The organism is Amphibiibacter pelophylacis, from assembly GCF_037688875.1.
Taxonomy (GTDB): domain Bacteria; phylum Pseudomonadota; class Gammaproteobacteria; order Burkholderiales; family Burkholderiaceae_C; genus Amphibiibacter; species Amphibiibacter pelophylacis.
The window spans coordinates 110,737-168,407 of sequence record NZ_JAWDIE010000002.1; the positions used below are offsets into that span (position 1 = coordinate 110,737).

Below are 57,671 nucleotides of genomic sequence, written 5' to 3' on the forward strand. Positions count from 1 at the left end.
CGGGCGTGGCGCTGCCCGAACCCGACTCCGCGCTGGCCGCGGCCGACTGGCAGGGCGACGACGCGGATGCTGCGCGCTTCGCGGCTGCGATGTCAGACGATTTCAACACCTCGATCGCCCTGGCGGTGCTGTTTGATCTGACGGCGCAGCTCAACCGCGCGCTTCAGGGCCCGGCGACCGATCTTCAGGCCGCCACCCGCGCTGTGCGCCTGCTGCGTGCGCTGGGCGCAACCCTGGGCATCCTGCAGCAGTCGCCGCAGAGCGTGCTGCAGGGCGAGGCCAGCGCGGGCGAGCCGGACACCGCCGCCATCGAGGACGCCATCGCCCGGCGCCAGGCGGCCAAACAGGCGCGCGATTTTGCCGCCGCCGACGCCATCCGGGCCGAGCTTCAGGCGCAGGGCATCCTGCTCAAAGACAGCCCCACGGGCACGACCTGGACCCGCGCATGAGCGACATCAACGACTTCGCGGTGCCCGGCGGCATCAAGCCCGATTACTGGGACGCGGCGCGCGATCACCTGATCGCGTCCGACCGCATCCTGCGCGATCTCATCCCCCGGCTCGGTCCCGGCCACCTGGAAGGGCGCGGCGACGCGCTGACCACGCTGGCGCGTTCCATCGTCGGGCAGCAGATTTCGGTCAAGGCCGCGCAGGCCGTCTGGGACCGCGCCGTGCTGGTGCTGGAAAAGCACCGCCAGGACGGCGACGGCCACCTGTGGTGCGAGCCGCTGCTGCGCGCCGAAGCCGCCGTGCTGCGCGAGGCCGGGCTGTCGCTGCGCAAGATCGAATACACCAAACACCTGGCGCAGCGCCACGCCGACGGGCTGATCGACGTGGCGCGCTGGGAGGGCATGGACGACGAAGCCGTCATCCAGGATCTGATCACCCTGCGCGGCGTGGGCCGCTGGACGGCCGAGATGTTCCTGATTTTTCACCTGCTGCGCCCCAACGTCCTGCCGCTGGACGACGTCGGTCTGATCAAGGGCGTGAGCAGAAACTGGTTCGCCGGCGAACCCGTCAGCCGCTCCGACGTGCGCGAGCTGGCCGGGGCCTGGACGCCTTACTCCAGCGTGGCCACATGGTACATTTGGCGCAGTCTGGACCCCTTGCCGGTGGCCTACTGACCCCGTAACCAGCGGATTTCCATGAGCAGAAAACACTTTCTAGATTTTGAACAGGGCATTGCCGACCTCCAGGCCAAGATCGACGACCTGCGCCACGTGCAGGGCGATTCGGCGGTGGATATCTCCGACGAGATCGGCCGGCTGGAGAAAAAAGTCCGCCAGCTCACCCGGGACATTTACGCCAAGCTCAGCCCCTGGCAGACGACGCTGGTGGCCCGCCACCCGCAGCGCCCCTACACGCTGGATTACGTGAACACCCTGTTCACCGATTTCCAGGAGCTGCAGGGCGACCGCCACTACGCCGAAGACGCCTCCATTGTCGGCGGCCTGGCGCGCTTTGGCGGGCAGTCGTGCATGGTCATCGGCCACCAGAAAGGGCGCGACACCAAGGAGCGCACCCTGCGCAACTTCGGCATGAGCCGCCCCGAGGGCTACCGCAAGGCGCTGCGCCTGATGAAGCTGGCCGAAAAGTTTGCCCTGCCCGTCTTCACCTTTGTCGACACGCCGGGCGCCTACCCCGGCATCGGCGCCGAGGAGCGCGGCCAGTCGGAGGCCATTGGCCGCAACATTTTCGAGATGGCGCAGCTGCGCGTGCCCATCATCACCACCATCATCGGTGAAGGCGGTTCGGGCGGCGCGCTGGCCATCAGCGTGGCCGACCACGTCATCATGCTGCAGCACGCGGTGTACTCGGTGATTTCGCCGGAGGGCTGCGCCTCCATCCTGTGGAAGACCGCCGAGCGCAGCGCCGACGCCGCTCAGGCGCTGGGCATCGTGGCGCCGCGCCTGCTGGAGCTGGGCCTGATCGACGAGATCTGCCCCGAACCCACCGGCGGCGCGCACCGCAAGCCGCAGGACACCTGCCAGAACATCCAGCCGCTGCTGCAGGCCGCGCTGGACCGCCTGAAGGCGCTGCCGACCCCCGAGCTGCTGGACCAGCGCTACGCCCGCCTGCAAAGCTATGGGCGCTACCTCGACGCCGCCTGAGCGGCCCGAGCCCCAGAAGCGTCCTCAAGCCCCGGCGCACCGAGCGCCTGGAGCGCTGGCCCTGAATCCGCGCTGGCTGGCGCAGGTGCTGGGCGCTGAATTCGCCCGGCCCCGCGCCATCGCGGTGGCCTGCAGCGGCGGGCGCGATTCCATCGCCCTGCTGCACGCCACGGTGGCGGCGGCGAAAAAACTGGCGCAGGCGGCGCCCTCCTCCCCTTCAGCCCCTTCAGCCCCTTCTTCCTCTGTCACGGTTCACGCCCTGCACGTGCACCACGGGCTGATGGCGCAGGCCGATGCCTGGGCCGACGGCCTGATGGCGCTGTGCGCCCAGTGGGCCGCCCGGGGCGACCCGGTCACCGGTCAGGTCAGCCGACTGCACGGTCAGCCCGCTCCCGGCGAAAGCATCGAAGCGTGGGCGCGGCGCGGCCGTTATGCCGCTTTGGGCCGCATGGCCCGCGCCGCCGGATGCCAGGCCGTGCTGCTGGCCCACCACCGCCAGGATCAGATCGAGACCGTGCTGCTGCAACTGCTGCGCAGCGCGGGTCCGGCCGGCCTGGCGGCCATGCCGTCTGATGCGCAGCGCGACGGTCTGCGCTGGCTGCGCCCCTGGCTGGATGAAGCCCCGAAGCGCATCGCCGCCTACGCGGCCACCCACGCCCTGCCTGTGGTTCACGACCCCAGCAACACCGACCCGCGCCACACGCGCAGCCGCCTGCGCCACGCCGTACTGCCCGCGCTGGAGGCGGCGTTTCCGCACGCTGCCTCGGCGCTTAGTCACGCCGCTCGCCGTGCGGCGCAGGCCGCTGACGCGCTGAACGAGCTGGCCGAACTGGACGCCGCGCAAGCGCTGGCGGGCAGCCCGCCTCGGCTGGACATCAGCGCCTGGCTCAGGCTCTCGCCCGCGCGGCGCGGCATCCTGCTGCGCCACTGGCTGGGCCAGCTAACCGCCGCTCCGCCCGAAACCCTGATCGCGCGACTGCAGGCCGAACTGCCCCGCGCCACCACCGGCCAGCGCTGGCCACTGCCGGGAGGCGCGTGGCTGGTGGCGCGGCGGGGGTGGCTGGGGACCGCTCATCCCGGCCCTCCCGCCCCAACCGCGCAGCCCGCGCCGCCCGATCAGCGGGCCTGATCCGCCGAGTTGATCTCGACGCGAACCTCCTGCCCTGAGCCCGACTTCAGCACCAGCGTCAGGGGCCAGCTGACTTTGGCCTGCGGGCTGACCTGGAAGGACTGGGTCTGGCTGTCAAAACTGACGCCTTCGGGCAGCGCCGCGCCGCCAGGCATCACGGCCTGAAGATCACCCGGCGCCGCACCGCCCCAGACCTGCGCAGGCACTGCAAAGCCAAAACCTTCGCCGCCAGACAGGGCCTGCGGCTGGATCTGCACGCGCACCTGCGCGGTCGCGCCAGCGCTGGCGGGCGTCCAGGCCACTTCGGCGGCGGGTGTGGACGTGGCCGCAGGCGCAGGTGTTGGGGCGGCCTGCGGCGCTGCCGACTCGCTGCCCGACAGGTCCAGCGCCGCATCGGTCGAGCTGATCAGCGTCGGCGCTGGCGAGGCCGTGGCCATCGGTCCAGCCACCGCGCCAGGCCCTTCCGCTGCACCGGACGAGACCGCCGTGCCGGACGAACCCGACGCAACAGCCGTCACAAGGCCCGGATCAGCCTGGGGCGCCTGGCTGACAAACACGCCGCCCGTGCGCGCCAGCCGGGTGATCTGCGCGAGCGCATCCACCCGGACATCACCCGCCGACTGCGTCAGGCTGTCGGCCACCAGGGTCTGGCCAAAGCGCGCCTGGCCGCCGTCCACCGTGTAGTCGCCCAGACGCGACGCGCCTGCCACCTGCAGGCGGCTGTCGCCCGACTGATCCAGCGTCGCCAGCTGCAAGCCGTCCGCGCCCACGTCCAGAGCCCCTCCGCGCAGGGCCAGGCCACCGGCACTGATGCCATCGACCTGCACCGCGCCCGCGCTGGCGGGCGGCGCGAAATCGACCGTCACGCCCACCGGAATATCAACCCGGCTGACGTTCGCCAGATCCGGCACGGCCCCACCGGCCCAGTTGGCGGCGTCGAACCAGCTGCCGCTCGCGCCGCCCACCCAGGTGGCCTGAGCCAGGCGGCTGATGCTGCTGCTCGCCGCAGCCTGCCCGGTGATGGCGTAGTTGCCCACATCGGCGCCGGTGAAATCACTGGTCAAAACCACGTTTTTGCCGCTGCCGACGTTTTTGTCGGCGAACTGGCCGGTGGCCGAGGCACGGACATCGTCGCCGGTGACAAGGCCATCGAAGACCGCACTGCGGGCGTCAACCGTCGCCGCCGTGCCGCCGTCGTAGACCTTGTCAGCGGCCGTGATGCCCCTCACCGACAGCGCTTTGGGCGTGATGCTGGCCGTGCTGCTGGCCTGGTCGGTGATGGCGTAGTTGCTCGCGTCGGCGCCCGAATAGCGGCTGGTCAGACTGACGGTTTTGCCGCTGCCGACGTTTTTGTCGCTGAACTGGCCGGAGCTTGTGGCCGCCACAGAGTCGCCCGCGACCAGGCCCTCAAAGAGCGCTTTGCTGGAATCCACTGCCGAGGAAGTCGCGCCGTCATAGACCTTGTCAGCCACCGTGATGCCGCTGACCGACAGCGCCTTGGGCGTGATGCTGGCCGTGGCACTGGCCTGGTCGGCGATGGCGTAGTTGCCCGCATCCGCGCCCGAGTAGCTGCTGGCCAGGGCGACGGTTTTGCCGCTGCCGACGTTTTTGTCGCTGAACTGGCCGGTGGCGCTGACCGCCACCGTGTCGCCTGCGACAAGGCCGTCGAACACCGCTTTGCTGGCATCCACTCCCGAGGAAGTCGCGCCGTCATAAACCTTGTCGGCGGCCGTGATGCCACTGACCGCCAGCGCCTTGGGCGTGATGCTCGCCGAGGCACTCGCCTGGTCGGTGATGGCGTAGTTGCCCACATCAGCGCCCGAGTAGTTGCTGCTCAGGCTGACGGTTTTGCCACTGCCGACGTTTTTGTCGCTGAACTGGCCGGTGCTGCTGGCGGCCAGGTCGTCGCCCGCGATCATCCCTTCAAACATGGCGCCGCTGGCGTCCACGGTGGCGGAAACTGTTCCGTCGTAGACCTTGTCCGCCGCTGTAATGCCACTCACCGCCACCGTTTTGGGCGTGATGCGCGCACGGGCCGTGTCCTGCCCGCTGACGCTGTAGTTGCCCACATCTGCACCCGCAACGGCCAGCGACACGGTCTGAGCCTCCGCGCTGGCATTTTTGCTGGCGAAGGTGCCGGTCACGGAAAGATCATCCCCCGCGACCTGGCCGTCCAGGCTGGAGTCGGCCAGCGCGATCTGCGCGGCAGTACCGCCGTCGTACACCTTGTCGCGGGCGGTGACGCCACTGATCACCAGCGCCTTGGGCGTGATGCTGGCCGTGGCGCTGGCCTGGTCGGCGATGGCGTAGTTGCCCGCATCCGCGCCCGAGTAGCTGCTGGCCAGGGCGACGGTTTTGCCGCTGCCGACGTTTTTGTCGCTGAACTGGCCGGTGGCGCTGACAGCCACCGTGTCGCCTGCGACAAGGCCGTCGATCACCGCTTTGCTGACATCCACTACCGAGGAAGTCGCGCCGTCGTAGACCTTGTCGGCGGCCGTGATGCCACTGACCGCCAGCGCCTTGGGCGTGATGCTCGCAGAGGCACTCGCCTGGTCGGTGACGGTGTAGTTGCCCACATCGAAGCCCGTGTAGTTGCTGCTCAGGCTGACGGTTTTGGCGCTGCCGACGTTTTTGTCGCTGAAGATGCCGGTGCTGCTGGCGGCCAGGTCGTCGCCCGCGATCATCCCTTCAAACATGGCGCGGCTGGCGTCCACGGTGGCGGAAACTGTCCCGTCGTAGACCCTGTCCGCCGCTGTGATGCCGCTCACGGCGACGGCTTTGGGCGTGATGCTGGCCGTGGCACTGGCCTGATCGGTCAGGGTGTAATTGCCCACATCGGCGCCCGAATAGGTGCTGGTCAAGCTGACGGTTTTGCCACTGCCGACGTTTTTGTCGCTGAACTGGCCGGTGCTGCTGGCGGCCACCTTATCGCCCGCGATCAGGCCGTCAAACACCGCTTTGCTGGCATCAACGGTCGCCGCCCTGCTGCCGTCGTAGACCTTGTCACCGGCGGTGATGCCGCTCACGGCGATGGCTTTGGGCGTAATGCTGGCGGTGGTGCTGGCCTGATCGGTCAGGGTGTAATTGCCCACATCGGCGCCCGAATAGGTGCTGGCCAGGGTCACCGTTTTGCCACTGCCGACGTTTTTGTCGCTGAACTGGCCGGTGCTGCTGGCGGCGACAGCATCGCCCGCAATCAGGCCGTCAAACACCGCTTTGCTGGCATCGACGGTCGCCGCCCTGCTGCCGTCGTAGACCTTGTCACCGGCGGTGATGCCGCTCACGGCGACGGCTTTGGGCGTGATGCTGGCGGTGGTGCTGGCCTGATCGGTGTAGGTGTAATTGCCCTGGTCAGCGCCCGTGTACGTGCTGGCCAGCGTCACGGTTTTTCCGCTGCCAGCATTCCTGTCGCCGAAGGTGCCAGTGCTGCTGGCGGCCAAATCGTCGCCCGCGATCATTCCTTCAAACACGGCGCGCGTGGCGTCCACGGTGGCGGAGACTGTCCCGTCGTAGACCTTGTCGGCGGCGGTGATGCCGCTGACAGTGACGGCTTTGGGCGTGATGCGCGCGCTGGCCGTCTCCTGGCCGGTGACGGTGTAGTTGCCCGCGTCCGCGCCCGAGGCGGACAGGGACACGGTCTGCGCATCCGCACTGACGTTTTTGCTGGCGAAGGTGCCGGTCACGGAAAGATCATCTCCCGCGACTCGGCCGTCCAGGCTGGCGTCGGCCAGCGTGATCGGCGCAGCGGTGCTGCCATCGTAAATTTTGTCGCGGGCCGTGATGCCGCTGAGCACCAGCGCTTTGGGCGCGACGGTCAGCGTGCCTGTGCCATACGCCAGGCGGTAGCCCAGCGCGGCCAGATCGGCGCCGCCGCCCTGTGCTTCAAGAGCGTGCGTGCCCGCGACAAGATGGCCGCTGCCGGACAGCGGACCCGGGGCGCTGACCTGTGCCGCCTGGCTGCTGCTGTCGCCGTTGACCGTGCCACTCCAGGCGGAAGCCGCCGGGCTGAAGTTGTCGCCATAGGTGATGCTGGCGTCGGACACGGCCCAGGTGGCGGTGGGCTGTTCGCGGTAAATCAGCGTGGTGCCCGAGGCCAGCGGCGCGGTGTAGCCGGTTTTGACTTTTTCCGCGAAGTAGTTGTTGTCGCTGGCGTAGCGGAACTGTCCGGGGGTGGCCAGCGCCGCAGCGCTGGTGCTGCCCGCGATGCTGCCGGTGTACAGCCGCGCGCTGCCGCCGGCGCCCACGCTCAGGCTGCCGCCGTTGACGACGATATTGCCGCCGCTGGCCGTCCCCGCGCCGAAGAAGTTGTGCGCCGTCAGGGTCAGGGCGCGGTCGCTGGCATCGGTGGTGCTGATGACGCCGCTGAGGGTCAGATCGCCGGTGTGGGTGGCGATATCGACCGGGCCGCTGGCGCTGATATCGCCGACAGCCAGCACGTTCGAATCCAGATATTTCAGGCTGGCGACCGACGGCGCGCTCAAGGTCCCCACCTTGTTGCCCACGTTGGCCATATTGAACTGGCCCCCGCCGTCCAGCACCAGAGCGCGGGCGTGAATCCCGGAACCGAACTGGCTCACCGTGCCGGGGGTGGTCAAACGCACGGTGTAGGGGACGTCGTTGTTGTCCGCATTGATGGCGTCGCGCAGCGTGATGCCGCCGCTGCCGCTGCGCAGGTGAAGATCGGTCAGCGGTGTCAGGGTTGCGTCGGACACCAGCGTGGCGGTGCTGTCGCTGCGCCCCACGGTCACCTGGGCGAATCCGGGCTGGACCACGCTGGTGATTTTCAGGAAACCTTCGTTGCTCGCTTCCAACGGGGCGCCCTCCTGAGGATTGAGGCTACCTATTTTCCAAGCGCGGCTGGCGCTGGCCTGCTGCAGTACCAGCTCGCCCGTGCCCTGCAGGCGCGCGCCGGTGGCCAGGTAAGGCCGGTCGGCTTCCAGCGTCAGCGTGCCGCTGTAGCCCGCGCCGCCCAGGGTGGTGGCGGTGCGCTCGATGTTCAGGTCCTTGGAATACTGCGAGTCCCGGCTTTTGGCGCTGAGGGTGATGGCGCCGCCCCCGCTGCTGGTCACGCGCAGCGGGCCGCCCGACGCAGCCTTGATGCCGCTGCTGGTGCCCAGTCCGGCCACAGTGGCTTCGCCCGCGATGCGGATATCCCCCGTCCCGGAGGCGATCCGCACCGTACCGTCCCCCGCAATGCGCACCCCGGCGCTGTTGTCGGCTTCGGTTTGGCCGTTGATGCTCACCCCACCACCGCCGGTGGCCTCCAGGCTGAGCGTATTGCCGCCGTCGGTGCTGTTGATCTCGACCCCGGCGCCGTTCGTGTTGCTGGATTCACCCGTCAAGGCGATGCCGCCCCCGGCGACGATGCGGCTGGCGCCGGCCAGGTCAACACCCGGGCCGCTGGGGCCGTTGCTTCGGCCCCGCAACGAGACCGCGCCGCTGCCCGCCTGCAGCGTGGCACTGTCCAGCTTGACGCCCCAGGTGTAGCCATAGGCAGCGGTGCTGCCATCTTTTCCACCGCCCAGGATCACGTTGGCGCCGCCCGTGCCATCGGCCTGGCGGGTATCGATGCCGGACAGCGCCTCCAGGGTGATATTCCCAGTGGCTGCATACGTCACCGCCCCACCGCGCGTCGTGAGCTGTTTGCTTGTGGCCTGACTGATATTGCGCGCGGCCTGGGCCGTAACGCCCAGCGCGCCATTGCTACTGGAAATATCTGCATTGATGGCGATATCGCGATCAGCGACCAGATTCAGCGTGGTTGCAGCACTTCCGGTTTTGGTGATGGCACTGGATACCGTGATGTCGCCTGCGTCCCCCGAATTGGTAGAGCCACCCTGCGTGGTATTGCTCAGGGCAGTCGTCACCGTCACATCCGCAGTATTCAGTGCATCCCCGATGGCTGCAGCCTGATCGTCTCCAATCGTGTAGTTGTACGGATCAATCAGCCACTGCCCAGCCTTGCCTTTTTCGGCCAGGGCATTCACGCCAAAACCCGCAATATCCACGCTGTGGCCAGAGGTTTCAACGCGACCGCCATCGCCGCTTTCTGCTCCGCCGGTCACTGACACCTGGCCCTGCGCTGTGGTTTTACCGCCCGCCTTGTGAATATCACTCCACAGCACCACCTCGCCGCCATCGCCGTTTTGCGTGGCGTTGGCGGTAATGCTCGAACCCGTTTCCATATTGACGCTGCTGGCCTGGCGCATCTCGCCCGCGCCTTGCCAGCCGCCGCCCACGTGTACGGTGCCACCGCCCGTGGCGCCATCGGCTTTGATCTGGCTGCCTGCTTTCAGGGCGATGGCTTGCGCCTCAAGAACAATCTTGCCGCCTTTGTTCACCAGGCTGCTGGCGTTAAGCGTGCCGGTGTTGACCACGCTGTCGCCCTGCAGCGTGATGCTGCCTGCCGGAGCCGCAATCTGGCCTTCGTTGACGACTGCGCCGCCATTTGCCCCGTCCGCACGGCCTGCGAACGGGTCTTTGCCCGCCATGAAAGCGTCGGAATCCGCTGTGCGCGTCGTGGCCACAATGCCGCCGACATTCACACTCGCGGTCGGCGAAAAGTAAACGCCCGCCGGGTTGCTCAGGTAGACTTGTCCGTTGGCTTTAATCTGGCCGTAAATCTGGCTGGGATCAACACCTTGCACGCGATTCAAGGTGACCGCGCTGGCGCTGGGATGCTGGAAATTGACCGTCGCATCGCGGCCGACATCGAAGCCCTTCCAGTCGATCACGGCGCGCTGGCTGGCCTGGTCTATGGTCATGACGGCGCCCTGCTGGGCGATGCTGGCCTGGCCTGCAGAAACCTGGCCGCCCGTGGGCAGCTGGGTGGGCGCCGGAGAATTGGGGAGTGCGGTTTGCGCAAAACCGGCAGCGGGAATCAGCAATGATCCAATAATCAGATTCCTTAGATTCAGATTGCGGCTGCTGCGACTTTTGCCGCGCCCTTTGGCGCATTCCTGAACAGCGGTCCAGCTTTGGGTGGATTCATTCCAGACGGTGCGGTAGCTTTGATTCATGTGCGCAGCAGCCCCCGGCTGATGCAGCCGGGTTCGCCTCCCTCCAATTCATATAATAAAAAACCCGGCACCTGTGAAGATGCCGGGCTATAAGACACCCGGGTAACCCGGCTGTCCCAGTCTAGTTTCAGGGTCAGTGGCGAAACGCCACAACAGGCCCTGAATGGTGGGGCAATTTCAGCGATCAGCCCGCATCAACCACCACCACCACCTCCTGGCCAGAGGCCGCGCGCAGCACCACCGTCAGCGGCAGCGTCACGTCGGCTTTGGACGCCACCGTGAAGCGCTGGGTGCGCGCGTCGAAGCTGACGCCGGAGGGCAGCGGTTTGCCATCGGGCAGCTGCGCGCGCACGCCCTGGCTGCTCTCGCCGCCCCAGACGCGCTGCGGCACGGCGAAGGTGAAGCCTTCCGGGCGGCTGAGCGCATCGGGCCGGATCTCCACATTCAGCGTGGCGGGCTGGCCAGGCGATGCGGGCGTGGATGCCACCCGCATGACGGCCCGGACTGAAGGTGGCAGCGTCACATCGCCGACGACAGTGAGGGTCGGCGCGGGGGTGTCAGGATTGCGCAGCACCGGGCTGCCTTCAGTGGGCGCGGCCACGCTGGCCGTCACCTGGCCCGGATCGACAAGCCCGGTCTCCTGACCGTCCTGCACAAAGTTCCCTCCGGAGCGGTTGAGGGTGCCCGCATTCACCGGCCCAGCGGTCAGCAGCGTGCCGCCACGCAGATCCAGCTGGCGGGCGTTCAGGCCACGATCCAGGCTGACGCGGCCGCCATCGACACTGAGCGTCTCAAGATCAACCGTCGACCTCGCATTGAACCGCCCGCTCTGCGACACCGCCACGCTACCGCCCTTCAGGCTGCCGTGCGTGGTGGCACTGCCGCCGGTCTGGCTGAAAGTGTCCGCCAGATTGACCGGTCCGTAGAAATCGAGCGTACCGCCGCTCTGGTGCAGCTGGTTCACCGAGGTGCCGCCGTCCACCGACAGCGTCCCGCCAGAGATCGACAGATCGCCACCGCGCAGCGTGCCGGACACCGCCATCGCGGCGCCCGATTGCGTCTGGGTGCCGCTCACGAAGGCGCGTTCCAGCGCGACAGCGCCGCCGGTCTGGATCAACTCCTGGCTGACCGGCATATCGCCGCTCACGCTGGCGGCCCCGGCCCCGGCCACGGCCGATCGGCCAACGCTTTGCGTCAGGGCGTCCAGCTTCAGGCCGTCGGCGCCCACCTGCAGATCGCCCCCGGCCATCATCAAACTGCCCAGACCGCTGCCGATGCCATCGACCTGCACCGGCTGGTCGGCCACTGCACTGCCCTTGGCGCCCGCCGGATCAAAACGGACCGTCACCCCGGCCGGGATCACCACATGGGCCACGTTGGCCAGATCGGGCACCGCCCCGCCCGCCCAGTTGGCCGGATCGAACCAGCTCCCCGGCTTTTCGGCGTTGGGGGCGCCCACCCAGGTAACGCTGTCCAGGCGGGTGATGCGGCTGGTGGTGTTTTCTTTCAGCGTGACGTTGTAGTTCTTGCCGCCGTTGCCATCGTCGATGACCGCCTTGCTGAGGGTCAGCGTCTTGCCAATGCCGACGTTTTTGCTGTCGAAAGCCAGCGACACCTGCGCCAGCCCGTCGCCCTTGACCAGATGGGTTGCCAGCGCCGCCAGCTCGGCCGCGCTGGCCGTGTAGCCGGTGCCGCCGTCGTACACCCGGCTGACACTGGGCGCGGTCAGGGTGATGACCCGGGGCGTGATGGTCGCCGTGGCGCTGGCCTGATCGCTGTAACTGTAGTTGGCCGCATCGCTGCCCTGGTGGCTGACGCTCAGGTCGACCGCGTGCGTGCCCGCGTTCCTGTCTGCGAAATTGCCGCTGACTGTGACGCGGACCTGATCGCCATCCAGAAGGCCCGACACCGCCGCCTGCGACGTGCTGACCGAAGCGGCCACCGTGCCGTCGTAGGCCTTGTCGCTGGCGGTGATGCCGCCGACGCGGGCCGCCCGGGGCGTGATGCTGGCCGTGGTGCTGGCCTGGTCAGCGATGGTGTAATTGCCCCTGTCGCCGCCGCTGTAACTGCTCTCCAGCCGGACTTTTTTGTCAGCGCCCACGTTTTTGTCGCTGAAGCGGCCTGCGGCGGCCACCTGCACCTGGTCGCCGCCCACCAGGCCTTCGATGACCGCGCGGCTGGCATCCACCGTGACGTCTGTCGTGCGGTCGTAGACCTTGTCAGCGGCGCTGATGCCGCTGACGGTGAGCGCCTTGGGCGTGATGCTGGCGGTGGTCGTCACCGCTGAATCCAACAGGGCGTAGTTGCTGGCCAGGCCGCCACCGCTGCCGTCCTGCAGCGCCAGACCAGTCACCGTCACGGTCTTGCCGGCGGCCACGTCCTTGCTGCTGAAATGGGCGCTTGCTGCGTCTGCCGTGACGACCAGCGTCTCGTCGCCCACCCCGGTGCTGACGCTGCCCGCGCGGGTCAACGTCGCGGTGGTGCTGCCGTCGTATGTTTTGTCGGCGGCGGCCACGCCGGTGATGGCAATGGCCTTGCGCGCGATGCTCCCGATACTGCCCTCGGCTCTGGTGGGCAGCGCGTAGTTGCTCAGCAGCGTCGCGCCGCTGGCGCTGAAGTCGCCAGCGGCCAGGGTCGCGCTCACCGTCTTGCCGCTGCCTGCATTGGCATCGTCGTAGCGGCCTGCCGTCTGGCTGACGCTGGCACCTTCGCTGTCCACAAAGCCGCTCAGGCTGAAGTTGCTGGCGCCCAGGCTGGCGGCTGTGCTGCCGTCGTAGATCTTGCGGGTGGCGCCGGTCAGGCTGGCAGTCAGGGCTTTGGGCGTAATGCTCCCGATGGGGCCCTCGGCGCTGGTGGGCAGCGCGTAGTTGCTCAGCAGCGTTGTGCCGCTGGCGCTGAAGTCGCCAGCGGCCAGGGTCGCGCTCACCGTCTTGGCACTACCTGCGTTAGCGTCGGCGTAGCGGCCTGCGGTCTGGCTGACGCTGGCACCTTCGCTGTCCACAAAGCCGCTCAGGCTGAAGTTGCTGGCGTTAAGGCTGGCCGCCGTGCTGCCGTCGTAGGTTTTGCGGGTGGTGCCGGTCAGGCTGGCGGTCAGGGCTTTGGGCAGGATGCTGCCGATACTGCCTTCGGCGCTGGTGGGCAGCGCGTAGTTGCTCAGCAGCGTTGTGCCGCTGGCGCTGAAGTCGCCAGCAGACAGCGTCGCGCTCACCGCTTTGCCGCTGCCTGCGTTGGCATCCAAGTAGCGGCCTGCCGTCTGGCTGACGCTGGCGCCCTCGCTGCTCACAAATCCGATCAGGCTGAAGTTGCTGGCGCCCAGGCTGGCGGCTGTGCTGCCGTCGTAGGTTTTGTGGGTGGCGCCGGTCAGGCTGGCAGTCAGGGCTTTGGGCGCGATGCTCCCGATGCTGCCCTCGGCGCTGGTGGGCAGCGCGTAGTTGCTCAGCAGCGTTGTGCCGCTGGCGCTGAAGTCGCCAGCAGACAGCGTCGCGCTCACCGTCTTGGCACTGCCTGCGTTAGCGTCGGCGTAGAGGCCTGCGGTCTGGCTGATGCTGGCGCCCTCGCTGCCCACAAATCCGATCAGGCTGAAGTTGCTGGCGCCCAGGCTGGCGGCCGTGCTGCCGTCGTAAATCTTGCGGGTGGTGCCGGTCAGGCTGGCGGTCAGCGCTTTAGGCAGGATGCTGGCCGCAGTGCCGCCCTGCCCGGAGATGAGGTAATTTCCCAGCTCCGCACCGCCGTAGACACTGGTTAGCGCCACGCCCCGGTTCGCGCCCACATTTTCGCCGTCAAAAGCGCCCGTGGCAGACACGGTGACCACATCCCCGGCCACCAGGCCGACGCACTGCGCAGCCGCCGTGCTGACCGTCGCGGCGGTATTACCATCGTAGGTTTTGCTCTCCGCCGTGATGCCACTCACCGCCAGCGCTTTTTGCGCAACGGTCAAAGTGCCCGGTGTGTAAGCCAGCGCATAACCCAGCCCAGCCAGGCCGGTACCGCCACCAAAAGCGGTCAGGTCGTGGCTGCCCGCCGTATAAAATTCGCTGGTGGATTTAGTACCGCCACTGATGATTGCCGGCTCACTGGCAATATCGCCATTAAGCATTCCACTCCAGCTGCCAGAAACCCAAGCATCGCCGTATGTGATACTGGCGCTGTTTGTGGTCCATGTGGCCGTCGGGCGTTCGCGATAAATCAGGTTCAGGCCCGGCGACAGCGCTGTGATGAAAGGCGTACCAGCCTCATCGTTACCATAACGAAAGCGGCCAGACCCCTGGACAGCAACCAAAGACGCCGTGCTTGTACTGCCCGCCAGGCTGCCAGTGTACAGCGTGGCCGTTCCACCCAGACCCACATTGACCGAGGCGCCGGGGTTAATCACCAGATCACCCCCGGCAGCCGTCCCCGCAGTGCTGCCCAGGCCAGCATTCAGAGTGACCGCAGTCGCAGTGGTATTGCCTGTACCCACTGATTGATCCAGAACCAGATTGCCCGCTTGCGTCGCAATATCGACAGCGCCTGAACTGGAGATGCCTGTCACAGTTCCAATCCCATCTGTCACTTCGCCAATCGTCAGGCCGCTGCGGGCGCGCAGAGTGATGTTCGCCACCTCAGTCGCAGCAACAGTCCCGATATCGTTATCCACGTTATCCAGAATAAACGTGCCGCCACCGTCCAGAATAAGCTTTGGCAAATTCTGTGTCACCACCTGGGTGACTGTTCCGCGGGTAGTCAGGCGCAGCGCAGTGCCGTTCATGTTGAGAGGCGCATCCAGAGAGATACCCCCACTGCCGGATAACAACCGAACCGGATCGAGAAAGTTTGCGCTTCCGGTGACACTCAAATTGGCCGTACTGTCGGATCGTCCAATATTGATCTGTGAAAATCCGCCTTTGACAATGGCATTGCTTCCTGTTAGCGAGTTATTCACCAAACTTAAGCTGCCACCGTCATTCCATGACAGCACGTTCACCGGCACGTCGTCAGTAATCGGTACTATATTTAGAGTTCCAGTCGACTGTAGTGCCGCCACATTAGAAATACTGAATTCGGATGACTGCAAAGTGATGTTGCCCGAATATCCTACCCCGCCCAAATTCACTGTAGGGGTCTGAGTGGCATTCGCCGATTGCAGATTAATCCCATTACCAAATAACGAAATGTCGCCTGTCGTACTGCCCCCCACAACAACATGGCCCACTGACGGATCAAAAGTTATGGCATTAGCAACCTGATTTTGATTGTTAGTTTTTACCGACTTGAAATTAATTGATCCGCCGCCAAGTGCATCAATTGAAACATTTCCAGCCCCACCCACTTGAACCCCAGTTCGCACACCCTGTGCATCAGAGATTTCGGATAAAGCGAGAAAATCAATCCCTCCAGATGAGCCTCTAATTGTTGTCGAGCCACCCGTACCCGGATTAATTACAATCCCTCTCGATTCAGCTCCACCTTGGTAACTTACAGTACTTTTGATTAAAAAATTTCCCGATATCAAATTCTCCAATCGCGCATTTTCGATTTCAACGCCGACATTTCCTTTGCCTGAACTAACGTTGACAAGATTGCCCTCTATTTGCAAACCCGTTTGGGCAGAAATCAAGGAAGCAAGATTTTGTGGGCTGGATATATAAACACCACGCTGACCATGAAAGTCAGAGGCGTTGACCCCACTTATTTGTATGGAACCACTCGATACAACTTTGGCTTGACTTATTTCAACTGCGCGGGCAAGGTCACCAGAACCATTATCGGCAGTACCGCCATTCAAAACAAGCGCTGATTCAGCCCGGATCGTCTGATCAGCCCCATCGCCACGAGCAGCGACATAAGCACCACGAATATCTGTATTATTGTCAAAACTAAAAGTAGAGCCAGTTATCGCAACAGTTTTCCCGCTAACCACGTGCGAGCCGAAATCGGAAACAATGGAAACCCCTGAATATCGTGATATCCAATCGTCACCCGGATGAATATAACCGTTAAGCGCTATATTTCCAGCGCCGGAAAAAATATCCGCATTGGCCAGAACAATGCCCCCTACACTTCCTGCAGCAGTTGTATCGTCACTGCTAGCCAATGCAGTTGATCTGACGCCAGATGTCCCATTAATGTCCCCACCGCCAAACGTGACATCAGCCCCACCCGCCTCGTCCACCCGGGTATCAATCTTGCTGTCCGCATTCATCCGGATACCACCAGCATCGCCACCTTCGCTGTTTGAGGCATACAGCACGGCGCCGCCGCGCGTTGTCGCTTGTACACCTGCGGCCTGGTCGATTTTCCCTTTGGCGACGGCGGTGAGGCCCAACGCGCCACCTGTACTGGTGATATTGGCATTGAGCGCAATATTGCCATCCGCCACCAGATTCAGCGTGGCCGCATTGCTGCCACTGTGGGTGATGGACGCCTCTACGGTCAAATCGCCTGCGTCGGTGCCCTCACCCGCCGTGGTCACGGTCACCGTGCCGTTGTTGGACAGATTACTGGCAATATCGTCAGCTTGGGTTCGATTGATGGTGATATTGACTGGGTCGATCAGCCATTCCCCGCCAGAGCCCTGCGCAGACCGGGTGTCAGCCCGGAAGCCGGAAAAATCAACATCGTGGCCAGAGGTTTCAACACGCCCGCCTTGACCCGCGCCCGCCGCTTTGGCCTGCACACTGCCTTGTGCGGTGGTTTTCCCGCCCGCCTTGTGCACATCGCTCCACAGCACCACCTCGCCGCCATCGCCGTTTTGCGTGGCGTTGGCGGTAATGCTAGCGTCTTTGTCCATATTGACGCTGCTGGCCTGGCGCATGTCGCCACTGCCCTGCCAGCCGCCGCCCACATACACGGTGCCACCGCCTGTGGCGCCATCGGCTTTGATCTGGCTGCCTGCTTTCAGATTTAAGGCTTGCGCTTCAAGAACAATCTTGCCGCCTTTGTTCACCAGGCTGCTGGCGTCCAGCGTGCCGGTGTTGACCACGCTGCCGCCCTGCAGCGTAATGCTGCTTGCCGGGGCCACGATCTGGCCGTCGTTGACCACTGCGCCTCCGTCAGCGCGGCCCGCGAACGGGTCTTTGCCTGCCATGAAAGCATCCGAATCAGCCGTGCGCGTCGTGGCGACGATACCGCCCACGTTCACGCTGGCGGTCGGCGAGAAGTACACCCCCGCCGGGTTGCTGAGGTAGACCTGCCCGTTGGCCTTGATCTGGCCGTAAATCTGGCTGGGATCAACGCCTTGCACGCGGTTCAAGGTCACCGCGCTGGCGCTGGGTTGCTGGAAGTTGACCGTCGCCTCGCGGCCGACATCAAAGCCCTTCCAGTCGATCACGGCGCGCTGGCTGGCCTGACCGATGGTCATGGCCGCGCCCTGCTGCGCGATGCTGGCCTGGCCTGCAGAAACCTGGCCGCCCGTGGGCAGCTGCGTGGGTGCGGGCGGTGGCAGGCTTTGCGCAAAACCGGCGGCGGGTGCCAGCAGCGTGCCGAGCAGCAGGCTGCGCAGGCTCAGGCGGCGGCTGGAACGGCTCTTGCCGCGCCCTTTGGCGCATTCCTGAACAGCGGTCCAGCTTTGGGTGGATTCATTCCAGACGGTGCGGTAGCTTCTGTTCATGGTGATGCGCAGCACAGGCTGAGTCAGCCTGTTGCTCCTTCCTTCCGATTTGTCATTAAAAAAGCCCGGCAACCCCTGAGGGTGCCGGGCGGTCAGACCATCGCTTGCCCGGCTGTTCCCAGTCTAGGCATCGATTTTTTTGAACAGCGCCTTCAACAAGACCTTGATTGACATCCTGATCGGGTTATCAATTTTCAATCTGGAAATTCATGAAAGGCGATTGGCGATCAGCCTCCCGCATCAATCACCACCACCACCTCCTGGCCAGAGGCCGCGCGCAGCACCACCGTCAGCGGCAGCGTCACGTCGGCTTTGGACGACACCGTGAAGCGCTGGGTGCGCGCGTCGAAGCTGACGCCTGAAGGCAGCGGTTTGCCATCGGGAAGCTGCGCGCGCACGCCCTGGCTGCTCTCGCCGCCCCAGACGCGCTGCGGCACGGCGAAGCTGAAGCCTTCCGGGCGGCTGAGCGCATCGGGCGCCACGGTGACACTGAGCACGGCCGGACGGCTCGCCGCCGCCGGGACCACCTCCATCCGCGTGACGGCCGCGCTGGCGCCCGGCACCGCGCTGGACGATGCCGCCGCCGTGCCAGTGGCGTCGGACGACGCTGCGGAGGAACCCGTCGATGAGGACGTTGCGGACCCTGGCGTCGCCGATTCCGGCTGCGTCGCACTGGCCGAGCCCGCCGCTTCGGCGGCCTTGCGACCGTCGGCATCGTCCTTGCTCTCGCCGGAGCCGGATGCGCCTGAGCCCTCGCTGCCGCCACTGGCCGTGCCCGTGCCGCTGCTACCGCCCGAAACAGGATCGCCCAGAGCGACGTTCACCGGGTCGCCGCCACCCGGCAGCGACGGATCGCCGCTGATCACCGTCGTGGTCGGCGTCGGCGCGGCCGGGTTGCCGATCACCGGGCTGCCCGTGGTCACCGGCGGCGTCACGCCCGCGGTCACCTTGCCGGGATCGGCGGGCGAAGTACCGCTACCCGTCTCAACATAGCTGCCGCCCGTGAGATTGGTGCTCGCCGCATTGACCGGGCCGGACGCCAGCAGCGTTCCGCCCGACTGGTTGAGCTGCGTGGCACTGAGCCCCTTGTCCAGATTGACCCGGCCGCCGGAAACCGACAGCGTGTCGAGCTTGACCGCGCTGCGCGCGTTGAACTGGCCGTCCTGAGACACCGCCACGCTGCCGCCCTGGACGGCGCCACGCACGGTGGTGGTTCCACCACTCTGGTCGAACGTGCCAGTGAGGGTCACCGGCCCGTTCAGATCCAGGCCGCCACCGCTCTGGCTGGCCTGCGACAGCCGCGCCGGACCATCGACGCTCGCCGTCCCGCCGGTCTGTGACAGCGTGCCGTTCACATCCAGCGCATTGGCGAAGCTCATGCCACCCGCGCTCTGGCTCAGGTTGTTGACCGCCGCGTTGCCGCCGACGGCCATCGCGCCGCCGGACACGGCCACGTTGCCGCCCTTCAGATCGCCGGTCAGCGCGGTATTGCCACCCTTCACCGCGACGCTGTCGGCGCTCAGGCTGTTCAGCTGGTTATCGCCTGCCAGCTCGGCGGTCTTGGCGGTCGTCGTGCCCGTTGCGCTCAGGGCGCCGCCGGTTTGGTTCAAAGGACCGGCCACCGCCAGATCCGTCGCGGCGATGCTGCCGCCGGACTGGGTGAGCGTGTTGGCGTTTAACGGGCCGGTCGAGGTCAGGCTGCCGCCGTCGGCCACCGTCAGGTCGTCAGCAGTCGTTTGACCGCCGACAGCCAGTGCGCCGGTGCCAGACAGGGCCACGTCACCGCCAGTCAGGTTGCCCGTCAGTGCGGTATTGCCGCCCTTCACCGCGATGCTGTCGGCGCTCAGGCTGCTCAGCTGGTTGTCGCCTGCCAGCTCGGCGGTCTTGGCGGTCGTCGTGCCCGTGGCGCTCAGGGCGCCGCCGGTTTGGGTGAGCGGACCCGCCACCGCCACATCCGTCGCGGCGATACTGCCTCCGGACTGGGTGAGCGTGTTGGCGCTCAAAGGACCGGCGGCGGACAGGCTGCTGCCATCGGCCACCGTCAGGTCGTCGGCCGTCGTTGTGCCGCCAACATCCAGCCCGCCAGAGCCACTCAGGGCAACGTCGCCACCCGTCAGGTCGCCGGTCACAGCGGTATTGCCACCCTTCACGGCGATGCTGTCGGCGCTCAGGCTGCTCAGCTGGTTGTCGCCTGCCAGCTCGGCGGTCTTGGCGGTCGTCGTGCCTGTTGCGCTCAGGGCGCCGCCGGTTTGGTTCAAAGGACCCGCCACCGCCACATCCGTTGCGGCGATGCTGCCGCCCGACTGGGTGAGCGTGTTGGCGTTCAAAGGACCGGCTGCGGACAGGCTGGATTCGCCCGCCACCGTCAGGTCGTCGGCCGTCGTTGTGCCGCCAACATCCAGTGCGCCGGAGCCACTCAGGGCGACATCGCCGCCCGTCAGATCTCCGGTCAGCGCGGTATTGCCGCCCTTCACGGCGATGCTGTCGGCGCTCAGGCTGCTCAGCTGGTTGTCGCCTGCCAGCTCGGCGGTCTTGGCGGTCGTCGTGCCTGTTGCGCTCAGTGCGCCGCCGGTTTGGGTCAGCGGGCCATCGACGGTCAGATCGGTCGCGGCGATGCTGCCGCCGGACTGAGTCAGCGAATCCGCTTGGGTCGCTCCGCCCACGCCCAAACTGCCGCCCGACACAGCCACATCACCGCCCGTCAGGTCACCGGTCACAGCGGTATTGCCGCCCTTCACGGCGATGCTGTCGGCGCTCAGGCTGTTCAGCTGGTTATCGCCTGCCAGCTCGGCGGTCTTGGCGGTCGTCGTGCCTGTTGCGCTCAGAGCGCCACCGGTTTGGCTCAGCGGACCGGCCACCGCCAGATCCGTTGCGGCGATGCTGCCGCCCGACTGGGTGAGCGTGTTGGCGCTCAAGGGACCGGCGGCGGACAGGCGCGCATCACCGCCAACAGACAGCGCGTCCACCGCGGTCGCGCCCGACACGCCCAGACTGCCGCCCTGCAGATCGGCATTGCCGCCCGTGAGCGATCCACCCACCGTCGCGCTGCCGCCGGTCTGCGTGAGCGTTCTGCCTTCGCCGACGGCCAGGTCACCATCCACCGCCAGGCTGCCGCCCGACTGGCTGACATCACCGCCCGTCAGGTCGCCGCTCAGGCTGGTCGTGCCGCCGTTGACGGCAATGCGGTCGGCCTTCAGATCGTTCAGCGCGTTGGTCCCAGCCAGCTCAGCCGATTGGGCCGTGGTCGTGCCGGTGGCGGTCAGGGCGCCACCGGTCTGGCTCAGCGCGCCCGCCACATTGATGTCCGTCGCAGCGACACGGCCGCCCGACTGGGTCATCGTCTCCGCCGTGAGCGGACCGGTCGAACCCAGGATGGCGTTGTCGGCCACGGTCAGAACGGCGGCCTTCGTCGCGCCCGCCACATCCAGCACGCCGTTGCCGCTCAAGGCCAGGTCGCCGCCCGTCAGGTTGCCGACCACATTGGCCGAACCGCCGGTGATGGCAATGCGGCTGGCTTCCAGATCGTTCAGCACGCTGGCACCGGCCAGTTCGGCCGTCCCGGCTTTGGTGGTGCCCGTCGCGGCCAGGATGCCACCACTCTGCGTGAGAGCGCCCTGCACCGTCAGATCAGAGGCCGCCATGCTGCCGCCCGACTGGGTCAGCGTGCTGGCCATGACCGGGCCCAGGGCGGACAGGCTGGCCTCACCCGCCACCGCCACATCAGCGGCCGTTGTCGCGCCATCCACCGTCAGCGCGCCCGTGCCGCTCAGGGCCAGGTCGCCGCCGGTCAGGTCGCCGCTCAGCGCCGTCGAGCCGCCTTTGATGGCGATGCTGTCCGTCGCGCTCAGGCTGCCCAGCATGTTCCTGCCCGCCAGCTCGGCCGACCGGGCGGTCGTCGTGCCCGTCGCGGTCAGGGCGCCGTCGGTCTGGATCAACGGACCGGCCACGGCCACTTCCGTCGCAGCGATGCTGCCGCCGGACTGGGTGAGCGTGCTGGCGCTCAGAGGGCCGGTTGCGGACAGGCTGCTGCCATCGGCCACCGTCAGATCGTCAGCCGTCGTTTTGCCTTTGACATCCAGCGCACCGCTGCCACTCAGGGCGACATCGCCGCCCGTCAGATCGCCCGACAGAGTGGTGTTGCCGCCCTTCACGGCGATGCTGTCGGCGCTCAGGCTGCCCAGCGTGTTGTCACCCGCCAGGCGGACCGATCCGGCGGTCGTCGCGCCGGTGGCGGTCAGCGCACCGCCGACTTGGGCGATGCTTCCGGCGGACAGATCGCCCGTGACGCCCAGCACGCCCGAGGACTGGCGGATGCTGCCGTCCACCGCCAGGCCCTGATCGAAGTTCGCGGTGGCATCAGCCAGCACCAGCGAGTTGACTTTGGCCGGGCCCTGGCTGTCCAGCGTCGTGCCCTGGCCACTCACCCCAAGGCGGTCCGTCACTGTCAGCGGCCCCGTCACGCCCAGCTTGCCGCCACTGAGGTCCACGTCCTCGGCCTTCAGCGCCTGGGCGAAACTGGACGATCCGCCCTCCTGCGTCAGCGACGTGACCGTGGCATCGCCCTGGACCTTCAGGTCCGCGTCGCCGCCCACCGACACCGCACCGGCATCCAGCGGGCCACGCACCGTGCTGGCGCCGCCCAGGAAGGCCGCCTGATCCGACTTCAGCGCAGCCACATCGGCCGTGCCGCCGTACTGGTACAGCGCCTTCGCCTCCAGCGTCCCGGCCGTGTTGAGCGCGCCCCCGGTCTGCGCCACCTGGGCGAACTTCACCGGCGCATCCGGGCTGGTGGTGCTGAAAGTGCCCCCGTCCAGCTGGAGATTGCCACCGGTCACCGCCGATGCCGCCGTGGTTTCGCCGCCCTGCTGCGCATAAGTGCCCTGAACGGTCAGCGGCCCGGCAAAGGCGCTGCTGCCGCCCGTCTGCTGCGCGTTGTTGACGGTGGTTGTGCCCGTGGCAGACAGTGTGCCGCCGCTCTGCTTGAGCGAATCGGTCACGGTCAGATCATTCAGCGTGCTGGTGCCGCCCGCCAGCGTGGCGGTGCCCACGGAGCTGGGGCCATCGGCCTTGAGCGTCGTGCCCTCGCCCGACACATTCAGCGTTTTGGCCCCCAGGGCCTTGTCGAACGTGGTGCTTCCGCCACTCAGGGTGACGCTATCCACCACCGCCGCTTCCTTCGCCGCAAAGCTGCCGCCGCTGACCGCCACGTTGCCGCCGGTCAGAGCGCCTTTGACGGTCGCCGTGCCGCCGGTCTGCTCCAGGTTCTTCACGTCCAGGGCCGCGAACGAGGTGGTTCCGCCGTCAATTGTGGCGGTGCCCACGGTGCTGGGACCTTCCACGGTCATGCTGGCCGCGTTGCCATCGACGGTCAGGTCGTCTGCAGTCAAACTGTCCGTGAAAGTAACCTTGATGTTTTTATCGGCATCCTGAGAACCTACCTTGATGATGCCCACCGTGGCTGGGCCATTGGCCTCGAAACTGTCGCCTGCCAGTGTTGCATCATCGGCCTTGAAGCGACCCGTCGTGACCTTGGCGCTGCCGCCCGTCCCGAACAGCCCCACATCCACATTGCCCAGCATCGCGCTGCCGGCTTCCACCGACAGAATGCTGGCCGTCGTGGTGCCCGTCACACCGAGTGTCGGGGGCGTGCCGCCCTCGGCCTGAGAGACAGTGACCCGGGTCGCACCAAGATCACCCACCACATTCATGGCACCGCCCGAGAGATTCAGCACATCGGCATTCAGGTTCTTGTCCACCCCCAGGCTGCCGCCGGAGACGTTCATGGCGGCCGTCGTCAGATTGCCCTGGGCCGCGACCGTGCCACCGGTCTGGGTCCAGCCGGTGGTGGCTTCGACATCGCCCGTGAAGGTGCTTGTGCCCCCCGAAATAGTGGCGCTCTGAAGTTCGCTTGCGCCCTGAACGGCCAGGTTGCCGCCCGTCTGATCCAGCGTATCGAGCTTCAGCCCGCCCGCGCCCACCTGCAGATCGCCGCCGCTGATGGCCAGGCTGCCCAGACCATCGCCCACGCCATCCACCTGCACAGCCTGGCTGGTATCGGCCGGAGCGACAGCCTTGGTGGGATCGAAACTGACCTTCACCCCAGCCGGGATCACCACATTGGCCACGTTGGCCAGATCGGGCACGGCGCCGCCCGCCCAGTTGGCCGGATCAAACCAGTTGCCGCTGGCGCCCCCCACCCAGGCCACGCTGTCCAGACGCGTGATGCTGCTGGCGGTGTTGTCGGTCGTGGTGAGCTTGTAGTTACCGCCGTCGTTGTTGCCATCGTCGATGACCAGGTCTGCGAAGCTCAGCGTCTTGTTGCTGCCGACGTTCTTGTCGTTGAACGCCAGGCGGACCGATTTGATGCCGTCGCCGCTGGCCAGGGCACTCTTGAGCGTCTCCAGTTGCTCAGCGGTCAGGTTGTAAGCGGTGTTTCCGTCGTAGACCTTGGTGGCGGTTGGCGCCGCCAGAGTCACCTCTTTCTGGGTGATGTTCCCCGTTTTGTCCAGGGTGCTGCCGCCAGTCAGGTAGTAGTTGCCGGCGTCCGCGCCCCCCAGCGTCATCTGGGCGATGGTGAAGGGCACGCCGTCGCCCACATTGCGGCTGGCAAACGCGCCCTGGCCACTGACCGTGACCGCGTCGTTGTCCACCAGGTTTTTCAGCGACATGCTCAGGCCGTCCACGCTGGTCGTGCCGTCGTAGACCTTGCTCACCCCGGCAGCGGCGTCCGGCGTCACGCCGCGCTGGGTGACGGTGGTGCTGCCCACCACATCCAGCCCTTTGAAGTTGACGCTGGGCGGGCTGGTCCCGTCAGCCTCAAGGATCGAGTACTGGCCCACCGGGGTACGCCCGGCGCCGGACACGCCCGCAAGGACGCCGGGTGCGCTTTCCAGCTTGACCTTGACGGTGATGGGACCAGTGCCATCGTTGATGGTGTAAGTGCTGTCGTCCACCTTCGTGACCTGGTTGGCTTCGAAACTCTTGACCGTATCGGGCTGCCCGGCCTTCTTGAAGACGAACTTCACCGTGGGTGTGGGGATGCCCGAAGCGTCGCCATAGGTGTGGGTCGAGCTGCCAAACAGCACCGCCAGCTGGTCCGCCGGGGTGATGGTGTAGTCGCCCGCCACCGGGGTGAAGATGTAATTGCGCGCCGCCAGGCCGCTGGTGTCGGCGACCAGCACGCCGGTGTAGGTTCCTGCGTTGTTCTCGCTGGCGTTGCTGCGCGTCACTGTGATGCCGTCCGCACCAGTGATACCGGCCGAGCCATCGGGTTTCGCGGCCGTGGTGGCGGTTTCGCCGTGGACAAAGCCCACCAGGCTGGTGCCTCCAAAATTGGATTCATCATCGAAGCCGACAAACTTCTGCGCCGGGTTGGCGTAGACCTTGATCTCGGCCTTGTTGATGGTGGCCGTGACACTGGGCAGATCGGATTTCAGCGTGTAGTTGCTGGCTTTGGCGCCAGGCCCGTCCTTCAGGGTGTAGCCGCTGAGGGTCAGCGCCTTGTTCACGCCTGCATCAGGGTCGGCGAACTGGAGCAGGCCTGTGTTCAGGCCCAGCTGCTCGCCGCTGACCACGTTGCCCAGCGTCACCGTGCCACTCGTCGTGGCATTGGTGGTGCCGTCGTAGGTTTTGTCGGCGACGGTGATGCCGTCCAGCGTGACCGTGCGCCGCTCGATGCTGGCCGTGGTCGTCACCGGCGCTGCGGCCAGCGCATAGTTGCTGGCCATGCCGCCGCCGCTGCCGTCCTGCAGGGCCAGTCCATTGACCGTCACGGTCTTGCCCGTGCCTGCATCTTTTGAGCTGAAAGTGGCGCCGGTGTTGATCAGCCCCAGCGTTTCGCTGTCTACGCCTGTTGTGACGCTGCCAGCATTCGTCAGCGTGGCCGTGTCGTTGCCGTCGTACACCTTGTCAGCCGCAGCGACCCCGGTCACCGTCAGCACCTTGGGGGTGATGGTGGCCGTGGCCGTGGCCTGATCGGTGTAGCTGTAATTGCCCGCATCGCTGCCCTGATGGGTTACCGTCAAGGCCACATCGTGCGTCCCGGCATTTTTGTCGGCGAACACGCCGGTCGCCAGCACGCTGACAGCGTCTCCTTCCAGCACACCCGCTATCGTGGCCGCACTGGTGCTGACTGTCGCGGCCGTGCCGCCATCGTAGGCTTTGTTGCTGGCCGTGATGCCGCTGACCGACGCTGACAGTTTGTTGATACTGGCTTTGGCCGTTTTCTGATCCGTCAGCGTGTAGTTACCCACATCCGCGCCGGTGTATTGGCTGCTCAGCTGGACGATCTTGTCACTACCGGCATTCTTGTCCGCAAAATGGCCCGTGGCGGCCACACTGACAGTATCACCGGCAACCAGGCCATTAACCAATGCACCGCTGGCATTCACCGTGGCATTGGGCGTGCGGTCGTAGGTTTTGTCTTCAACAGTGATGCCGCTCACCGTCGCCGCCTTGGGCGAGATACTGGCCGTTGTGCCATCCTGGCTGATGATGGCGTAGTTGCCCCGGTCCGCACCGCCATAGGTGCTTTTCAGCTGTACGCCTTTGGCATTCCCGACATTTTTGTCGGCGAACTGGCCGGTTGCGGCCACGGTCAGATCGTCCCCGGCAACCAGACCAGCGCGCTGCAGGCCATCCAGGCTGACCTGCGCGTCGCGGCTGCCGTCGTACACCTTGTCGGCAGCGGTGATGCCGCTGATATTCAGCGTTTTGGGCGTGATATTGGCTGTGGTGCTGGTCTGGTCGGTGATGACGTAATTGTCCTTATCCGCGCCGCTGTAACTGCTGGCAAGGGTTACCACCTTGTTCGCGCCGACGTTTTTGTCAGCAAATGTGCCTGTCGCCGCGACGTTGACCACATCCCCCGCAACCATTCCGGCCTTGTCCACCGCCGCTGTGCTGACCGTGGCGGCGTTATTGCCGTCGTAAATCCTGCTGGAGGCCGTGATACCGCTGACGATCAAAGCTCTTTGCGCGACCGTCAATGTGGCGGGCGCTGCATAAGCCAGGCTATAGCCTAGTGCAGCCAGATCCGTACCACCGCCAGATGCCGTCAAGGTATGGCTGCCCGCTGTGTAAAAGCCACTGGTGGATTTGGTTCCACCGCTAATGGCCGCAACAACACTCGCTGTATCGCCATTGACCATCCCGGTCCAGAGGCCAGAATCCCAGGTATCACCGTAAGTAATGCTTGAGCTGCTCATCGCCCAGGTGGCCGTGGGGCGTTCGCGATAAATCAGGTTCAGGCCGGGCACTAATGCCTTGGTGTATCGGTTTGGAGCACTGGTGTTTTCATCGCTGCCATAACGGAAACGGCCAGAACCCGTCCCACCCACCAGGGTGTTTGCACTGCCGCTGCCCGCCAGGCTGCCGGTATACAGCGTGGCCGTGCCACCTGCGCCCACAGTGACCGATGCCCCCGGGTTGATGACCAGATCACCCCCGGCAGCCGTGCCCGCATTGCTGGCCCGGCCAGCGTTCAGTGTGACCGCTGTCGCGCTGGCGTTCGACGTTGCAACCGATTTGTCCAGAATCAGATTACCCGCTTCGGTCGAAATATCCACGGTGCCCGTGCTGCTGATGCCGGCAACAGGCGCCCCCACATCCGTCACGTCGCCCACTGTCAAGCCGTTGCTGTCGCGCAAAACGATGCTTCTTGCGCCAGTTGCGGCCACTGTACCGAGATCATTGGCCGCATTACTCAGATTAAACGTGCCGCCACCGCCCAAAATCAAATTGGGCAAAGTCTGCGCCACCGCCTGGGTCACTGTTCCGCTGGTGGTCAGGCGCAGCGCGTTGCCATTCATGCTCAAGGCGCCATTCAGCCCGATATTGCCAGAACTAGCCAGTAACTGCACCGGGTCCAGAAAATTCACTGCTCCGCTTACATTCACCGCTCCAGTGCCATCTGGACGACCAAAGCTGATCTGGCTGAATCCATCTTGGACAACAGCATTACTGCCATTGATATTACCCCCTAAAAAATTAAACCCACCGGTAGCGCCCCAGCCTTGCAAATTCCAGTTTGCCCCAGCACTGAATGGAAATATCTCGAGCACACCTGTTGAGCGCAGCGAGACCGCATTGGAAAAATCAAAATTATCCGCCGTTATGTTGATTTTCCCCGAGTAACCCGCACCTCCGATATTAGCTTTCTGAATGCTAATATCATTGCCACCGCCCGAATAATTTTTCCCCGCAATAGTAATATTGCCGCTATCGGCATCACCGATAACAACGGAGGCAAGTGTCGAATCAATGGATACTGGCACTGAAGTCACGCCCCCCCCTCTCAGGGTTGAGGACAGTGAAATCGGCCCACCATTATCAGTTTGAATTTTTATGCGACCCGTTCCATCCATGCGGATGCCAACGGTATTTAATCCCGAAGTAGCTGCCGCGTCAGCAATTAAGTCGATGCCCGAGGTGGCGGGGTTTGGCGCAAGGTTTGAAATATTAACCTCCTGGCCATCGCCAGGCGATAACCAGATGGATTTAACATTATTTGCCGCACCGGGAAATGCACCAATAAACTGAATTTTACCGCTGGTGGTATTTGTGATATTCGCTGATTCAATTTTAATAGCTGAATTATCTTGCATGCCTGCGGCGACAGCGAATGTACTGCTCAATGTCATCCCAGTACCTGATGTAAGCGCGGAGGCTCTGCCTTCTGGGCTGGATATGTAAATGCCATAGTTGTTGCTAAATTTCTTAGCACTACCAATCAGGCTAATGGTGCCGCCCGCTTGAAGCTCAGCCTGGCTGATTTCAATACCGTGGTTAAACGATCCTGCAGTCTCTGAGCCAATACCAGTTATTGACAAATTGCCAGCCGCTTGAACAGATTGCGTCGCGCTACCACGAGCGCCAATAAAAGTGCCTCGATTCTTGGAAACCGCCGTGCTGGTATTTTGCGCGTCGGACAGTGAAATGATGGAAATATCTCTACCACTCACGCCATGATTACCCGAATCGCTGAGCAAAGTCACCCCGTTGTTCAGAAATCCTGTGCCGCCTTTTGGATAGATATAACCTCGCAGGGTTACGTTACCCGTGCCTGCACGTATATCCGCGTTCGCCAGAACTATAGCACCCACTGCATTAGCCGCTACATCATCACTGCCTGTCCCGCCCCCTATCCGATAGGCAAAATATGATGCTGGAACCGTTCCGCCACTAAAAAGCACACTGCCACCGCCACTATCAATGAGGCTATTCGCATTCATCCGGATGAACCCCTCAGGCCCCCCCTGAGTGGCAGCATTACTGGCATTACTATAATAGTTGACAGATCCACCTCGAGTTAAAACCTGAACCCCTTCAGACTGATTGATCCCTTTATTGGCTTTAACAGTAAGATTTAGCGCGCCACTCGTGCTGAAAATATTTGAACTGATTATGACGTTATTATCAGCGGTCAGATTCAGCGTGGATGCATTGCTGCCGCCGTGGATGATGGGCGCCGCCACAGTCAAATCGCCCGCATCCGTGCCCGCACCCGCTGTGGTCACGGTCACGGTACCGTTTTTGGACAGATTGGTGGCGATATCGCCAGCGCGGGCCTCGTCGATGGTGATATTGACCGGGTCAATCAGCCATTCCCCGCCAGAACCCTGTTCAGACCGGGTTTCGGCGCGGAAGCCGGAAAAATCAACGTCGTGACCGGAGGTTTCAACACGCCCGCCTTGACCCGCGCCCGCCGCCTTGGCCTGCACGCTGCCTTGTGCGCTTGTTTGCCCGCCCGCCTTGTGCACATCGCTCCACAGCACCACCTCGCCGCCATCGCCGCTTTGCGTGGCACTGGCGGTTATGCTGGCGCCTTTGTCCATATTGACGGTGCTGGCCTGGCGCATCTCGCCCGCGCCCTGCCAGCCGCCGCCCACATGCACGGTGCCACCGCCTGTGGCGCCGTCGGCTTTGATCTGGCTGCCTGGTTTCAGGGCAATATGATCGGCTTCAAGAACAATCTTGCCGCCTTTGTTCACCAGGCTGCTGGCATCCAGGGTGCCCGTATTGACCACGCTGTCGCCCTGCAGCGTGATGCTGCCTGCCGGAGCCACAATCTGGCCCTCGTTGACGACTGCGCCGCCATTTGCCCCGTCCGCGCGGCCCGCGAACGGGTCTTTGCCCGCCATGAAAGCATCCGAATCCGCTGTGCGCGTCGTGGCGACGATACCGCCCACGTTCACGCTGGCGGTCGGCGAAAAGTAAACGCCCGCCGGGTTGCTGAGGTAGACCTGCCCGTTGGCCTTGATCTGGCCGTAAATCTGGCTGGGATCAACACCTTGCACGCGATTCAAGGTGACCGCGCTGGCGCTGGGTTGCTGGAAGTTGACCGTCGCATCGCGGCCGACATCGAAGCCCTTCCAGTCGATCACGGCGCGCTGGCTGGCCTGACCGATGGTCATGGCTGCACCCTGCTGGGCGATGCTGGCCTGGCCCGCGGCGACCTGGCCGCCCGTGGGCAGCTGCGTGGGTGCGGGGGGCGGCAGGCTTTGCGCAAAACCGGCGGCGGGCGCCAGCAGCGTGCCCAGCAGCAGGCTGCGCAGGCTCAGGCGGCGGCTGGAACGGCTCTTGCCGCGCCCTTTGGCGCATTCCTGAACAGCGGTCCAGCTTTGGGTGGATTCATTCCAGACGGTGCGGTAGCTTCTGTTCATGGTGCGACGCGGCACAGGCTGAGCCAGCCTGTTGCCCCTTCCTCGAATTAATAATTGAAAATGCCCAGCATCAAACAATGATGCCGGGCATTGGGCATCCGGACTACCCGGCTGCTTTGAGTCTAAAGAAGGCTGTCGCGGGCAATCGCCCCATCAAAGCGCATAACTGCGCTCAGTTATCCCAATCAAGCTCGACCCGGACCTGTCGCCCGGAGGCCAGGCGCAGCACCACCACCAGCGGCAGTTCCAGCCCCGATTTCGGGGCCACGGTGAAGCGCTGATCGGCCGCATCGAAGCTCAGACCGGCGGGCAGCGGGCGACCCTCCGGCAGCTCGGCGCGGATGTCCTGGGCCAGCTCGCCCGCCCACACGCGCTGCGGCACGGTGAAGGTGAAGCCCTCGGGCAGGCTGAACGCGCCGGGCCGGATCTCCACATTCAGCGTGGCGGGCTGGCCGGGCGATGCGGGCGTGAACCCCAACCGCGTGACGGCGCGGATTGAAGGCGGCAGCGTCACATCGCCGACGACAGTGAGGGTCGGGGCCGGGGTGTCCGGGTTGCGCAGCACCGGGCTGCCTTCAGTGGGCGCGGCCACGCTGGCCGTCACCTGGCCCGGATCGACGAGCCCGGTCTCCTGACCGCCCTGCACAAAGTTCCCACCGGAGCGGTTGATGGTGCCCGCATTCACCGGCCCGGTGGCCAGCAGCGTGCCGCCGCGCAGATCCAGCTGGCGGGCGTTCAGGCCGCGATCCAGACTGACGCGTCCGCCATCGACGCTGAGCGTCTCCAGATCGACCGCCGACCGCGCATTGAACTGCCCGCTCTGGGACACCGCCACGCTGCCGCCCTTCAGGCTGCCGTGCGTGGTGGCACTGCCGCCGGTCTGGCTGAAAGTGCCGGCCAGATTGACCGGGCCGTAGAAATCGAGCGTGCCACCGCTCTGGCGCAGCCGATTCACCGAAGTGCCGCCGTTCACCGACAGCGACCCGCCAGAGATCGACAAATCGTCACCGCGCAGCGTGCCCGACACCGCCATCGCCCCGCCCGATTGCGACATCGGACCCGCGACCGCGACATCCCCCGCGCGGACCCGCCCGCCGGACTGCGCGAAGGTGTTGGCGTTCAGCGGACCAGTCGTGCTCAGGCTGCTGTCGTCGGCCACCACCACGTCGTCGGCGCGGGTTACGCCTTTCACATCCAGCGCGCCGCTGCCGCTCAAAGTCAGATCGCCGCCGGTCAAGTCGCCGCTCAACTTGGTATCGCCGCCGTTGATGGCGATGCTGTCAGTCGCGCTCAGATTGTTCAGCGCGTTGGTCCCGGCCAGTTCGACGGTCTTTGCAGTCGTCGTGCCCGTGGCGGTCAATGCGCCGCCGGTTTGAGTGATTGGGCCATTCACGGCCACGTCCGTCGCGGCGATGGTGCCGCCGGATTGGGTGAGCGTGTTGGCGTTCAGCGGACCAGTCGTGCTCAGGCTGCTGTCGTCGGCCACCACAACGTCGTCTGCGCGGGTTGCGCCTTTCACATCCAGCGCGCCGCTGCCGCTCAAAGCCAGATCGCCGCCGGTCAAGTCGCCGCTCAAGGTGGTCGATCCGCCTTTGATCGCGATGCTGTCGGTCGCACTCAGATTCTTCAGCGCGTTCGTCCCGGCCAGCGCGACGGTCTTGGCGGTTGTCGTGCCCGTAGCGGTCAGGGCGCCGCCGGTTTGAGTGATTGGGCCTGACACGGCCACGTCTGTCGCGGTCATGGTGCCGCCGGATTGGGTGAAGGTATTAGCGTTCAGCGGCCCAGCAGTGCGCAGGCTGCTGTCGTCGGCCACCACCACGTCGTCGGCGCGGGTTGCGCCTTTCACATCGATCGCGCCGTTGCCGCTCAAAGTCAGGTCACCACCCGTCAGATCCCCGCTGAGCGCAGTCGATCCGCCTTTGATCGCGATGCTGTCTGTCGCGCTCAGATTCTTCAGCGAGTTCGTCCCGGCCAGTTCGACGGTCTTTGCGGTCGTGGTGCCCGTGGCGGTCAGGGCGCCGCCGGTTTGGGTGATTGGGCCGGAAACGGCCACGTCTGTCGCGGTGATGGTGCCGCCGGATTGGGTGAGCGAAACCGCCTTCGTCGCGCCAGCCACGCCCAGGTTGCCGTCGGCAATGGTGAGGTCGCCACCCGTCAGATCCCCGCTGAGCGCAGTCGATCCACCCTTGACGGCGATGCTGTCGGTCGCGCTCAGATTGTTCAGCGCGTTGGTCCCGGCCAGCTCGACGGTCGTTGCCGTCATCGTGCCCGTGGCGGTCAGGGCGCCGCTGGTTTGAGTGATTGGGCCGGAAACAGCCACGTCTATCGCGGTCATGGTGCCGCCGGATTGGGTAAGCGTGCTGGCGTTCAGCGGGCCAGTCGTGCTCAGGCTGCTGTCTTCCGCCACCACCACGTCGTCGGCGCGGGTTGTGCCTTTCACATCCAGCGCGCCGCTGCCGCTCAAAGTCAGATCGCCGCCGGTCAAGTCGCCGCTCAACTTGGTATCGCCGCCGTTGATGGCGATGCTGTCAGTCGCGCTCAGATTCTTCAGCGCGTTGGTCCCGGCCAGCTCGATGGTCTTTGCAGTCGTCGTGCCCGTGGCGGTCAGGGCGCCGCTGGTTTGATTGATAGGGCCGGACACAGCCACGTCTGTCGCGGTGATGGTGCCGCCGGATTGGGTGAAGGTATTAGCGTTCAGCGGACCAGCAGTGCTCAAGCTGCTGTCGTCGGCCACCACCACATCGTCGGCACGGGTTGCGCCTTTCACATCGAGCGCGCCGTTGCCGTTCAAAGTCAGGTCACCACCCGTCAGATCCCCGCTGAGCGCAGTCGATCCGCCTTTGATCGCGATGCTGTCTGTCGCGCTCAGATTGTTCAGCGCGTTCGTCCCGGCCAGCTCGACGGTCTTTGCGGTCGTCGTGCCCGTGGCGGTCAGGGCGCCGCCAGTTTGGGTGATAGGGCCGGAAACGGCCACGTCCGTCGCGGTGATGGTGCCGCCGGATTGGGTGAGCGAAACCGCCTTCGTCGCGCCAGCCACGCCCAGGCTGCCGTCGGAGATGGTGAGGTCGCCGCCGGTCAAGTCGCCACTGAGCGCAGTCGATCCACCGCTGATTGAGATGCTGTCAGTCGCACTCAGATTGTTCAGCGCGTTGGTCCCGGCCAGCTCGACGGTCTTGGCGGTTGTCGTGCCCGTTGCGGTCAGGGCGCCGCCGGTTTGCGTGAGCGGGCCGGATACCGCGACGTCCGTCGCGGTGAGGGTGCCGCCGGATTGGGTGAGCGTGTTGGCGTTCAGCGGGCCGGCCGCATCGAGTGCGCCGTTTTCAGCCACCGTCAGCCCGTCAACGGCAGTCGCCTTGTCCACCTTCAGGCTGCCGCCGCTGAGATTGACGCTACCGCCCGTCAAAGTGCCGCCCACCGTCGCGGTGCCGCCCGTCTGGCTCAGGGTCTTGGCGTCGCCCACCGCCAGATCACCGCCGACGCCGAGCGTACCGCCGGACTGGGTGATGTCGCCTCCGGTCAAGTCGCCGCTCAGGGTGGTCGATCCACCATTGATGGCGATGCTGTCGGCCTGCAGATCTTTCAGCGAGTTGGTTCCGCCCAGGCTGGCGGCACCGGCCCGTGTGGTTCCGGTGGCGGTCAGGGCACCGCCGACCTGGGCAAGGCGGCTGGCGGACAGATCGCCCGTCACGCCCAGCGCGCCCGAGGACTGGCGCAGCGTGCCTTCAACCGCCAGACCCTGGCCAAAGTTGGCCACGCCGTCGGCCAGCACCAGCGAGTTCACTGTCGCCGGGCCGCCGCTTTGCAGCACAGAATCCGGGCCGCTGAGCAGCAGTCGGCCCGTCACCGACAGCGGACCGCCAGTGCCCAGGGTACCGCCGCTGATATCAGCCGTGTCCGCCGTCAGCTTTTGGGCGAAATCCGTCTGGCCCCCAGTCTGGTCCAGCGTGCCGACCGTGGCATCGCCCTGCACCGCCAGCGCAGCGCCGGGGCCGACTGACACCTGCGCGACATCCAGCGCACCGCGCACCGTGCTCACGCCGCCCAGAAAGCTGGCCTGATCCGACTTCAGCGAGGCCACGTCGGCCATGCCGCCGTACTGATACAGCTCGTTCGTGTCCAGCTGGCCCGCCGTATCGAGCTGACCCCCCGTCTGCGCGAGCTGAGTCAGCCGCACGGGCGCATCCGCGCCAGTGGCGCTGAAGCGGCCGCCTTCCAGCCGGAGATTGCCGCCCTGCACTGCTCCCGCCGCCGTGCTTGTGCCCCCCTGCTGCACATAATCGCCCGCCAGGTTCAGCGGCCCGGCAAAGCTGGCTGTGCCGCCCGTTACCCGCGCGCGCTTCAGGGTGGTTGTGCCCGAGGCGTCGAGCGCGCCAGCGCTCTGCGTGAGCGTGCCGGTGACGGTCAGATCGTTCAGCGCGCTGGCGCCACCCGCCAGCGTGACGGTGTCCACCGTGGTCGGGCCAGCGGCGGTGAGCGTCGTGGCGTCACCCGACACATCCAGCGAGGTCGCCTCCAGGGCCTGGTCGAAAGCGCTGCTTCCGCCGCTCAGCGCGACGCTGTCCAGCTTCGCCGCCCCCTGGGCCGTCAGGCTGCCGCCGCTGACCGCCACGCTGCCGCCGGTCAGGGCGCCAGACACCGTCGCGCTGCCGCCCGTCTGGCTCAGGCTTTTCACATCCAGCGCCGCAAACTGGCTGGTGCCGCCCTCCAGCGTCGCGGTGCCCAGCGTGCTGGCGCCGAGCGCGGTCAGCTCGCCGCTCTTCACCAGAACCTCGTCGGCCTTCAGCGTCTTGCGCCAGGTGAGCGCACTGTCAGCCCCCTTGACGGTGAGATCGCCCAAGCGGGCGTCACCGCCCACGTCCATGCTGCCGCCAGAGCTGGTCACCGAATCGGCCTGCAGGGTGCCAGAGGTTGTCAGGCTGCCCTCGCTGATCAGCAGTTCACCCAAGCGGGCCGAGCCCAGCGTGGCATCGCCACCTTCGATCGCCATAAAGCCTGCGCTGGCTTCGCCCTTGACGCCCAGCCTGGGCGCGGGCTGGCCTTCGGTGGTGTTCAGGGTGACGCCGGTCGCATCCAGATCGCCCTCCACGCTCAGATCGCCGCCCCGCAGCCGGATCTCGTTCGCCACCAGCGAGCGCTTCACCCCCAGCGTGCCGCCCAATTGGGTCAGGTTGCCGCCAATGAAGGCGCGTTCCAGCGCGACAGCGCCGCCGGTCTGGCGCCATTCCTGGCTGACCGACATATCGCCGGTCAGGCTGGCGGTGCCGCCCGAAACGCGGGCCGTGACGAACTGGCTGGGCCCGGCCACGGCCAGGGCGCCGCCGCTTTGGGTCAGGGCGTCCAGCCTCAGGCCGTCGGCGCCCACCTGCAGATCGCCCCCGGCCAGCGTCAGACTGGCCAGACCGCTGCCGATGCCATCGACCTGCACCGGCTGGTCAGCCACCGCACCGCCTTTGGCGCCCAGCGGATCAATACGGACCGTCACCCCGGCCGGGATCACCACATGGGCCACGTTGGCCAGATCGGGCACCGCCCCGCCCGCCCAGTTGGCCGGATCGAACCAGTTGCCCAGCGGGTCCGCGTTGGGCGCGCCCACCCAGGTGACGCTGTCCAGACGGGTGATGCGGCTGGTGGTGTTTTCTTTCAGCGTGACGTCGTAGTTCTTGCCGCCATTGCCATCGTCGATGACCGCCTTGCTGAGGGTCAGCGTCTTGCCGCTGCCGACGTTTTTGCTGTCGAAAGCCAGCGTCACCTGCGCCAGCCCGTCGCCCTTGACCAGATGGGTTGCCAGCGCCGCCAGCTCGGCCGCGCTGGCCGTGTAGCCGGTGCCGCCGTCGTACACCCGGCTGACACTGGGCGCGGTCAGGGTGATGACCCGGGGCGTGATGCGGGCCGTGCCGCTGAGCTGGCGGGTATCGCCCAGGAAATAGTTGGCGGCGTCGGCGCCATCCAGCCGCAGGTTGCCCACGGTGTAGGCGATATTGCTGCCCACATTACGCTGGCTGAACTCGCCCTGACCGCTGATGCTGACCGCGTCCGCAGGCCGACGGCCCGTCATCCCGATGGCCAGGTCGCGGACCTCCGTGGTGCCGTCGTACACCTTGCTGACGGGCGAAGTGATGTCCAGCGCCAGCCCGCGCGGGGTGATGGTGGTGCTGCCGACCACATCCAGCCCCAGGAAATTGCCGCCCACCGGCGTGGTTCCGGCGCCCGCCGCCAGATCGTAATGGCCCGCCCGGATCGCGCCACTGCCCGACACGGCAGCAGCGGCATCCCCGTCCTTCAGCGCCAGCGTCAGGTTCACGGTGCGGCCATTGACGTCGGTCAGGGTGTAGCTGCCGTCCGGCCCATCGGCCACGGCGACTTGGGTGATGGTCTGGCTGCCGCTGGACAGGTAGGCCGCCGTGGGCGTGCCGTAGCCGGGCGCGTCGCCGTACAGGCTGGAGCTGGCGCCAAAGCGCACCGCCAGCCGGTCGGCCGGGGTGATGGTGTAGTTGCCATTGACGGCGGTGAAGCGGTAATTGGGGGCGCGCAAGGCGCCCACGTCGGGCCGCAAGACGCCGGGGTAAACGCCCGCATCTTCGGTGCCCGCATTGCTGCGCGTTACGAGGGCGCTGCCGGTGACGCTGGCGCTGTCGGCCGTTTCGCCGTGCACAAAACCGGTCAGGCTGAAGCCCGCAAAGTTCTCGGCGTCGGGCTGCGTGTAGAACTTCTGGTCCGCATTGGCGTAGACCCGGATCTCGGCCGGAGTGATGTCGGCCGTGGTGCTGGGCAGATCGGGGCTGAGTGTGTAGTTGCTGGCCTTCGCCGTCGCGCTGTCCTGCAGGGTGTAGCCGCTGAGCTTCAGCGGCTTGCCCTGTGCAACATCCGGGTCGGCGAACTGCACCAGTCCCCGGGCCACCCCCAGGCTTTCGCCCGGCACCACGTTGCTGAGCGTGCCAGGCTGGCTGACCGTAGCGCTGGTTGTGCCGTCGTAGGTTTTGCTGTCAACGGCGACGCCGGTCAGCATGACCGTGCGTCGCCCGATGCTGGCCGTGGCCGTCACCGGTGCGCTGCCCAGCGTGTAGTTGCGGGCCAGGCCCCCGTTGCTGCCATCCTGCAGCGCCAGGCCGCGCAGGGTGACGGATTTGTTCTGGCCGGCATCGGCGGTGTCAAAGTCGGCCGTGGCCGTCGCGGCCGAAATGCCCAGCGTCTCGCTGCCGACGCCGGTGCTGACGCGGCCCGCGTCCGTCACCTCAGTGGCGGTGGTGCCGTCGTAAATCCTGTCGGCCGCCGTGGCCCCGCTGACCGTCAGCGCCCGGGGCGTGATGGTCGCCGTGGCACTGGCCTGATCGCTGTAGCTGTAGTTGGCCGCATCGCTGCCCTGGTGGCTGACGGTCAGGGCGACCGCGTGCGTGCCCGCATCCTTGTCAGCAAAACGGCCGCTGGCGGTGACGTGGACCTGATCGCCGTCCAGAAGACCCGACACCGCCGCCTGCGACGTACTGACCGAGGCGGTCACAGTGCCGTCGTAGGCCTTGTCGCTGGCGGTGATGCCGCTGACGCGGGCCGCCCGGGGCGTGATGCTGGCCGTGGTGCTGGCCTGGTCAGCGATGGTGTAATTGCCCCTGTCGCCGCCGCTGTAACTGCTCTCCAGCCGGACCGTTTTGTCAGCGCCCACGTTTTTGTCGCTGAAGCGGCCTGTGGCGGCCACCTGCACCTGGTCGCCGCCCACCAGGCCCTCGATGACCGCGCGGCTGGCGTCCACCGTGGCGTCTGTCGTGCGGTCGTAAACCCTGTCGGCAGCGCTGATGCCACTGACCGTGACCGCCTTGGGCGTGATGCTGGCGGTGGTCGTCACCGCTGAATCCGACAGGGCGTAGTTGCTGGCCAGGCCGCCACCGCTGCCGTCCTGCAGCGCCAGGCCAGTCACCGTCACGGTCTTGTCGGCGGCCACGTCCTTGCTGCTGAAGTGGGCGCTTGCTGCGTCTGCCGTGACGACCAGCGTTTCGTCCCCCACCCCCGTGCTGACGCTGCCCGCGCGGGTCAGTGTCGCGGTGGTGCTGCCGTCGTAGGTTTTGTCGGCGGCGGCCACGCCGGTGATGGCAACGGCCTTGCGCGCGATGCTCCCGATGGGGCCCTGGGCGCTGGTGGGCAGCGAATAGTTGCTCAGCAGCGTCGCGCCGCTGGCGCTGAAGTCGCCTGCAGACAGCGTCGCGCTCACCGCTTTGCTGATACCTGCGTTGGCGTCTAGGTAGCGGCCTGCCGTCTGGCTGACGCTGGCGCCTTCACTGTCCACAAAGCCGCTCAAGCTGAAGTTGCTGGCGCCCAGGCTGGCGGCTGTGCTGCCATCGTAGGTTTTGCGGGTGGCGCCGGTCAAGCTGGCGGTCAGCGCTTTTGGCGTAATGCTGCCGATGCTGCCCTCGGCGCTGGTGGGCAGCGTGTAGTTGCTCAGCAGCGTCGCACCGCTGGCGATGAAGTCGCCAGCAGACAGCGTCGCACTCACCGTCTTGGCGCTGCCTGCGTTGGCGTCCAAGTAGCGGCCTGCCGTCTGGCTGACCGTAGCGCCTTCGCTGCCCACAAATCCGAACAGGCTGAAGTTGCTGGCGCCCAGGCTGGCGGCTGTGCTGCCGTCGAAAGTTTTGCTAGTAGTGCCGGTCAGGCTGGCGGTCAGCGCTTTGGGCGTAATGCTCCCGATGCCGCCTTCGGCGCTGGTGGGCAGCGCATAGTTGCTCAGCAGCGTTGCGCCGCTGGCGCTGAAGTCGCCAGCCGCCAGAGTCGCGCTCACTGTCTTGCCGCTGCCTGCGTTGGCGTCCAAGTAGCGGCCTGTGGTCTGGCTGACCGTAGCGCCCTCGCTGCCCACAAATCCGCTCAGGCTGAAGTTGCTGGCGCCCAGGCTGGCCGCTGTGCTGCCGTCGTAGATCTTGCTGGTGGCGCCGGTCAAGCTGGCGGAGAGTGCTTTGGGCGTAATGTTCGCCGTGGTGGTGGCCGGTGCGCTGGCCAGCGTGTAGTTGCTGGCCAGGCCGCCGTTGGCGCCATCCTGCAGCGCCAGACCATTCACAGTCACAGTCTTGCCGTTGCCCGCGTCTTTCGTGGCGAAGGTGGCGCCGGTGTTGCTCAGACCCAAGGTCTCGCTGGCCACGCCTGTGCTGACGCCGCCTGCGCTGGTCAGCGTCGCGGTGGCGCTGCCATCGTAGGTTTTGCTGGCGGCAGCCACGCCCGTCACAGTCAGCGTTTTTGGCGTGATGCTGGCCGTGGTGCTGCCCTGATCGGTGATGAGGTAATTGCCCCGGTCCGCACCGCCATAGGTGCTGGTCAGCGCTACGACCCGGTTCGCGCCCACATTCTTGCTGTCAAAATCGCCTGTCGCAGACACGGTGACCACGTCCCCGACCACCAGGCCAAAGCGCTGCGCAGCCGCTGTGCTGACCGTGGCGGTGGTATTGCCATCGTAGGGTTTGGCGGCGGCCGTAATGCCACTGACCGTCAGCGCTTTTTGCGCGACGGTCAAAGTGCCCGGTGTATAAGCCAGCGCATAACCCAGCCCAGCCAGACCGGTACCGCCACCGGACGCCGTTAGATTATGGCTGCCCGCTGAATAAAATCCGGTGGTGGATTTGGTTCCGCCACTGATGATTGCCGGCACGCTGGCAATATCCCCATTGACAACTCCGCTCCAGCTGCCGGTCGGGGCAAAGGTCGTGCCATAGATAATATGGCTAGAATTTACTGCCCATGTGGCCGTCGGGCGTTCGCGATAAACCAGGTTCAGGCCAGACGACAGGGCTGTGCTGAAATTCTTGCCAGCCTCATCGCTGCCATAACGAAACCGGCCGACCCCTTTGCCTGCCACCAAAGACGCAGCGCTGGAGCTACCCGCCAGGCTGCCGGTATACAGCGTGGCCGTTCCACCTGTCCCCACAGTGACCGAAGCACCCGGGTTAATCACCAGATCACCCCCGGAAGCCGCCCCCGCAGCGCTGCCCAGGCCAGCATTCAGAGTAAGCGCAGTCGCAGTGGTATTGCTTGTGCCTACTGATCTATCCAGAACCAGATTGCCTGCTTGCGTCGCAATATCAACGATGCCTGAACTGCTGAGGCCGGTAACAGTTCCCAGTGCATCTGTCACTTCGCCAATCGTCAGACCGTTGCTGTCGCGCAAAGTGGTATTTCTCACCCCAGTCGCCGCAACAGTCCCAAGATCGTTGCCCACATCATTCAGATTAAACGTACCGCCACCCTCCAAAATAAGCTTTGGCAGATTCTGCGCAACCGCTTGGGTGACTGTTCCGCTTGTAGTCAGGCGAAGCGCGTTGCCATTCATACTCAAGGCGCCATTCAGCCCGATATTGCCAGACCCAGCCAGCAACTGCACCGGGTCTAGAAAATTGACTGCACCGTTTACATTCAGCGCTCCAGTACCATCTGAACGACCAAAGCTGATTCGGCCAAATCCATCCTCGACTACGGCATTACTACCATTAATATTTCCACCCGCAAAATTAAAACCACCAGTAGCACCCCAGCCTTGCAAATTCCAGCTTACACCAGCATTGAATGGAAGTATTTCCAAAAAACCCGTTGAGCGCAGCGATACAGCATTAGAAAAATCAAAATTATCTGCCGTTATAGTGATTTTCCCCGAATAACCAGCGCCTCCGATATCAGCCCTCTTTATATTAATATCATTACCACCGGCATTATAATTTTTCCCCGCAATAGTAATATTGCCGCTATCGGCATCACCGATAACAACGGAGGCAAGTGTCGAATCAATGGATACTGGCACGGAAGTCGCGCCGCCCCCATTGAGTGTTGAGGTCAGCAAAATCGGCCCACCATTATCGGTTTGAATTTTTATGCGACCTGCTCCATCCATGCGGATGCCGCTGGTATTTGAACCGGTGGTAATTGCATTTGGTGGAGCTTCCACGCCAGCAATTAAATCTATGCCCGAGGTTGCCGGGTTTGGCGCAAGGTTTGAAATATTAACCTCTTGACCATCGCCAGGCGATAACCAGATGGATTTAACATTATTTGCCGCACCGGGAAATGCACCAATAAACTGAATTTTACCGCTGGTGGTATTTGTGATATTTGCCGATTCAATTTTAATGGCTGAATTATCTTGCATGCCTGCGAGGACAGCAGGGAATTGACCTTTCAAGGACATTCCAGTGCCTGATGTAAGCGTGGAGGGTTTTCCCTCTGGGCTGGATATATAAATGCCATAGTTGTTATTATAATTCTTGGCAACACCACTCAGGCTAATAGCGCCACCCGCTTGAAGCGCAGCCTGGCTGATTTCAATACCGTGGTTAAACGATCCTATAAACGATGATCCAGTACCAAATATTGTCAAATTGCCAACCGCTTGAACAGATTGCGTCGCGCTGCCACGAGCACCAATAAAAGTGCCTCGGTTTCTGGTAATCGCCGTGCTGCCATTTTGCGTATCAGACAGCGAATTAATAAGAATATCTTTGCCGCTCACGCCATGATTGCCCGAATCGCTGAGCAAAGTCACGCCGTTGTTCAGAAATCCTGTACCGCCTGTTGGGTGAATATAGCCTCGAAGGGTTACGTTACCCGTGCCTGCACGTATATCCGCGTTCGCCAGAACAATAGCGCCTACAGCATTGGCCGCTACATCATCACTGCCTGTCCCGCCCCCTCTCCGATAGGCATAATATGCTGCTGGATCCTTTGCGCCACTAAAAAGCACATTGCCCCCACCACTATCAATGAGGCTATTCGCATTCATCCGGATGAATCCATCAGGCACGTCGGCAGTGCCATTACTACTGGCATTGCTGATGTAGTTGACAGATCCGCCCCGGGTTAAAACCTTAGCTTCTTCAGACTGAGTGATGCCTTTATTGGCATTCACATTAATATTTAGAGCACCACCCGTGCTGACAATATTTGAACTGATTATGACGTTGCTGTCAGCGGTGAGATTCAGCGTAGCTGCATTGCTGCCGCTGTAGGTAATGTCAGCCTTCTTGGCGACGGTCAGATCGCCCGCATCCGTACCCGCACCCGCTGTGGTCACGGTCACCGTGCCGTTGCTGGACAGATTGCTGGCGATATCGCCAGCGCGGGTTCCGTCGATGGTGATATTGACCGGGTCGATCAGCCATTCCCCGCCGGAACCCTGTTCAGACCGGGTTTCGGCGCGGAAGCCGGAAAAATCAACGTCGTGACCGGAGGTTTCAATACGCCCGCCTTGACCCGCGCCCGCCGCTTTGGCCTGCACATTTCCTTGAGCAATGGTTTTCCCGCCCGCCTTGTGCACATCGCTCCACAGCACCACCTCGCCGCCATCGCCGTTTTGCGTGGCGTTGGCGCTGATGCTGGCACCTTTGTCCATATCGACGCTGCTGGCCTGGCGCATCTCGCCCGCGCCCTGCCAGCCGCCGCCCACATACACGGTGCCTCCGCCCGAGGCGCCATCGGCTTTGATCTGGCTGCCTGCTTTCAGGGCAATATGATCGGCTTCAAGAACAATCTTGCCGCCTTTGTTCACCAGGCTGCTGGCGTCCAGCGTACCGGTGTTGACCACGCTGTCGCCCTGCAGCGTGATGCTGCCTGCCGGAGCCACGATCTGGCCTTCGTTGACGACTGCGCCGCCATTTGCCCCGTCCGCGCGGCCAGCGAACGGGTCTTTGCCCGCCATGAAAGCGTCGGAATCCGCTGTGCGCGTCGTGGCCACAATGCCGCCGACATTCACACTCGCGGTCGGCGAAAAGTAAACGCCCGCCGGGTTGCTCAGGTAGACCTGTCCGTTGGCTTTAATCTGGCCGTAAATCTGGCTGGGATCAACACCTTGCACGCGGTTCAAGGTGACCGCGCTGGCGCTGGGCTGCTGGAAGTTGACCGTCGCATCGCGACCGACATCAAAGCCCTGCCAGTCGATCACGGCGCGCTGGCTGGCCTGGGCTATGGTCATGGCCGCGCGCTGCTGCGCGATGCTGGCCTGGCCTGCGGCGACCTGGCCGCCCGTGGGCAGCTGCGTGGGCGCGGGGGGCGGCAGACTTTGCGCAAAACCGGCGGCGGGCGCCAGCAGGCTGCCGAGGATCAGGCTGCGCAAATCCAGCGTGCGGCTGGAGCGGGTTTTCCCCCGACCGCGAGCGCATTCCTGAACCGCAACCCAGCTTTGGGTGGATTCATTCCAGACGGTGCGGTAGGTTTTATTCATCAGTGGTTTGGCACGGGAGTACGCGGCCCAGTGCCTTATTTCCTCGAGTCACGCATAAAAAATACCCGGCATCCACCAGAGATGCCGGGTACCCGAATTTCGTTTGACCCGGCGATCCCGTCTGGAAGACGGGTCGGCCGCTTAAACGGCCATGAAGCGCCGGATTAACCGTCAGAACGCGGCATTCAGCGACAGCCAGACCCGGCTCTTGCGCAGCGTCCCGTCCTGGTCGCGGCCGTCCAGCGCAGGCAGCGGGTTGCTGCCGACGCGGCGCGCCCAGGTGGCGGTGGCGCTGATCCCTTTGGGACCGTACCAGGTCAGGCCCACCCCGGCACCCTGATACGTGGCGCTACCGCCCGTCGGGCTGTCGCTGGGATCGCGGTTGAGCAGGGCGCGGTCGTAAAAGACCGAGGCCGTCAGGTTCCAGGGCAGCGCTGCGCGCGCTTCCAGCTGCAGGAGCTGGCCATCTTTGCCGCCGCCTTCGCCGCTGGGGTAAGCACGAACGCCCTGCGGGCCGCCCGCATAAAAGCGCTCGGACGAATCCTGCGCGCTGTCGGCCCACTGGCCGCGCAGGCTGCCGTAAAGCGAGAAGCTGCCGCCCAGATTCTGCTGGTGGCTGATGTCGTAGCGCAGCTTGGTCGAGCGCCCGGCAACGCCCGATGTGGCTTCGCGCTGCACGTCGGCCGAAACCAGGGTGGCGCTCCAGCTGGTGATGCCGCCGCTGCCTGCGTCCACGACACGGTCGCCACTCAGGCCCACGCTGGCGGCATTGACGCCATAGCCCGTGCTGTTGCCGTTGGCCGTGTTGTCGTAGTTGCGACGCTCGAAACCGCCCTGCAGATAGACATTGCTGCGGGCCGAGCGCAGCAGCGGGTAAACCAGGTTCAGGCCCGCGCTGCGCGAGCTGCCGCTGGCGGCCAGGCTGGCGAACTCCGGCGTGATCAGGCGGTAGCCCAGCCAGGACAGGTTGGCGCCCAGGCGCAGGCCGTCCGTGCCCAGCGGAAACTGCGCCGCGCCGCTGAAGTAGTTCAGCCCTTCGGCGTGCAGCAGGCGCAGGCTGAAGGTCTCGCCACGGCCCAGCGGGCTGGCCAGACCGACCTGGGCCTGCAGGCGCAGCGGTCCGGTCGAGCGCGTGCCCTGGTTGTCCACGCCCACACTGCCATACAGCAGCGGCTCGGGCGTCATGCGCAGGGTCACGTCGGTCTGGCCGGGTTTCTCGCCCGCGCCCAGCACGCCGCTGACCGCGACACCGGCCAGATCGCTGGCGATGCGCAGGCCACGGTCCAGCGCCCCGGCGTTCAGGGGCTGGCCGGGAACGACCCCGGCGCGGCGCACGGTCTGCTCGACCTGCTGCGCCGAGGCGCGCGATTCGCCCTGCAGACGCAGCTGCCCCACCTGGGCCTCGACCACCTGCAGCGTCACGGTGCCGCCGGTGATGTCCTGCGCGGGCAGCAGCACGCGCACCACCCAGCCGCCTTCGCGGTAGGCGTCGCTGACGGCGGCGGTCACGGCTTTCAGTCCCTCCAGATCCAGGGTCTGGCCCACCCAGGGGCGCACGCGCTCCTGCAGCAGTTCGGCCGGCAGCAGCGTGTTGCCCGTGAACTGGAAGGCCTTGACGGTGACCTGCGCGGGCAGCTCGCCCGAAACGGAAGGCTGGGCCTGCGGCTGCGGCGCGGCCGGCGCCACGCGGGCAGGAGCGGCGGGCTGGCGGTCCCGCTCGGTCTGCTGGGTCAGCGAGCCGGCGTCCGGCACCGACTGGGCCAGCAGCAGCGGGCTGCTGGCGCCCAGGGTCAGACAGACAGCAACGGGACGACAGATCTGAATGGCCTTCGGGGTCATGCGCATGGTTATCTCTCCAGAATGGGTCTGTCTGGAGTCTAGGCAGTCTGCGCCACCGGGCAAATCCGGAAAAGCGCATTATTTAGGGCCACTTGAGGCCCTTGCGCCGGGTATCGTGACAAATTGCACAAAAACCATCCGGGCTAATGGCCGGACTAAAACCCGCTTTACCCGCACATGCGCCGCCAGAGATCGGGTTAATTTAGAAGGATTATTTCAGAGGCCAGAACGGGAGGCCCGGTTCGCCCGAGCTGCGCTGTCCCACACATCATGAAGTCTGTTTCTCCCCCGCTCAGCAGCAAAAGTCTGCATCAGGTGCTGTGGCCTTTTGGCCTGGTCGCCGTGCTGTGCACCCTGCTGCTGGCTGCAGGAGGGGTCGCCAAAACCGGCCAGACCTATGATCTGGCCCGCAACAACGCGACCCAGGTGCGCCAGTTTGCAGCGATCCTGGAGGCCGCCAATGCGATTTCGGCCGAGCGCGGGCCCGCCAATGTGCTGATGACCGCCGAGCCCTCGCGCTACGAATCGCTGCTGCTGAAGTGGCACAACGCGCAGGCGCGCACCGATGCCGCTTTGAAAACCGCCAGCCTGACGCGCACCCTGCCGCGCGATCTGCTGGACCGCGTCACCGAGCAGCTTGACCAGGGGCGGCGGCGCGTTCTGGCCGCGTCGCTGCGGCCCCGCGAGCAGCTGGCTTACCGCGACGTGCAGATGGCCATCAACGCCATGTTTCTGGCCTGGGACAATTACCAGCGCGTCGTGCTGTGGCAGAGCCGTCATATGATCCAGAGCGATCCGGCGATTGCTTCAGTGGCCATCCGCAATATGACGCTGAGTGGCCTGCGCGAATATGCCGGGCGTTTAGGATCTTATCTGATTGCCCCGATCAGCATGAAAGAAAACATGCCGCTGGAGAATCAGATCAACAGCCGCGAAACCATGGCGCGCATCCAGACGCTGTGGACGCTTCTGCCCGCTTATGTCGGCGATATTGGCGGTTCGGCCGACCGCAACCTGTCTCTGGCGCAGCATTATGAAATTGCGCGGCAGGTGTATATGGTGCAGGGCCTGGCGCTGGTCGAGCGCCAGCTGCGGGATGGCGGAGAACTGAGCGCGATGGCGCTGGATGCCGAATCCTTCACGGCGCAGTATGTGGCCGCCATGAAACCGCTGGAAACACTGCGCAATCAGAATCTGGCCGCCGTAGTGGACAAATTCAATCACCGCCAGGACCAGGCGCTGATCGAGCTGCTGGCCACCGCACTCATCGCCACGCTGCTGGTGGGATCGATGTCGGTGCTGCTGATCGTCATGCGGCGGCGTGTGGTCCAGCCGCTGCTGCACGGCGCCAAAGTCATCATCGACCTGTCGGAAAACCAGCTGCCCAGCCAGCCCATGCCCATTCAGGGCCAGGTGCGCGAGCTGCAGCGGCTCTACGCCGCCATCGACGCGGTGGCGGGCAAGCTGGCCGAGTGGTCCACGCTGACGCGGCAGTTCGAAAAACTGGCCATCACCGACGGCCTGACGGGCCTGGTCAACCGGCGCAACCTGGACGAGCTGGGTTTCAAGGCTTCGCTGAGCGTGCGCAGCAGCGACGTGCCCCACCTGATCCTGGTCGACATCGACCACTTCAAGGCCATCAACGACCGCTACGGCCACCCGGTGGGCGACCAGGTGCTGCGCGAAGTGGCGGCGCTGATGCGCCGCACGGTGCGCGACAACGACTGCGTGGCGCGCTTTGGCGGCGAAGAATTTGCCGTGCTCATCCAGGGCAACAGCCTGGCCGAAGCAGCCATCGTGGCGCGCAAGCTGCGCCGCGCGGTGCAGAACCAGACCATCGTCACCAGCGACGGTCAGGCGCTGCGCGTGACCGCCAGCTTTGGCGTCGCCGGCGGCAAGAACGAGGCCTGGGCCGACATCATCCGCTACGCCGACGAGGCCCTGTACCGCGCCAAAACCGCCGGGCGCAACCGCGTGCGCGTGACCCGCACCCAAAGCCGCCAGCGCCACCCCCCGCTGCTGCAGAACATTCCGCTGCCTGAGCTGGGCTGAGGCTCTGCGCCTAGCCCTCCCACCCCGGCGTGCATCTCAGCACCTCTTCCAGCGTGGTCTGCCCCTGGGCGACCTTGTGGCAGCCGGCCAGGCGCAGGGTCTGCATGCCGCCTTTGGCGGCGGTGCGGCGCAGCGCGGTGATGTCGAGTTCGCGCTGGATGCTGGCCTTTTCGGGCTCGCCAATCGACAGCAGCTCGTAGAGACCGACGCGGCCTTTGTAGCCGGTCTGGCGGCATTCCAGGCAGCCGACGGGTTTGCAGGCGGCAATGTCACCCTTCCAGGTCCAGGGGCGGACCAGCGGCGCCAGCGTTTCAGACGTGACGCTGTCGTCGGGCTGTTTGCAGTGCGGACACAAGGTGCGCACCAGGCGCTGGGCCAGCACGCCGATCACTGCCGCCTGGATCAGGTAGTGCGGCACGCCCAGGTCGGACAGCCGCGTCAGCGCCGAGGGCGCGTCGTTGGTGTGCAGGGTCGAGAACACCAGGTGGCCGGTGAGCGCCGACTGGATCGCCATTTCGGCGGTTTCCAGATCGCGGATCTCGCCCACCATGATGATGTCCGGATCCTGGCGCAGCAGCGCCCGCAGCCCTTCGGCAAAGCCCAGATCCAGCGCAGGCTGCACCTGCGTCTGGTTGAAGCTGGAGACGACCATCTCGATGGGGTCTTCCAGCGTGCTGACGTTGACCTCGTCGGTGGCCAGCGCGCGCAGCGTGGCATACAGCGTGCTGGTTTTGCCCGAACCCGTCGGGCCGGTGACCAGGATGATGCCGTGGTGGCGCGAGATCAGATCGCGCCAGCGCGCTTCCTCGCGCCCGCCAAATCCCAGCGAGGCGATGCTCTTGCGCGTGGTTTCCGGGTCGAAAATGCGCATGACCATTTTCTCGCCGAAGGCCGTGGGCAGCGTCGAGAGGCGCATTTCGACCTCGCCGCCCGGGCCACTGGGGCCATCGGGCTGGCGCGTCTTGATGCGGCCATCGAGCGGACGGCGCTTTTCGACCACGTCCATGCGGCCCAGCAGCTTGATGCGCGAGGTCATCGCCGCCATCACCGACAGCGGCACCTGGTAGACGGTGTGCAGCACGCCATCGATGCGAAAGCGGATGATGCCCATCTCCCGGCGCGGCTCCAGGTGGATGTCGCTGGCGCGCTGCTCGAAGGCGTACTGCCACAGCCACTCGACCACCTGGACCACGCCCTCGTCGTTGGCGTCCAGTTTGCGGCTGGCACGACCCAGTTCGACCAGCTGCTCGAAGTTGTTGATGCCGCTGACCGCGTCGGCCTTGCGCGTGGCCGAGCGCATGGATTTGGCCAGGGCGTAGAACTCGGTGGTGTAGCGCGCAATATCGACCGGGCTGGACAGCACCAGATGCACGCGGCGGCGCGTGTGCTGCTCGATCGCGCCCACCCAGTCGCGGTCGTAGGGCTCGCTGGTGGCGATGGTCACGTCGCTGGCATCGACCTTCACCGGCAGCACGCCCCGGCTGACGGCGTAGCTGGCCGACATCACCTCGGCGACGCGGCCGACATCCACCTTCAGCGGATCAATGCGCAGGAAAGGCAGGCCCGTGCGCCCCGCCAGCCATTCGGTCAGCGCGTCCACGTCCACCGCGCGGCCGCTGGCGGGGTGAATCCAGCCCATCAGGCCCAGACGCACCAGCGCGTGCTGGCGGCTGGGCGCGGCGGCCAGGCGCGTCACCAGGTTCTGCGCCTGATTCGCGTCCAGCCAGCCGTCTTCTTCCAGCCAGCGCAGCAGCTGCGTCCAGTCCAGCCGCCCGCGCGGCTCGAAGCCCATGGCGGGCGGCGCTGGGGCGGCGGTGGCGGTATCGGTCATGGTGCGGGGCGGGCTTCAGACAAGTGGAAAAGAAGGGAGGCGGATCAGCGCGGCGCCTCCCACGGCCGCCAGGCGCGCACCCAGCGCGGCGCGGGCAGGCCCAGCAGGGCCTCGATCTGGCTGGCCCGGTCGCGCATCACGGCGGCGTCCCAGGGCAGGGGCTGATCCAGACCATTGTAGGCAAAGGCCACCGTGTTGCCCTCGAGAGTCGGGGGCAGATGACCCAGGTTTTCAGGGCCAAAGGCCAGCGCCATCTGGGTCATGCTGCGGTCAAAGGCGCTGTCGCGGCCGAAGAGGTTGACGCACATCCCCCCACCCGGCACCAGCACGCGGCGGCAGGCGCGGTAGAACTCGAAGCTGTCCAGCACCGGCGCAGCGGCCTCGTGGTCGTAAAGATCAACCTGCAGCGCCTCGACGCTGGCCGGCGGCGCCGCAGCCAGCCAGGCGGCGGCATCGGCGTGGACCACGCGCAGCGTTGCGCCGTCTTCCGGCAGCGCGAAGTGGCGGCGGTTGGCGGCGATCACGGCCGGGTTCAGCTCCACAGCCAGCGTGCGTGCCTGCAGCCGCTGCGCGGCAAAGCGCGTCAGGGCGCCCGCACCCAGGCCCAGCTGGACCACGCGCCAGGGCGTGCCCGGCGGCTCCAGCAGAGCGTGGCCGGGGGGGTCAGCTGCCGGGCTGGAGGACGTGACCGGATCAGATTCTGGCGCGGCGAGCTGCGCCTCCAGATCATCGCGCCACAGCAGCCACAGCATCATGCGCTGGATGTATTCCAGCTCGAGCACCAGCGGCTGGCGGATGCGCATGGCGCCCTGCACCCAGGGCGTGCCCAGGTGCAGATAACGCACGCCGTTGATTTCCGACAGGCTGACTTCGGGCAGCGCAGGGCCCCCGGAAGAACCACTTTTGGATCGGGTGTCGCGGCGCTGGCGCCAGGCCAATTCGGGGGGCGACCCCGAGGGGGCACGAAAAGCCATCACATCCTCTCTGAATAAGATCCCCACAGCGCGCGGCTGCGGGGCAGCGCGGCCAGGGTGTTGTCCCAGACCTGCGCGGCCAGGTCGGGCAGCGCCACGCCGCGCCACTGCGCCAGCAGCGCGGCGATGCGCGGCAGCTCGCTGCTGTCGTTGCGCGCGGGCGGCTGGCCGGGCGTGCGCAGCCAGGCGGGCGCCATGTCGGGCGCGTCGGTTTCCAGCACGAAAGCGTCTGGCGGCAAGCGCCGCGCGATGCCTTGCAGGCGCTGGGCGCGGTCGTGCGTCATCGCGCCGCCCAGGCCCAGCTTCAGGCCCAGATCAAGCAGTGCGCAGGCCTGCTGCCAGCTGCCCGCAAACGCATGGGCAATGCCGCCACCGCCAAAGTGCGCCCGGCGCAGCAGGGCCGCGACCGCGTCCACCGCGTGTCGGCTGTGCAGCACCAGCGGCAGCGACCAGGCTTTGGCCAGACGAATCTGGCGCTCCAGCACCGGCTGCTGCTGCACCAGCGTGGGCGCGGGCACAAAGCCATCCAGACCGCACTCGCCCACCGCCACGACACAGGGCGGCAGCGTCTGCGCCGTCCAGCGTGCTGCCAGGACGCCCAGCGCAGGCGCGCTGGCTTCATCCACGTACATCGGGTGGACGCCCAGCGCCAGCGCAAGGATAGGCTGCGCGCCAGGATAGCTTACCGGGGCCGAAGCAGCAGCGACCAGATCATCCCAATGCCCGGGATGCACCGCCGGAATCAGCACCCCGGCCACGCCCGCCGCCGCTGCGCGCTGCAGAACGGCGGCGCGGTCGGGGTCGAACTCGGCGGCGTCCAGGTGGGCGTGGCTGTCCAGCCAGCGCACGGGGCCGGGCTCTGACGCGCGCTCAGACGGCTGCATCGTCCTGCAGCACGCCCAGCGTCAGGCGCAGGGCGCGGTCGCAGCGCTGCGCCAGGGCGGTGTCGTGGGTGACCAGCACAAAGGCCGTGCCGTGGTCGCGGGCCAGCTCCAGCATCAGGGCAAAGACGCTGTCGGCGGTGCGCGCGTCCAGGTTGCCGGTGGGCTCGTCGGCCAGCACGCAGGCCGGTTGCGTCACCAGGGCGCGGGCGATGGCCACGCGCTGGCGCTCGCCACCCGAGAGCTGCGCGGGCTGGTGCTCCGCCCGCGCTTTCAGGCCCACGCGGTCCAGCAGGGCCAGTGCGCGCTGGGCGGCTTCTTGCGGATCCATGCGGGCGATGCGCAGCGGCATCATCACGTTGTCCAGCGCGGTGAACTCGGGCAGCAGGTGGTGGAACTGGTAGACAAAGCCCAGGTGGCGGTTGCGCCAGCGGCCCTGTTCGGCCAGCGACATTGTGGCGAAATCGCGGCCCATCAGCGTCACACGGCCGCTGCTGGGTTCGTCCAGGCCGCCCAGCACGTGCAAAAGCGTCGATTTGCCCGAGCCAGAACTGCCCACAATCGCCAGCGTCTGCGCGGCCTGAACCTGCAGCGAGACCTGGTCCAGCACGCGCAGGCCCTCGCTGCCGCCCGCCACGTCGCGGAACACCTTGCCCACGCCTTCGGCCACCAGCACCGGCCCTGTGCGGGCGGCGGTCACGGCCGCGTCTGTGTGGAAATCATTCATAGCGCAGGGCCTCCGCAGGACGCACGCGGCTGGCCTGCCAGCTCGGGTAAAGCGTGGCCAGGAAGGCCAGCGCCAGCGAAATCAGCACGATGGGGACGATGTCGCCGGCCTGCGGATCGCTGGGCATGTGGCTGATCAGGTAGATGCTGGCGGGCAGGAAGCTGACGTGAAAGAGCGATTCCAGCGCATTGACGATGGCGCCAATGTTGAAGGCCACCACCAGCCCCAGCAGCAGGCCACCCAGCGTGCCCATGATGCCGGCCAGCGAGCCCTGGACCAGAAAAATCCCCATCACCGAGCGCGGGCTGGCGCCCAGGGTGCGCAGGATGGCGATGTCGCTGCGCTTGTCGGTCACCGTCATCACCAGGGTCGAGACCAGGTTGAAGGCGGCGACGGCGACGATCAGGGTCAGGATGATGCCCATCATGCGCTTTTCGATGCGCACGGCGTCGTACCACTGGCGGTTGGTCTGCGTCCAGTCGCTGATGCGCAGCTCGTCGCTGAGCTGGCCCTGCAGGCTGCGGCTGAGCTGCCACACCGCCGTCGGCGCGTCCTGCGGCTGCTTCAGGCGCAACTGCAGCCCGCCCGGGCCGCTCAGGCGCATCAGGCGCTGGGCGTCGTCGATGGCGATCCAGGCCAGCGCGCTGTCATATTCAAAGTGGCCGGTGTCCAGAATGCCCGTCACCGTCATCTGCTTGAGGCGCGGCACCACCCCGGCCGGCGTCACCTGGCCCGAAGGCGTCAGCACCGTCACCTGATCGCCCACGCGGGCGTCCAGGCTGGCGGCCAGCTCGCGGCCCAGCAGGATGTGCCAGCTGCCGGGCGTCAGCGTCGCCAGCTCTTTGGGAATGCGCCGCGCCAGGTCGGACACCTGCGCCTCCTGCGCCGGGTTGATGCCGCGCAGGAGCGCCCCGCGCATGGCGTCGGCCCGCGCCAGCAGCACCTGGCTGGACACAAAAGGCGCCGTGCCGATCACGTCGGGGTTCTGCCGCACCAGCTGCGTCAGGCGGTCGGCCTGCGTCAGGCCCTGGCCTTGGGCCTGCTGGATCTCGACGTGCGGCACCACGGCCAGCATGCGGTCGCGGACTTCCTTCTGGAAGCCGTTCATCACCGACAGCACGATAATCAGTGCGGCCACGCCCAGCGCAATACCGATGACCGACACCAGCGAAATAAAACTGATAAAGCCGTTGCGGCCCGAGGCCCGCCCGGCGCGGGTGTAGCGCCAGCCGATCAGCCATTCATAGGGGATTTTTGACATGGCGCGATGCTACCCTGGAAGCCCGCGCCCCCGCCGCGCACGCCGCCCCTCACCCTGGCGATAATGCGGGCCATGCATCTCATCCTCCCCTGGGCCTGGCCTTTTGACGAAGCCCCAGCGCGTCTTCCCGCCCTGCCCGCCACACCGCATCTGAATCGTCTGCTGGCCGACTGGACCGCCGGGCCGCGCCTGAGCGCCCCCGGCGAGGACCCGCTGCGCAGCCTGAACCCGCCGCACGAGCACGCCCTGGCGCAGGCCGCGACGCGCAAGGCTTGCACCAGCGCCCCGCCCTGCCCCGACGGCCGTGTGCCCATGGCCGCGTACTGGGCCGCGCAGGACGGCCTGGCCGTCACCCCCGCCAACGCTGCGCACTGGGCGCTGGCGACGCCCTGCCACTGGCAGGTGGGCCAGCGCAGCACGGTGCTGGCCCTGCCTGCGGCACCGGCCTGGGACGAGACCGTATCGCGCCGCCTCTTCGAGGCGCTGGCGCCGCTGTTCGCCGATGAGGCCAGCGACTCGCCGCTGGAGCTGCTCTGGGGCCAGGCCGGGCGCTGGTATGTGCGCCACCCGCTGCTGGCCGAACTGCCGCTGGCGGCGCTGGACCGCGTGCTGGGCCAGGACGTGCAGGCCTGGCTGCCCCAGGATGCCGATCTGGGCGACGACGCCCGCGCCCTGCTGCGCCGCCTGCGCCGCCTGCAGGCCGAGGCGCAGATGCTGCTCTACACCCACCCCGCCCACGACGCGCTGGAGCGCGCGGGCTCGCCGCCCGTCAACACCCTGTGGTTCAGCGGCAGCGGCGATGGCACGCTGTGGACGCAGGGCACTGGCGCCCCGGCAGACCCACCCCGACTGGACGATGTCCTGGCGCGGGCCGCGCTGGCGGGCGACATTGCCGCCTGGGCGCAGGCCTGGAGCGCGGTTGAAGCCCGCGTGGCCAGCGGTGGCCTGACCGCCCTGACCCTGTGCAGCCAGCGCGCCTGGCGCACCTGGCGGCCCACGCCGCCCGCTGCGGCCTGGAATGTACTGGCGCGCTGGCAGCAGCAGCGCCGCATCGCCCGCAGCAGCCAGCCCGGCGCGCTGGCCGCCGTGCTGACCCGCCTGGACGACGTCGCATGAGCGCCGCCCTGAAGCTGCGCCCCCGCGACGTGCCGCCGCGTGCCGCCTTCGCGCTGGAACAGGCTGGCGTGCCGCCGCTGCTGGCGCGCCTGTATGCCGCGCGCGGCGTGCGCGACCCGCAGGAGCTGGACCCCGCGCTGGCCCACCTGCTGCCGCCCGGCACGCTGCGCGGCATGGACGCCGCAAGCCGCCTGCTGGCCCAGGCGGTGCGCGAGCAGTGGCCCACCACCATCGTTGCCGATTACGATTGCGATGGCGCCAGCGCCTGCGCCGTCGCCCTGCGCGGCCTGGCGCTGCTGGGTCTGGCGCCGGATCGGCTGGATTTCATCGTGCCCGACCGTCAGGTGCACGGATACGGCCTGACGCCGACCATCGTCGATCTCATCCCGCCCGGCACGCGCCTGCTGCTGACGGTGGACAACGGCATCGCCAGCCTGGACGGCGTGCGCTGCGCCCGCGAGCGCGGCCTGAAGGTGCTGATCACCGATCACCACCTGCCCGCAGTCATCGACGGCCAGCCTGTGCTGCCTGACGCCGACGCCGTGGTCAACCCCAACCAGCCGGACTGCGGCTTTGCCAGCAAGCACCTGGCCGGGGTCGGCGTGATGTTTTATGTGCTGATGGCCACGCGCGCCGCCCTGCGCGACAGCGGGCATTACCCGCAGGGCCAGCCGCGTCTGGACGACCTGCTGGACCTGGTCGCGCTGGGCACGGTGGCGGATGTGGTCCGCCTGGACGCCAACAACCGCCGCCTGGTCGCGCAGGGCTTGCAGCGCATGCGCAGCGGGCGGCTCAGCCCCGGCGTGCGCGCGCTGTTTGTCGCTGCCGGGCGCGATCCGGCGCGGGCCTGTGCCAGCGATCTGGGCTTTGCGGTGGGGCCGCGCATCAATGCCGCCGGGCGCCTGGCCGACATGCGCATCGGCATCCAGTGCCTGGCCACCGCCAATGAGGCTGAGGCCACGCGTCTGGCCGAGCAGCTCGACCAGATCAACCGCGAGCGCCGGGGGGTGGAATCGAACATGCGCGATCTGGCCGAAAGCCAGGTGCTGCGCCTGGCGCAGCGCGCGCTGCACGAGGGCCAAGGCGATGGGCAGGACGGCGCCAGCGCTGCAGGTCTGGCGCTGTTTGACGACAGCTTCCACGAGGGCGTGGTCGGCATCGTGGCCGGGCGGCTCAAGGACCAGCTTCATCGGCCGGTCTTCGTGTTTGCGCCGGGGCAGGACGGGCTGCTCAAGGGCTCGGGGCGCTCGATCGCCGGGCTGCACCTGCGCGATGCTCTGGACTGGATCAGCAAGCAGGCGCCCGACCTGCTGGTGCGCTTTGGCGGCCACGCCATGGCGGCCGGCTGCACGCTGCGCGCGGGCGATTTCCCGGCTTTCGAGCGCCTGTTCACCGCGGTGACGCGCGCCTGGCTGACGCCCGAAACCCTGCAGCGCACGCTGCTGACCGACGGCCCGCTGCCCGCCAGCGCGCAGACCGCGCAGACCGCCCGCCTGCTGCGCGATCCGGTCTGGGGCCAGGGCTTCGAGGCCCCGGTCTTCTGCGATCGCGTTCAGGTGCTGGAGCAGCGCCTGGTTGGCGGGCGCCACACCCGCCTGCGCGTGAGGGCTCTGGACAGCAGCAGCGGTGCCAGCGCGGCAGCGGGCATCTACAACGCCATCTGGTTTGGCCACACCGACCCGGTGCCCGACACCGTGGCGCTGGCTTACCAGCTGGCGCTGGACGAGTTTCGCGGCGCCGATCAGGTGCAGTGGGTGGTCCAGGCCGCTGTCTGAGGGGGATATGGGCTCAAGTCAGCACCCCCGGCTGCCGATAAAAGAGGGAGATATTTCCACCCCTTCACCCCCGCTTCACGGCCCGTCATGTCCCAGCCCAGAACGTCAGAGCCTGAAGACGCCGCGGCCGAAACCGGCGCGGCAGCGCTGTTCATGGCCCGGCTGCTGCAACCTGCACCACCGCCCCAGATCGAGCCGCAGCCCCATACCTACATCAGCCCGTCCCTCACCGTGAGCCACAGCGCAGACGAAGGCCCCGGCGTCGCCAGCCCGCGCATTCCCATGGTGACTGCGCTGCTGCTGGCGTTCGGCCTGGTGGTGGCCGCCGCCGTCTCCAGCATGACGCACAGCGGCACGGCTGACACCGCCGCCATCGCCCAGGGCCAGGTCCAGGCGGGTGAAACCGCCAGCACGCTGGGCGCGCGCATCAGCCTGCACCTGGACGTGGTCTCGCGCCTGGCCGACAGCCTCTCCCGGCAGCTGGCCCGGGGCACGCCGCCATCGCGCGACGAACTCAACCCGCAGGTGCGCGACACCCTGGCCAGCGTGCCGGATTTTGTCGGTGGCGCTGTCACCTTCGAGCCCAACGCGCTGGACGGCCGCGACGCCGAGTTCGCAGGCCAGGCCCCGCTTTACGACGCCACCGGCCGCTTCATGCCTTACTGGTCGCGCAAGGCCATGGGCAGTACCGAGTTCACCGCCGAGCCCATCGTCTTCCAGGACGCGCCCGGTGCCAACGACTGGTACGACATTCCGAAGAAAACCGGCAAGGTGCTGCTGACCGAGCCTTATCTCTATCCCGTCAACGGCGAACAGGTGCTGATGGCCTCGCTGGTCGCGCCCATCGTCGTGGACGGCGTGTTCAAGGGGGCAGTGAGCGCCGACTACCCGCTGGACCGCCTAAGCCGCCGCATCGCGCAGGTCGTCCCGCCCATGGGCGGGCAGATGATGCTGGTCTCCAACGGCGGCGTGTACGCCACCCACCCCGACGACAGACGCCTGGGCCAGCGCGCCACCGAACTGCCGCCCGAGGCGCTGCAAGCCATCCGCCAGGGCCGCACCGACCAGTTCGTCGACCGGGACGGCCACATCCACCTGCTGCAGCCCGTGGTCATCCACCCGGACGTGCCGCCCTGGAGCCTGATCATCGATTTTCCGCTGAACGCGAGCCGGTGAGCTTTTGCGCCTGAAAAGGTGGGGATCGGCTACCGGGTCATCGGGCCGCTCACACAAGCACGCGTAGCCCCACAGACCGCCCGTCACCGCGCCTGATTCATCGCACACCTCGACGCTCAACGCCCGCCCGTGGCTGGGCCCGGACTGGCTCTCGTTGTGCGCGACCAGCGGCGCAAGAATGGCCGTGCGGATGTCGTCGTCGGGCGTATCGGCGAGGGTGAGGGTGAGGGTGTGGTTCATGGGAGCGAATCTAACCGAACTATGGATTGATTGACCCTGAAGTACGCCTAGCCCGCGCTTTGGCTTTGAGGTCTGCTGCATTCCACGCCACGCTTGGACCGCTGGCAAGACCGC

19 protein-coding genes and 3 pseudogenes (1 of these 22 running past the window's edge) are annotated in these 57,671 nt (G+C 66.1%); 9 read left to right on the plus strand and 13 right to left on the minus strand.

The features are described from left to right. The 4 genes in view from cysS to tilS are tightly spaced (at most 21 nt apart) and all read left to right on the plus strand, a layout consistent with a single transcriptional unit that may run on beyond the window. Positions 1-449, plus strand: partial view of a cysteine--tRNA ligase gene (gene cysS / locus RV045_RS01850; RefSeq protein ID WP_423234057.1) — the 3' portion only. 997 nt of this gene lie to the left of the window's left edge; only the last 449 of its 1,446 coding nucleotides appear in the window; the start codon falls outside the window, past its left edge; the stop codon is at positions 447-449. Continuing rightward, positions 446-1,123, plus strand: a complete 678-nt coding sequence (locus RV045_RS01855) for a DNA-3-methyladenine glycosylase family protein (protein WP_423234058.1) — start codon at positions 446-448, stop codon at positions 1,121-1,123. The genes cysS and RV045_RS01855 overlap by 4 nt, the downstream gene beginning before the upstream one ends. A gap of 21 nt (positions 1,124-1,144) precedes the next feature. Beyond that, positions 1,145-2,110 (plus strand): acetyl-CoA carboxylase carboxyltransferase subunit alpha, encoded by a 966-nt coding sequence (locus RV045_RS01860; protein WP_423234059.1) that lies wholly within the window; start codon positions 1,145-1,147, stop codon positions 2,108-2,110. Continuing rightward, a complete protein-coding gene (tilS, locus tag RV045_RS01865) occupies positions 2,085-3,239 on the plus strand; it encodes a tRNA lysidine(34) synthetase TilS (protein ID WP_423234060.1) in 1,155 nt (384 codons plus the stop codon). Before RV045_RS01860 ends, tilS begins: the two co-directional genes overlap by 26 nt. Here the strand turns inward: tilS and RV045_RS01870 are convergent. After that, positions 3,227-10,258 (minus strand): YDG domain-containing protein, encoded by a 7,032-nt coding sequence (locus tag RV045_RS01870; RefSeq protein ID WP_423234061.1) that lies wholly within the window; start codon positions 10,256-10,258, stop codon positions 3,227-3,229. The genes tilS and RV045_RS01870 overlap by 13 nt on opposite strands. Positions 10,259-10,442: 184 nt before the next feature. Further along, positions 10,443-14,354: a beta strand repeat-containing protein gene (locus RV045_RS01875; protein WP_423234121.1), complete on the minus strand. Its 3,912-nt coding sequence runs from the start codon at positions 14,352-14,354 to the stop codon at positions 10,443-10,445. A gap of 2,154 nt (positions 14,355-16,508) precedes the next feature. On the opposite strand from RV045_RS01875, the gene RV045_RS01880 reads away from it, so the two are divergent. Beyond that, positions 16,509-17,144, plus strand: coding sequence for a hypothetical protein (locus RV045_RS01880; protein WP_423234124.1), 636 nt, complete (start codon positions 16,509-16,511; stop codon positions 17,142-17,144). Here RV045_RS01880 and RV045_RS01885 read toward each other — a convergent pair. From RV045_RS01885 to RV045_RS01910, 6 genes and pseudogenes are all read right to left on the minus strand, one after another. Next, positions 17,139-17,846 (minus strand): annotated as a pseudogene (locus RV045_RS01885) (two-partner secretion domain-containing protein); the annotation flags it as partial. The gene RV045_RS01880 and the pseudogene RV045_RS01885 sit on opposite strands and share 6 nt — an antisense overlap. Before the next feature lie 227 nt (positions 17,847-18,073). Beyond that, the gene (locus RV045_RS01890; RefSeq protein WP_423234122.1) at positions 18,074-27,655 is read right to left on the minus strand and encodes a beta strand repeat-containing protein; all 9,582 of its coding nucleotides are present in this window, start codon (positions 27,653-27,655) and stop codon (positions 18,074-18,076) included. A gap of 2,055 nt (positions 27,656-29,710) precedes the next feature. After that, positions 29,711-30,508 (minus strand): annotated as a pseudogene (locus RV045_RS01895) (two-partner secretion domain-containing protein); the annotation flags it as partial. 172 nt (positions 30,509-30,680) lie between these two features. After that, complete coding sequence (locus RV045_RS01900) at positions 30,681-40,130, minus strand: YDG domain-containing protein (protein WP_423234123.1); 9,450 nt, start codon at positions 40,128-40,130, stop codon at positions 30,681-30,683. 2,757 nt (positions 40,131-42,887) lie between these two features. After that, positions 42,888-43,685, minus strand: a pseudogene (locus tag RV045_RS01905) (two-partner secretion domain-containing protein); the annotation flags it as partial. A 171-nt stretch (positions 43,686-43,856) separates the two neighbouring features. After that, positions 43,857-45,530 carry a ShlB/FhaC/HecB family hemolysin secretion/activation protein gene (locus RV045_RS01910; protein ID WP_423234062.1) on the minus strand — a complete coding sequence of 558 codons (1,674 nt, stop codon included), beginning with the start codon at positions 45,528-45,530 and terminating at the stop codon, positions 43,857-43,859. A 264-nt stretch (positions 45,531-45,794) separates the two neighbouring features. Between RV045_RS01910 and RV045_RS01915 the strand changes: the two genes are divergently transcribed. After that, positions 45,795-47,576, plus strand: a complete 1,782-nt coding sequence (locus RV045_RS01915) for a GGDEF domain-containing protein (protein ID WP_423234063.1) — start codon at positions 45,795-45,797, stop codon at positions 47,574-47,576. A 10-nt stretch (positions 47,577-47,586) separates the two neighbouring features. On the opposite strand, the gene RV045_RS01920 is transcribed toward RV045_RS01915, so the two are convergent. From RV045_RS01920 to RV045_RS01940, 5 genes are read right to left on the minus strand one after another with little or no spacing between them, the layout of a single operon-like run. Beyond that, the gene (locus RV045_RS01920; protein ID WP_423234064.1) at positions 47,587-49,407 is read right to left on the minus strand and encodes a GspE/PulE family protein; all 1,821 of its coding nucleotides are present in this window, start codon (positions 49,405-49,407) and stop codon (positions 47,587-47,589) included. A gap of 44 nt (positions 49,408-49,451) precedes the next feature. Beyond that, a complete protein-coding gene (locus RV045_RS01925) occupies positions 49,452-50,381 on the minus strand; it encodes a methyltransferase domain-containing protein (protein WP_423234065.1) in 930 nt (309 codons plus the stop codon). Further along, positions 50,381-51,265, minus strand: coding sequence for a TatD family hydrolase (locus RV045_RS01930; protein ID WP_423234066.1), 885 nt, complete (start codon positions 51,263-51,265; stop codon positions 50,381-50,383). The genes RV045_RS01925 and RV045_RS01930 overlap by 1 nt, the downstream gene beginning before the upstream one ends. Next, the gene (lolD, locus tag RV045_RS01935) at positions 51,252-51,989 is read right to left on the minus strand and encodes a lipoprotein-releasing ABC transporter ATP-binding protein LolD (protein ID WP_423234067.1); all 738 of its coding nucleotides are present in this window, start codon (positions 51,987-51,989) and stop codon (positions 51,252-51,254) included. Before lolD ends, RV045_RS01930 begins: the two co-directional genes overlap by 14 nt. Then, positions 51,982-53,250, minus strand: coding sequence for a lipoprotein-releasing ABC transporter permease subunit (locus RV045_RS01940; protein WP_423234068.1), 1,269 nt, complete (start codon positions 53,248-53,250; stop codon positions 51,982-51,984). Before RV045_RS01940 ends, lolD begins: the two co-directional genes overlap by 8 nt. Positions 53,251-53,322: 72 nt before the next feature. Between RV045_RS01940 and RV045_RS01945 the strand changes: the two genes are divergently transcribed. From RV045_RS01945 to RV045_RS01955, 3 genes are all read left to right on the plus strand, one after another. Continuing rightward, entirely contained in the window at positions 53,323-54,366 is a 1,044-nt protein-coding gene (locus tag RV045_RS01945) for a hypothetical protein (protein WP_423234069.1), read from the plus strand. Further along, positions 54,363-56,141 carry a single-stranded-DNA-specific exonuclease RecJ gene (locus RV045_RS01950; protein WP_423234070.1) on the plus strand — a complete coding sequence of 593 codons (1,779 nt, stop codon included), beginning with the start codon at positions 54,363-54,365 and terminating at the stop codon, positions 56,139-56,141. Before RV045_RS01945 ends, RV045_RS01950 begins: the two co-directional genes overlap by 4 nt. 87 nt (positions 56,142-56,228) lie before the next feature. Then, entirely contained in the window at positions 56,229-57,317 is a 1,089-nt protein-coding gene (locus RV045_RS01955) for a cache domain-containing protein (RefSeq protein ID WP_423234071.1), read from the plus strand. Positions 57,318-57,671: the final 354 nt, after the last annotated feature.

Excerpts from the sequence above, each read along its gene's own strand:
- RV045_RS01855 (WP_423234058.1), top strand. The coding sequence starts at position 446 with ATGAGCGACATCAACGACTTCGCGGTGCCCGGCGGCATCAAGCCCGAT.
- RV045_RS01860 (WP_423234059.1), top strand. The coding sequence starts at position 1,145 with ATGAGCAGAAAACACTTTCTAGATTTTGAACAGGGCATTGCCGACCTC.
- tilS (WP_423234060.1), top strand. The coding sequence starts at position 2,085 with ATGGGCGCTACCTCGACGCCGCCTGAGCGGCCCGAGCCCCAGAAGCGT.
- RV045_RS01870 (WP_423234061.1), bottom strand. The coding sequence starts at position 10,258 with ATGAATCAAAGCTACCGCACCGTCTGGAATGAATCCACCCAAAGCTGG.
- RV045_RS01875 (WP_423234121.1), bottom strand. The coding sequence starts at position 14,354 with ATGCTTAATGGCGATATTGCCAGTGAGCCGGCAATCATCAGTGGCGGT.
- RV045_RS01890 (WP_423234122.1), bottom strand. The coding sequence starts at position 27,655 with ATGAATGGCAACGCGCTGCGCCTGACCACCAGCGGAACAGTGACCCAG.
- RV045_RS01910 (WP_423234062.1), bottom strand. The coding sequence starts at position 45,530 with ATGCGCATGACCCCGAAGGCCATTCAGATCTGTCGTCCCGTTGCTGTC.
- RV045_RS01915 (WP_423234063.1), top strand. The coding sequence starts at position 45,795 with ATGAAGTCTGTTTCTCCCCCGCTCAGCAGCAAAAGTCTGCATCAGGTG.
- RV045_RS01920 (WP_423234064.1), bottom strand. The coding sequence starts at position 49,407 with ATGACCGATACCGCCACCGCCGCCCCAGCGCCGCCCGCCATGGGCTTC.
- RV045_RS01925 (WP_423234065.1), bottom strand. The coding sequence starts at position 50,381 with ATGGCTTTTCGTGCCCCCTCGGGGTCGCCCCCCGAATTGGCCTGGCGC.
- RV045_RS01930 (WP_423234066.1), bottom strand. The coding sequence starts at position 51,265 with ATGCAGCCGTCTGAGCGCGCGTCAGAGCCCGGCCCCGTGCGCTGGCTG.
- lolD (WP_423234067.1), bottom strand. The coding sequence starts at position 51,989 with ATGAATGATTTCCACACAGACGCGGCCGTGACCGCCGCCCGCACAGGG.
- RV045_RS01940 (WP_423234068.1), bottom strand. The coding sequence starts at position 53,250 with ATGTCAAAAATCCCCTATGAATGGCTGATCGGCTGGCGCTACACCCGC.
- RV045_RS01945 (WP_423234069.1), top strand. The coding sequence starts at position 53,323 with ATGCATCTCATCCTCCCCTGGGCCTGGCCTTTTGACGAAGCCCCAGCG.
- RV045_RS01950 (WP_423234070.1), top strand. The coding sequence starts at position 54,363 with ATGAGCGCCGCCCTGAAGCTGCGCCCCCGCGACGTGCCGCCGCGTGCC.
- RV045_RS01955 (WP_423234071.1), top strand. The coding sequence starts at position 56,229 with ATGTCCCAGCCCAGAACGTCAGAGCCTGAAGACGCCGCGGCCGAAACC.